The organism is Acinetobacter sp. GG2, from assembly GCF_000292385.1.
GTDB lineage: Bacteria > Pseudomonadota > Gammaproteobacteria > Pseudomonadales > Moraxellaceae > Acinetobacter > Acinetobacter seifertii.
Map to the genome: position 1 here is coordinate 1 of NZ_ALOW01000035.1, position 57,671 is coordinate 57,671.

The window sequence follows — 57,671 nt, forward strand, 5'->3', positions numbered from 1 at the left end:
ACCAACTGAGCTAACGACCCGTATCGTTTTGATGTCGCGTATTTTAGCAAGTTATTCAACTAACACAAGAGGAAATTTAAAAACATTTGCATGATTGCCTATAAAAAGCACGATTTCCTCTTGTTTAGCTAAAAAATGAACTAAAAACGGTATTTATATGCCTGAATGTTGTCAAAAATTTCAGTTGTGATGTCACAATAACTGTTTGCACCAGGCAATAAAGCGAGTAAACGTTCAGAAGTTTTGCTCGGATTAAACGCATCTTCTTTCAGTTTATTCTTCTGATATTTAAAAGTACCTGTTGTTTCGACCTTTTTTTGTACACGTAAAAACACCGGTACGGCATAAGCAGGCAAACACTTCTTAAAGACAGACACCATTTCGGTTAAATCTGCGTCATTTAACTCTTCACCATCTGCCAGCGTGATGGCTGCCATACCAGCACGACCATTGGTATTTGGAATTTCTACACCATAAACGACAGCTTCAGCAATTTTTTCGTATTCGCATACCATGTTTTCCACTTCAGTGGTGGATACGTTTTCACCTTTCCAGCGGAAAGTGTCGCCTAGACGGTCCACAAACTGAGCATGACGGAAACCAATATCTCGAACTAAATCACCTGTGTTGAAATAAGAGTCGCCTTTTTTGAAAACATCTTTCCAAATTACAGATTTGTTCTTTTCAGGGTCTGTATAACCGTCAAATGGAGAGCGGCTAGTAATTTTTCCAACTAGCAGGCCAACCTCACCTGCTTTAACTTTTTGACACCAGCCGTTTTTGTCGCGGATAGGCTCATTTTTCTCTTTATCGAACTGAACAATGGCATATGGTGTAGGAGAGAAGCCAACTGTGTTGTCGAAGTTGAAAATATTGCTAAATCCAACGTTACCTTCGCTCGATGCATAAAGTTCAAGAACTTCTTTAACGCCGAAACGTTGTTTGAACTTGTCCCATATGTTTGGACGCATGCCGTTACCGATCATTTTGGTGACGCGGTGGTTACGGTCAAGTTCGGTAACTGGAGCATCCATTAGGTAACGGCAAAGTTCGCCAACATAACCAATTGCAGACGCATTAAATTTTTGAACGTCTTTCCAGAATGCGCTAGTCGAATATTTACGTCGAATAGCAAGAGTAGAGCTGCCTGCGATTACACCACACCAGCAAACCACAACACCTGTTGCATGATAAAGCGGTAAGGTAACGTACATAACGTCATCTGGGCCTAAGTTTAAGATATGGCCATAAGTGCCATACGCTAATGTCCAGCGACTATGCTTGAAAATAACTGCCTTTGGTAAACCTGTTGTACCAGAGGTGTAGATATAGAATAGGCCATCATTACCCGTCACAGAACGAGTAGTCGATGGGTTAAATTTTGGAAATTGATCAATTTGTTCAGCTAGATTCGCATAACCTTGAGGTGCTTTACCTGCATTTTGACGTGTTGCCTGATCTGCAAACCAATGAAAACGGTCTTTAGGAACATTTAAATCTTGGCGAATTTCATCAATAGCTGCTCGAACTTCTTCACCCGCAATAACAGCAATTGGCTTTACGAGATTGATGCTATGAGCGAGAACTTTACCGACTTGAGAGGTATTCACAAGTGCAATGGTCACCCCAATTTTAGCCAAACCAACAATTGTTGCGATTAGCTCGGAGCGGTTTTCAATCATTACAGCAATGACGTCTCCTTTACGCGCTCCAATAGAAAGATAGTAATGAGAAATCTGATTTGCCCATTCATTTAAAGCTTCATAAGAATAACTTTGATCTTCAAATAATAATGCCGTGCCTTTCGGATTCCGTTTAACAGCTTTTTCAAAAGCAATACCCAAACCTGTTGGAGTATGTGATGTTCTTAAATAAGCCTGTTTAAGACCATTTAGGATATGGGGTACTTTGGGAATGAAGCTAGGAAGTCTTGTGGCAACATCACCAAGAGTAATGATATCGGTCTGTGTTGTCTGGCTCATATCAATCCTATTTATTTTTCGATCAATCCAAAAAAGGTTGTGTGGGCAAAAAGTCCAATAGTTTTCATGGTTCACCATGCTTTTAAAACTTTTCTTCTAGTGCAATCAACCTAATTGGTTAAAAATAACAAAAAAAACCTAGTCATCGAAATGACTAGGTTTGTTTAAATTAGCTGCAATTGAGCAAATGGCTTACTCAGCTACAGGATTAGCTTTTTTTGGTGGACGGCCACGAGGGCGACGAGGACGACTTGGTTTGTCCTTATCAGCTTTAGAATCTTCTGGTTCACTCTCTGTAGGAGCTTCAGTTGACTCAGCAGCTTGTTCTGGAGCTGCTTTAGCTTTTGCCGCTGCTTTCGGCTGTTTCGCAATTGGAGCTTCTACTACAGCTTCAACTGGCGCTTCTTCTACGCTAGATGCCACCTCAGTTACTTGATCAAGCTCAAGCGGTTGTTGCTTTGATTCAACAGGCGCTTGTGTTTCAGCAATAGGAGCAACAACAGTTTCTTCTACTACAGGAGCAGAGGTAGCTACTTCCTCTTGAGTAGAGTGTTGTTGTTTCACTTGCTCAAATGCTTGCTCAGCAGCCAATTTTGCTAAACGGCGACGTTCACGTGGATCATTTGCAACACGTGGAGTCGGCGCTTGCGATGGAGTAAGCGGAAGCACTGGTGCTGGTTCTGCTTCTTCAGCTGGTTTATGGCTTGGAAGTTCTGCATCACGAGTTACCGGTTTTTTCTCTTCTGTTTCTGAAGTTACTTCAACCACCAAAGTACTTGCGTACTGTTCCGTAAACTTCTGCAAAGCACGATTAAACGTTGGTACTAAACCAAATTGTTCAATTAACACAGTGCAGTCTTCGCCATATACGTGACGAATTAAGCTACCAATTGTGTATTGTGCCAAAGTTGGAATTTGCGATGGCGTAACAGTTGGAGTAGCTGCTTTAGCTTGTTTAGCTTCACGTTGCTGACGACGACGCATACGAGGATCGTTGCTAGCACGTTGGATTTGAGGCTGAGTAGCTTCTTTAGTTGGTTGCGCTTCTTTTGTTTCTGCAACAACAGCTTTCTCTTCTACAACTGGTGCAGGAGTTGGCTCTTGAGCAACTTCAACAGGAGCCGCTTCAACATGTTCAACCTTTTGTTCAGGCGTTAGCGCAACAATTTCGCTTTGACCTTGGTCAACGTTGATGATTAAAGCTGTGTTCATGACATCATGTTTAGGTGCGTCAATTACATCCACTTTAACTTGTTTTTCATCAACAACTACTGGTGCCGCTGGCGTATTTTGATTTTCATTTAATACGCTTGGATCGCGATGGCGATTTGGACGGTTTGGACGTTGTTGATTATTACGATCACGGCGTGGAACAACATTCTCAGTTTGTTGTTGTACATCATTATTTTGATGTTGCTGATCTTGGTGTTGTTGACGCTTTTGCTGACGTTTTAATTCACGTTGCTCTTGGCGTGACAACTGAACCACTTCTTCATGAACTTGATGTTGTTGTTCATGAGCTTGGTGATGCTGTTCACGTTGCTCTTTATGTTTGCGCTTTTTGTTGTTCTGACGTTGTTGTTGAGATCTATCATCTTTTTCAACATGTTCACGAACTTCTTGTTTCACAGGTGACTGTGAAATATAAGCATTATTTGACTGAACTGGCGCAACTTCTGCAACAGGAGGTACAGCCACTTGACCAAACTGACCACGGCTAACAGCACCAGTATTTACCATTTGCTCAATCGCAGCTGCGGCATTTTGTGCTGAACGAGATTGATCAACAGTTTGCGCTTGTTTTTGAACAAATAAGTTTTCTAACCATGCACAAGGACTTGCCGCTTTTTGAGCTACAGCTTGCTGTGCTACAGGTTGACTTGCTTGGTTTGCTTTTTTCTGAGCTGGAGCATTATTTGAAGTTTGAGCTGTTGCATGTGCATGCCCGTGATCTGCTTCTTCTAAATGCCATTCAGAAGACTCATAACCCAGCTCTTTTTCGCTTGAGCGAGTTGCTTCAGTACGTTCATAACTAGATGGAGCAAAACCGTCTGGGTTATAAGCAATTTCGTAATGCGGAGTTTCTAAGTGTGGGTGAGGTAATACAGTCACACGTACACCAGAAGTTTGCTCTAAATACACCAGACTATGGCGTTTTTCGTTAAGCAAGAAGGCTGCAATTTCAACTGGAACTTCAACCTGAACTTCACCATGACGTTCACGAAGAGCAATCTCTTCAACTTTACGCATGATTGAAAGAGAAAGCGAACGTAGGTCACGAACCATGCCTGTACCATGACAGCGAGGGCATACATAACCTGTTGCTTCTTCAAGCGATGGACGTAAGCGTTGACGGCTCATTTCCATTAAGCCAAAACGAGACAACTGACCGAACTGGATACGAGCACGATCGCTTTGGGTTGCTTCACGAAGTTTTGCTTCAACCATACGTTGGTTGCGTTCTTTAGTCATATCGATGAAGTCGATGACAACTAAACCGCCAATGTCACGAAGACGAAGTTGACGAGCAATTTCTTCTGCTGCTTCAAGGTTTGTGTTCAGTGCAGTTTCTTCAACATCATGCCCGCGAGTTGATTTCGCAGAGTTAATATCGATTGAAACTAAAGCTTCAGTCTGGTCAATCACGATTGAACCGCCAGATGGAAGTTTTACTTCACGCTCGTAAGCAGTTTGAATTTGGCTTTCAATACCAAAATGAGCAAACAATGGCTCATTTAAAGTATAAGTTTTTAATTTGTCTAATTGACGAGGCATGACTGCTTTAACAAAGTTATAAGCTTCGTTATAAGCTTGTTCGCTATCAATTAAGATTTCAGCAACGTCATCACGTAAGTAATCACGAATTGCGCGTGTTACAACACCAGCTTCTTGGTGAACAAGCATTGGAGAAGGGCCAGAGCTTGCTGTACTTTGAATTTGTGCCCAAAGGTCAAGTAAGTGCTGTAAATCAAGCTGTAATTCTTCTTGAGTACGACCAATACCAGCAGTACGTACAATCACGCTCATGCCGCGAGGTACATTTAAAGAGGCTAAAATTTCTTTTAACTCTTCGCGTACTGAACCCGAAATTTGACGGCTGATACCGCCACCTTTAGGGTTATTTGGCATAAGAACTAAATAGCGACCTGCTAGAGAAATAAAAGTAGAAAGCGCTGCACCTTTATTGCCACGTTCTTCTTTTTCAACCTGAACTAAAAGCTCTGTGCCTTCAGTAATAAGTTCACGAATGTTTGAAGTCTGACGAGGATCTGCCTGGAAATAGCTATTCGCAATTTCACGCATAGACAAGAAGCCTTGACGGCCTGCGCCGTATTCAACAAAAACAGCTTCTAAAGAAGGTTCTACGCGGGTGACATGGCCTTTATAGATATTGGATTTTTTCTGTTCTCGGGTACGATTCTCTAAATCAAAATCGTAAAGACGATTACCAGTGATAAGTGCAACGCGAACTTCTTCGGCGTGAGTTGCATTAATCAACATACGTTTCATGGGTGTGACACCTAATAGTGACTCACACAAACAAACCAAACAAACTTAAAGGTTCTGAACGAACATCGAACATGACGGATCATTTCCCAGATCTCAAAATACTTGTGGTCTGAGTCATCTGTTACCGGCTACATTTAGCCTTAGCTTCGATTCTCGTCTATGATGTAGGCAATACTGCTTCAACCTTTAAATCGGAATTCCTTTTTGCTTCACTGGCGGGTGAGCGGTGCATTGGTTAATGACTTTCACTGTCATTGGCCGCGAAGTGACTTCTTTATTGGAAGTTTGATACGGAATGCTCATCGTATCGGTGCTTTCGGCAGTTCCAATGCATCAACGCTTTAGCCTGAAGGCAACATTAAGGATCGATTTGTCTGATGTGTATCAGTTTACGTTCCATAACCAACTAGAGTTGGTAACATATTTTTTTGAACAAACTGAATTAAACGCAACAGTTTGTCATTTTGCCGATATAATAAGCCTTCGGCGTCGGCATAATTCTTTAGGACCAATCCGAGCTGGTGATGAAAGCATCATTTTGATTGAGGTTTCAATCAGGGAAAATTCCCATTAGATGTTCACTTACGGCGGTATCCGTGCGCTGACTATATCAAACCTTGCAGCATCTGCCTATGGGCTAAGCTTAGATTTCTTGTGAAAAAACTAAGCTAATCGGTCATTTATTAATCAAATTTCGTAAAATTTCAGGTTTAAATATTAGTATGAATTCTACACAGCAATGGCAAAGTGTCACTTGGTTTGAGGTGGATGAGCATCAAGCAGGACAACGAATCGATAATTTCCTGTTTTCACGTTTAAAGGGTGTGCCAAAGAGTCGAATTTATCGTTTGATTCGTGAAGGTCAGGTTCGCGTGAATAAAAAACGTATTAAAGCCGAGACCAAACTCGCAATTGGAGATCAAATTCGTGTTGCGCCTATTCGCTATGAACAAAAAGATGAAACAGCTGTTCCTGTAAGTAATGGTGTGGCACAAAGTTTGTTAAGCCGTGTGGTTTACGAAGATGAAGGTCTATTAGTTGTAAATAAACCATCTGGTATTGCTGTACATGGCGGCAGTGGTGTGGCTTATGGTTTGATTGAGGCACTACGTGCGGCGACAGGCAAAAAATATTTAGAACTCATTCATCGTATTGACCGTGATACTTCTGGTCTAGTCATGATCAGTAAAAAACGTAGCACTTTAAAGTTGCTACAAGATATGTTGCGTGAACACAAAATTCGTAAGACCTATGCAGCTATTGTAAAAGGTCAGGTAAGTCTTGATAAGCAACTCATTGATGCTCCTTTATTCCGCTATGAGTTAGCCAATGGTGAGCGTCGTGTACGTGTATCTAAAGAAGGTAAACCAAGTAAAACTGAATGGGTGGTTGCAGAGCGCTTTAAAAATGCCACGTTGGTTCATGCTTCACCTTTATCAGGTCGCACACATCAAATTCGTGTACATGGCTTAAGTATTGGCCACCCTTTGATTGGTGATGATAAATACGGGCATAATACAGCTTATGCAGGCCCTGAAGCACGCCGTTTGTGTTTACATGCGATGCGTTTAGATATTCCGGGTTATCCGACGATCGAAGCGCCTTTACCAGAAGACATGACCCAGTTATTAGATGCTTTGAGAGTAGCAAAATGAGTCTGAAAACCGAATTAGTGATTTTTGACTGGGATGGTACTTTATATAATTCTGTTGGTCAGATTGTTGCAAGTTTACAGCATGCGGCAGAGCAGCATGAGTTAACTCTGAATGATGAAGCTGCAAAAAGCATTATTGGTTTAGGTTTACCGGAAGTGATGCAAACTTTGTTTCCGGAAGCGCCCGAGCTACATGAATCGATTTTAAAAGCATATGGTGATCACTATATTGCGAACTCGACTAGTGATGCATGGTTTGAGGGTGTTTCTGAACTACTTCATGACTTAAAAGCCCAAGGTTTAAAGCTTGCCGTAGCGACAGGTAAAAACCGTCGTGGATTAGACCGTGTGATTGCAAAAACACAAAGTACTCATTTGTTTGATGTGACTCGCGCAGCCAATGAAACTCGTTCAAAACCAGATCCACTTATGTTGCAAGAAATATTAACAGTCACTGGGGTGAGTGTTGAGCGTGCAGTCATGATTGGCGATAGCAGCTATGATCTTGAGATGGCACAGCGTTTAGGGATGCCACGTATTGGTGTAGGCTATGGTGTGCATTCAATCGAAGTATTACAACAGTTCCAGCCTTTAACGATTGCTAAAGATGTACCTGAGCTGCATAACTTTTTAAGAGAGTACGCAAAGTTATCTAAAGCAGATGTAGCGTAATTTAGAATGATATAAGAAGGGGGAATTCATTCCCTCTTATTGTAAGTCCAATAACAATAAGACGAGAAAAATGAGCCGTTCTATTCGTTTATTAAATCTTTTACAACAACTCCGTGAATTCCGTTATCCAGTTACTGCCCAAGTCTTGGCTGAACGTATGGGAATTAGTGTTCGTAGTATTTACCGTGATATTGATAGTCTACGTGCACAAGGTGTGAGAATCGATGCATCAGCAGGTTTAGGGTTTCAGCTTAAAGAAGACATTGTATTACCACCAATGACACTCAATGAAAATGAAGTTGAAGCTATTTTTTTGGCGTTGTATTGGTTAAAGAGTGTGCCTGACCAGTCTTTACAATCATCATCTACATCCATCTTAGCTAAATTAAATTCTGTTTTGCCTGAGCATCGCCAATACTTATTACAGCAAACGACCTTAAGAGCGTTTAACACATGGCTGCCTGTAGATGAAAATCGAGTCGAACAAGTGCGGTTAGCTATTCGGCAGCAAGTCAAAATTTCGATGCATTATCATGATGAACAACAGCGAAGTAGTGTTCGAACCTTGTGGCCTTTTGCCTTGGGATATTTTAATGACAAAATTGTGTTGGCCGCATGGTGTGAACTAAGACAGGACTTTCGACATTTTAGACTTGATCGTATTCAACACTTAAGTTTAACCCAAGAGTTATATCCATCATTTAAACAACAACTGTTCCAGCAATGGTGGGCGCAAGAATCGCAAACGACTACTGACAAAAACTGACAAAAGACCCTTGTAGACTAGCATCACGATAAACAAGGAGCCATAAAAAATGAGCCTTAAACTTTATACTAACAAAGAATCACGTGGTGTTGTGGTCGACTGGCTTTTAGTCGAATTAGGTGTTGAGTGTGAACGTATTGAAGTCGAATACAAGACTGAAATGAAAACACCGGAATATCTAAAAATTAATCCTTTTGGAAAAGTACCTGTATTGGTAGATGGCGATGTGGTTATTTATGAGTTGGGGGCAATTTGTGCATATCTAGCCGACAAGTTTAGTGACAAAGGTTTAGCACCAGCCTTGAATGATCCAAAGCGTGGTTTGTACTACCGTTGGTTGTTTATGATGGCAGGTCCTTGGGAAGCTGCTGGCGTTGATAAAGCTCTAGGAATAGAAGTAACACCTGAGCAAAAAATGTTTGTTGGTTATGGTGATTACAACGATGCCTACCAAGCTTTAGTTGAAGGGTTAAGTGAAGCGAAGCCTTATTTATGTGGTGAACAGTTTACGGCAGCAGATGTAAGTGTTGGCGCAATGCTATTATGGCAATTGAAAATGAACGCGATTGAATCACACCCTACCATTACACGTTATGTTGAAACGATTAAGCAACGTGAAGGCTTAAAACAAAGCAGCATGGGCGAGTTACTGTAAATTTATACTACTTCGAGCCACCCTTTAGGGTGGCTTTCTGTTTTTAACCCAAGCGTTTTAGTTACTGATAAAACCAGCAGCCACGTTAATACAAATTGCTAAAATTGTTGTGTTAAAGCCAAATGCTAATACGAAATGAAATAAGTTGAGCAAACGCATATGCCTAGTCGTGACCGACACATCTGCTGTTTGTGCTGAAGTGCCAATAATATAACTAAAATATAAGAAGTCGGGATAAGTTGGATTTTTGGTGCCTGGGAACTCTAATCCGCCACTTTCTTCATTTCTCGATAAAGCCATATAAAAGTCATGTGCATAATGCAAGGCGAAAACTGTGTGCATAAAAAGCCATGCTGAAACAATCGTAAGTAAAGCTAAAGCAACGTGTCCTAATTTTGCATAATGGTCAGAAGGAAGCTGGGACAACTGTACTAAAATAGCAACTAAACACATAGAAATTGCCAGTAAAACAATCAGCATAATCACCCATTTGCTTTCATCTTGTTTTTTAGCTTGTTGCTGCATTTGAGAGTGATCTGCATTTTTCATTAGTTTGAAAACATGCAATAAATATAAGCCAATCGAACCATTCCAGCTGACTAATAAAATAGTGGACCATTTCCATGAGGTGAACCAAGTCAATAGAGTTCCGGCAATAACCCCCACAAATAAAGCAATAAAGAAGTGAGGTCGATTTCGCACGCTACGACCCAAATGCTTTAATAGTGCTATCATTTACTCGACACTCCATATGCTCTAGTAAATATTTTTTTACTGTTTGGTTAATTTAACATTAAGTTTTATATATGCTTTATGCTTATTAATAATATTTTATAAATTAATGATAATATATTTATCGAAAATTAAATTACTTCATTAAAGTATAAAATAAATATTAAATGCATTTATTTTATACTTTAATTTAGATTTTCTAACTAATTTATTATTTAAGAGTAAAAGTAGATTTAACTTTGGTGTTTAATCTTGATTCTTATCAAGATGAAATACTTTATTGAGCTGATCAATAAATCTTTTAACACCAACAGATTGTGTATTTTTACGATAACTCACAAATAAATCTAAAGAAGGTAATTCAACATCGAGAGGACGAACCACGGTGTTAGCAACGCCTAGCGGAGCAATATAGGCTGGTAAAATCGTGCATCCTAGTCCTGATCCAGCAGAATTAATGTTAAGTAAAATACTATCTGCCTTTTGTACAATATTGAGGTCAATATTATAAGTTTTAGTAAACTCTAAAATAGTATTATGCAACGTGCTAGATTGTTCAGCAGCAGGAATAATGAAATCAATACCATTTAACGCTTTTACGGGGATACGTTCGTATTTGGCGAGGGGATGATTTCTTGGTAATAGAAAAATTAGAGGTTCTGTTAAAACAAATTGGCTTTGAATTTCATCAGTTTCAGTATTGTCACGAGTAAAGGTGATATCGAGTTCACCTCTTTTTAAGGCTTTGAGTTGCTCCGTATTGTTTAAGCTTGATAGTTCAATCGTAAGGTCTGGGTGTTGTAAGCGAAGATTTGGCAGTACATAGGGGAAAATTTTCATTTCTGCAATGGGGACGAAACCAATGCGTAATAGCTGTTGTTTAGCCTTCGAGACTTGGCGTGCCAAAGCGACTGCCTTATCAGCTTGGGCTAGTGTTAAACGAGCATGTTCTAAAAATACTTCACCTTCTTCTGTTAATTCGACTTTACGTTTTGTGCGATTTAAAAGTCGTACTCCGACATCTTCTTCTAAATCTTTAATTTGTTGGCTAAGGGAAGGTTGTGCGGTGTAGAGTTTGAGAGCGGCCTTACTAAAATTTAATTCTTCAGCAACAGTGATGAAATATCGAAGATGGCGTAATTCCATAAGACTAATCCAAAAAATGTCTTACTATGATTTAAGTAAAGTATAAAGCATAAAAGTATATAGCGTGAAGATGCTTTAGATATTTATAAAATAAATGAAAATTTATAAATCATTATTAATTTAATATGAAAAATTTTTTAATTATTAATTTATAAAATATATTAATCCAGCTTCACAATCAAATTTATTTTAAATTCTAGTCATAAATTTTAATTACTCTTGAAAAATAATATGTGATTTTCTCATATTATGAAAAAGACTATTATTTGTAGAAGTTTTGATAGAAGGAAATCTTTGTATAGTTGTGTATCAATAGTATTTTGTTAATAAATGTATCGCTTGTATGTTGCTGTATTTTCCGATTTTATGCATATCAAAAAAGTCAGCAATTTTATAAAAATTGATTAACTGAGATAAAAACAATTCCTCCTTTCGTTATAGGCGGCTTATTATATAGGATTGTTATGTTATACAGTAGCTTTTAATAAGCACTATAATTAATGAATCACAAACTCAACATATCTAGACATTCTTTTGTGGCAGTTTAGATTGATGTGTGTGGGTGGCGATGAAAATAAAAGGGATATTTATATGATAAATAAATGTAAGTTTCATAGCTTAATTTATTTAAATCGCTAAGATAGAAGACAGTATGATTCATCCTCTCGATGCTACAACCATAGAATAAGCCCATGAAAGACAAGCCGACATTAACGTATCAATTGCCGACTCAGTCCTGTTGGACGCATACTTGGATAAAGCCGCCTTTTTGCCATCCTGAATTGGGCCACGAAAAAGATACTCGTTTTTATAATCAGCAGCCTAGGTCACCAGCACGGGGATCGAAAGAGCTATTACGCTGGTTAGTTACGCGTGAATCTTATACTTGGAATGTAGATATTCAACATGAATATGAAGCGCGCATTAATACACCAATTGCGTTGCCACAAAATCGCCCTCATGCGGACTTAGATGATTGGCAAGTTTGGTTTGTAGGTCACGCGACTGTACTTATTCAAATTGGACCATATAACTTTATTACTGACCCAGTATGGTGTGATTATGCGAGTCCACTGCATGGTCGTGGTCCACGTCGTGTATGTCCAGCAGGTTTTGCCTTGGAACAGTTGCCAACTATTCATGGAGTTTTACTGAGCCATAATCACTATGATCATATGGATTTAGCAACGCTTGAATGGCTACATAAAAAATTTGCAATGCCGATTTATACAGGGCTAGGTAACGGGTTTTACTTGCCTAAAGAGTTCCATGTCATTGAAATGGACTGGTGGCAGGAAATTCCTTATCACGAGTTAAGAATTGTTTATACACCTGCTCAGCATGGTTCGGGGCGTGGTTTACGTGACCAAAATAAAGCACTTTGGGGCGGGTTTTCGGTTTTAGCAAAAACAGGACATTGTTTTTTTGCTGGTGACACTGGCTATGCAGGGCACTTCAAACAGATACATGCACGTTATGGGGCACCGCGTGTTGCTTTACTTCCAATTGGAGCTTATGAACCTCGTAAACTAATGAGCTATGTTCATATGAATCCTCAAGACGCAGTCCATGCACATTTAGATTTACAAGCCCATCGTTCCGTTGCGATTCACTATCGAACCTTTCAGTTAACAGATGAAAATCGTGAAGATCCAGAGCATGCTTTAGCTCACGCTATTAAAGCTTCCTCAAAACTTGCTAATCCTTTTTATTGTATTCGAGAAGGGCATAAATTGACTGTCTAAAACCTCAATGTTGTATATAAAAAAGCCAGTTCAATGTGAACTGGCTTTTTTGATTTTGACTTAAATTAAGCTAAGTCAAAACGGTCAAGATTCATGACTTTTGTCCATGCTGCAACAAAGTCTTGAACAAATTTTTCTTTACCATCGGCTTGAGCATAAACTTCTGACAAGGCACGTAAAATTGAGTTTGAACCAAAAACTAAGTCATTACGTGTCGCAGTAAATTTGACTGTACCTGTCTTACGGTCTTTGCCTTCAAATACTTCACTTGTTGAATCAACAGGTGCCCATACATTCGACATGTCGAGTAAGTTTGTAAAGAAATCTGTGCTGAGTACACCCACTTGCTGAGTGAATACACCATGTTGTGAACCATCCCAATTGGTGCCCAGTACACGTAAACCACCAATTAATGCAGTTAACTCTGGTGCAGTCAAAGTCAGTTGCTGAGCTTTATCAATCAATAAGATTTCAGCTGGTGTGTTGATACCTTCTTTCTTCCAGTTTCTAAAGCCATCAGCAGCGCCGAGTAGCAATTGGAAAGTTTCGATATCAGTTTGACTTTGTAATGCATCAACACGACCAGGAGCAAATGGAACGCTAATGTTAAAGCCTGCCGCTTGAGCAGCTTGCTCTACACCCACGTTACCTGCAAGCACAATTAAGTCAGCCAATGACAATTGGGTCGATGCTTTGAGCTCTTCAATTTTAGTTAAAGTCTCAACAGCTTTTTTATTGACTTCCCAACCACGTTGAGGCGCTAAAGCAATGCGTGCACCGTTTGCACCACCGCGTTTGTCTCCACCACGGAATGTTGATGCTGATGCCCAACCAAGAGAAACTAACTCACCAGCAGATAATCCTAACGCAGCGATTTTTGCTTTTGCATCAGCAATACTTGCAGCAGATGGTATAGCGCTAGCAGCAGGTAATGGGTCTTGCCAAATTAAATCTTCAGCAGGTACTTCAGGGCCTAAATAACGTGTTTTTGGCCCCATATCACGGTGAGTTAACTTGAACCATGCACGAGCAAATGCATTTGCGAATGCTTGAGGGTCGTCATGGAAGCGACGAGAGATCTTTTCAAACTCAGGGTCAAAACGTAAAGTCAAATCTGTAGTCAGCATAGTTGGCTTACGTTTAACTGATGGATCGAATGGATCAGGAATAATCGCTTCAGCATCTGCTGCTACCCATTGAATTGCACCAGCAGGTGAGCGTTCTTGTACCCACTCGTATTTGAATAGGTTTTCAAAGAAGTAATTGCTCCATTGTGTTGGAGTCTGTGACCAAATTACTTCTAAACCTGAAGTGATCGCATCTTTACCAACACCTGTACCAAAGCTATTTGACCAGCCAATTCCCATTTGTTCAATTGGAGCACCTTCAGGATCAGCCTGAACATGGTCAGCAGGGGCTGCACCATGCGTTTTACCTAAAGTATGGCCACCTGCAATCAATGCAACAATTTCTTCGTCATCCATTGCCATGTTGCCGAAAGTCGCACGAATAAACGGTGCAGCCGATTTTGGATCACCACTGGCTTCTGGACCTTCAGGGTTCACATAAATTAGACCCATTTCGGTTGCTGCAAGATTACTGCCTTCCAAAGCTTCAGAGTTACGGTGAGCTAACCATTCTTTTTCATCGCCCCAGTTTACATCGTTATCTGGTTCCCAAACATCTTCACGACCTGCACCAAAACCAAAGGTACGGAAGCCAGAAGATTCAAGTGCAATGTTCCCAGCAAGAATAAATAAATCTGCCCATGATATTTTTTGACCATATTTCTGTTTAACTGGCCATAATAAACGACGTGCTTTATCTAAGCTCGCATTGTCAGGCCAACTATTTAATGGCGCAAAACGTTGTTGACCACGACCAGCACCACCACGACCATCACCCATACGATAGGTACCCGCAGCATGCCATGCTAAACGAATAAATAAGCCTGTGTAATTTCCCCAATCGGCTGGCCACCAGTCTTGGGAATCGGTTAATACATTTTTGATATCAGCTTTAAGGGCGTAGTAGTCAATTTTTTTAAATTCTTCGCGGTAATTAAAATCTTTACCAAGTGGATTAGAGCGTTCTGAATGTTGATTAAGCAAGTCAACACGTAATTGATTTGGCCACCAGTGTAAATTAGTCGTGCCACCACCGAGGGCTACTTGTGGTTTTGAGTTATGACCTGAAAAGGGACATTTTGATTCGTTTGACATGATTATATTCTCTCTGGGTAATATTTATTTGAGCTTTAAATGGAACCGAATGCTCATTTTCCTGGACTTCTGGGTTAAAAAACGATGTGTATCAAATAAAGAAATGAGAGAACAAGTGGTGAAGTAAACTGTTTAAATTTTTTCACTGTTATGTCAGCTCATCATTTTTATTCAATACTACATAAGTTTCCTTTGTTTATTATTCCTTCAATTTACTGCATGAAGACTAAAAAACAAGAGGGAAAATGGTTCGACTTTTGCAAATAATGATGCATAGCATGAGCTCCTTAATCATTGAAACATCGCAATATCTTTCAACTTCGTTCTTTAAATATACTAAAATCTGAATATTTATTTTTCAAATGGATTAAATTGGCTATATTAATAGGTAAAACCGATTTTAAGAGTTAAGCAAAATTGTTGAATACAGTAGGTAAGAGTTTGAAATAACGAGAAAATCTAAAAAATAGTTCAATTAAAAAGGAGAGTTAAAACTCTCCTTTTTTTCAGTATTTATACAGTGACAAGACGGTTAGATTTAACCATATCGGCTAAACCATGCGTTTTAAAGTAGTACTCAAGCCAGCTTTTTACAATAAGTGGGTTATTCATTTTCATCACATCATCAAGTAATTTTTGGGCATCTGTCATTGGTACATGACAAATTGCTTTACGGACACGCAAGATGTTACTTGAACTCATAGAAAGGGTATTAAAGCCCATTGCCATCAGTAAGATTGCTGATAAAGGATCACCCGCCATCTCACCGCAAATACTTACTGGTTTTTGGTACTTGTGACATTCCTTCACCAGTCGGGTTAGGGCACGCAAAATAGATGGATGGAAGTGTGAATATACGCTGGCCACATGCGGGTTATTACGGTCCACTGCGAGCAAGTATTGAGTTAAGTCATTTGAACCAACCGAGAAGAAATCGACAAGTTCAGCAAACTCATCAATTTGTAGCAGTACGCTTGGCACCTCTACCATAATCCCGATTTTTGGTTTGGTAATCTTAACCTGTTCTTCTTCTTGCACAGCGATCCAATCACGTTCAAGTAAATAAAGTACTTCTTCGACTTCACTTACTGTTGTCACCATTGGTAAGAGAATATGCAAATTATTTAAGCCAATACTTGCTTTAAGCATTGCACGAATTTGTGCCGAGAAAATCTCTGGATGATCGAGTGTAAAACGAATACCACGCCATCCTAATGCCGAGTTTTCTTCTTCGATACTGAAGTATGGTAAGTCTTTATCGGCACCAATATCGAGGGTTCGCATCACCACAGGCTTATTGGCAAAGTGGCTCAACTGTTGACGATAGATAGCACGTTGTTCTTCTTCACCTGGGAAGCGTTCCCGCAACATGAATGGAATTTCACTTCGGTATAGACCTACACCTTGCGCACCACGTTGTACGCCGCGAACGACATCAATCATGAGACCTGTATTCACATAAAGCTGAACAGATACACCATCTGGAGTAATCGCCTCTTTGGTCTCGTATTGCTTGAGATCTTTTGCGATTTGCTCATCTTCTTTTTGAATTTCTTTATAGCGTTGACGTAAACGACGTGGCGGATTTACAAAAACACGGCCCTGATAAGCATCCACAATCATTTCTGCATCATCAAGCGTGTTAACAGGTAGTTCAGTGACACCAACCACTGTTGGAATACCTAATGCACGCGCCACAATTACCATATGCGAGTTGGCTGCACCTTCTGAGGTTACAATGGCTGCAATATTATCTACTGGTAATTCCACAAGCGCAGCAGTACTAATTTCTTCACCAATTAAAATACTGTCTGGGCTGAGTTCACGGTGGCTCGAATCTTCTTCTTGTAAACACGCTAAAATACGTCGGCCTAAATCTTTAAGGTCGGAAACGCGTTCGCGAAGATAGTCATCTTCCATTTGTGCAAATAGGGCGGTGTGTTTTTCAATGACACGACGTACAGCACCTTGCGCCCAATGACCATCACGAATCAGATCTTTAATTTCTGCGGGTAATGCATTTTCATCTAGCATTCTTAAGAAAACGCTAAATAAAGCGCGTTCTTCTGCCATGAGTGAATCATGCATTTTTTCGTCTAAAGAACGAATCTCTGAACGAACTGATGAGATCGCTTGATCTAAAAGGCGAAGCTCATGGCTAATATCTTCTGCTTCACGGTCAGGGACTGCGCCTAAGTCGGCAGGTGGATACAAAATAATGGCACGACCTAAAGCAACACCACCTGCACCTGACGCACCTTGGAAGGTTTTATAGGCAGGCCCATTACTTGGCTTACGAAATACATCGATGTTGCCAACTGCGTGAGCATGCGCAATCACCCCAGAAAGCTGAGCACAGAGTGTAACTAAAAAGGATTCGGCTGCTTCGCTAAAGTCTTGAGGAAGTCTATTTTGGACAACTAAAACGCCCATAACTTTACGACGGTACATGACAGGTACGCCGAGGAATGAGTTATAAATTTCTTCGCCCGTTTCAGGTAAATACAAGAAGCGCTCATGTTTTGGGGCATTGTCAAGGTTAACAATTTCTTCACGTTGCCCAACCAAACCGACCAAGCCTTCACCTATCTGCAATGAGACATGACCAACAGATTCTGGATTTAAGCCTTTTGAGGCCATCAAGACGTAACGCTGGTTGCGTTCATCGAGTAAATAAATAGAGCAAACATCCACTTTCATGGCCTCAGCAACCTGATTGACCATAATGTCTAACGATTCATGCAAACTCACGGACGCATTAATCTCTTGGACAATGCGTCTTAGAGTGTCGAGTTGCATGTTTGACATGGATGTATACTCCAGTATTTTTTAGACTATGAATGTATTTATAACAGCACTTTTAATAAAAATCATTTGCTAGATAAATGATTTTTAGGGTAATTGTTGCAACGGCAACTGTGTACACAACTCCACCATGGCTTTGCGGTAAACATCACGCTTGAAGTTGACCACTTGACCAAGAGGATACCAATAGCTAACCCACTGCCATTCGTCAAATTCGGGCGGGTCAGAGAGGTTTAACTGAATGTTTTTTGCAGGTGCAGTTAACTTCAGTAAAAACCATTTTTGTTTCTGTCCGATACATACAGGGTCAGAGTCTGACCGAATGTACCGATGTGGCAAACGATAACGCAGCCATCCTTTGGTTTGCGCAATAATCTGGACATGTTCGGGCAATAAGCCGATTTCTTCTCTCAGTTCTCGAAAAAGTGCCTGTTCAGGGGTTTCTCCAAACTGGATGCCTCCTTGTGGAAATTGCCAAGCATTGTGACCAATGCGCTTTGCCCATAAAACCTGTCCATCATCGTTTGCCAAAATGATCCCGACATTGGGTCGGAAACCTTCTGAGTCGATCATTTGGCTACCTAAATATTTATCTATATCGTTGACTTTAATCGCGGGGACAAACACTTTTTTATGTCCAGCTCGAAAAGATCAAAGTAAAATGTTTAAATTGCTACGATCTTAACGAATTTCTATCGACTAGCGGAGATAGATTTACATTTTTTTTCTTAAATTTCAGTTTAAACGAGAATTTTCATGAAACTGGCGTTGTTTGATTTAGACCATACCTTGTTAAATACCGATTCAGACCACTCGTGGGGTGAATTTTTAGTCAATGAAGGTTTGGTTGATCCGGTTCATCATCGTCAGATGAATGATAAATTTTATGAAGATTACAAAGCAGGCCAACTTGACCCATATGCTTATAATGAATTCGTTTTTGGTTTCTTAACAAAACATGACAATAGCTACTTAACAGAGCTTCACCAATTGTTCATGCAAAAAGTGATTCGTCCACAAATGCGCCCTAAAGGCTTCGATGCGATTAAGAAACACCAAGACTTAGGTCATACCATTGTGGGTATTACGGCAACAAGTGATTTTATTACCGCGCCAATTTTTCGTGAATTTGGTATTACTGAAATTTTAGCGACCAATGCTGAAGTTGTTGACGGTAAATATACTGGTAAAGTTGCGGGCTTGGCATGTTATCAAAAAGGTAAACTAGCACGTCTTGACGATTGGTTGGCTGGACGCAGTGTGTCTGAGTCTTGGGCTTATTCAGATTCAATCAATGACCGTTTTTTACTTGAATATGCAACACATGCGATTGCGGTAAATCCGGATGATCGTCTAGAAAAGTTAGCTCAAGAGCATAACTGGGAAATTCAGGACTGGTCGATTTAAGATGATCGAGTCGGAAGAGCTATGGGTTAGATAAGCTCTTCCAACTTTTAATTCATTAGGTTTAAATCATTTTTTTATATTTCTTGAAAATCCTAATCCAAAAATAAATATTGATAAGTTCAATAAAAATAAATTTTAAAAATGAGGTAATAATGTCAAAAACACCACAGATTAAATTACCAAGCCAACTTTGGAATGATCAAAGTATTGACTTAACACGCCATCGCTATCAGGGGAAATTACTGAGCAAAAGTGAAGGTTTTAAATTAGGTAAGGCTCAACGTAAAAAAGTACCACGTGAACAGTTGTCAAAACTTTCTGAACGACCAAAAGATACAACTGCTTTAACGATCTATGATTGGAGTAACCAAGGAAGGTTAGAGAAACTCAAACCGATTCGTGCAAAACGGATGAGTGTTTCACCGTTTACATTTTATCGTGGCATGCCTTCTTTGATGTTATTTGACCAAGCATGGGAGCAAATAAATACAGGTTTATTTCAGCAAATTTGTGGTGATTGTCATTTAAGTAATTTTGGTGGTTTTGCAAGTCCAGAACGTAACTTGTTATTTGGACTCAATGATTTTGATGAAACTTTAGTTGCCCCATTTGAATGGGATGTAAAGCGTTTAGCAACCAGTTTTGTGATTGCAGCACGTGATATTAAGCTTGTAGATAAAGTAGGTTTAAGAGCAATTAAAATAATGCTGAATAGTTACCGTCAGCACTTATTAGAGAGTGCAAAACTTTCACCACTACAAGTTTGGTATGAAAAAATTGATGCCATTACCTTATTAGAAAATAGTGAATGCCGAAAAATCAGAAAGAAAAGCGAAAAGGATATTGATTCGGCACAGAAAAAAACGGTGTATTCTGTTTTGCCAAAGCTTACACAGCAAGACCAAGAGACAGGTTTACGTCATTTTGTAGATGATGCGCCGTTATTATGGCACCCAAGTGCAGATGAACCATTTAGTAAAGATGTTGATGTATTCTTTCAACAATACCGTGATTCTTTGAAATATGATCGCCAAGTCCTTTTTGATCGTTATCAATGTACAGATGTGGCTTTTAAAGTGGTGGGTATTGGAAGTGTTGGTACACGATCAGCCATAGCATTATTTCAAGATGCAGATCGGGAGCCGTTAATTTTACAAATGAAAGAAGCGAATCCATCAATTCTTAGTCCGTTATTTGTAGAAAAAGTAAATCACGAAGGTGAACGTGTAATACATGGACAGCAACTGATGCAAGCCGCAAGTGATATATTTCTTGGATTTTCTTCAATATCGAATCAACATTTTCATGTACGTCAGTTACGTGATATGAAAATCTCTTTTAATCTTAATGATATGGATGAGGAGTATTTCTATAAGTATGCTGAAGATTGTGGCTTAGCTTTAGCGCATGCCCATGCAAAATCTGGAAATGCAGATGTACTTATGGGATATCTTGGAGAGGGCGATACGATTGTAGACGTATTACAAACGTATGCAGAAGAATATGCAGAGCGCAATTTAAACGATTATCAACAATTTATGAATGAAGTTGCAGAGGGTAAAATTCCACTCGCTGGAGATGATGCGCTTTAAGAATAAGTATGCTGTTACAGATGACATGAAATAATTCGAAAGGTTAGAGAAAAAATGTTTAATAAAATTATGTCTGGTTTGGGTCTTCAAGGCGTAACGGTAGAAACCGTTTTACACAATCCAAACTTGCAAGCAGGCGAGACACTGCATGGGGAAATTAGCTTCAAAGGGGGATCATCTGATAAAGAGATTAATGGTCTTTATTTGAAGTTGATGACAATGGCAGAAGTTGAATCTGGTGACCATGAGTTTAATCAACCTTTGGTCTTACAAGAGTGGTTAGTAAATTCTCGTTTTTTATTGCCTGCACATCAAGCTTATTCCTTCCCTTTCAGTATTCAATTACCATTTGAGACACCGATTACCGAAGTCGCTTGTCGAAGAAATGGTACACGTGTTTGGATTCAAACTCATATGGATGTTGATTGGGGATTAGATGCAACTGATCGTGATTATTTAAAAGTACTGCCAACTCCCGCTATGCAAATGTTTTTACAGGCCATGCAGCGATGTAGCTTTATTTTATCAACAGTTGATGTAGAAAAAGGTCAACTTACTGCACGAAATTTTAGATCAACAATTGGTTGTTACCAAGAACTTGAATTTGTCTCTTCACGTATGTTTAGTGGGTTTAATGAGGTTGAAGTCTCTTTCGTTGCAGAACCTAATCAAACTCACGTTATGCTTGAAGTTGACCGTCATTTTCGATCAGATCAACTATTAACGATGACCATTCCACATCATATGCTTGATGAAAACCAAATGGTGCAACAAATTCGAAGCCTATTGCAGCTTTGATAAATTAAATTAGATGCTTAAATGAGTGTCTTTTATGCATCCTGCATCATTTTAATCAATTCTTGCATAGCTCTAGATTGAGTACGTGCAGGGTGCCATACCATTCCTAATTGGCGATTCATCTCGACATCTAAATCAAGCTGCTGCATATCCTGATTCAGTAGAGTTTTTGGTAAAACTGACCAACCTAAACCAATAGAGACCAACATACGAATAGACTCAAGAGGGTTATTACTCATGGTGATTTTGGGTTTAAGTCCTTGTTTTTCGAACTCAGCCAAAGTGATTTGAGCTGTATAAGTTTGTGCGGCAGGCAATAAGCTTGGGTATTCGATTAAGTCTTGTAAGGTCAGATTTTTTTGCTGTGCCAATGGATGAAATGGGGCAGCTACAAAAACTAAAGGATCATTCCAGATGGTAATGTAGTTAAGACGCTCATCTCCTGAAGGAGGAAGCGTTAAAAATGCAAGCTCTAAATCACCAGCAAGGACCTGTTCATGCGCTTGTTCTGAGTCAACAAAATGCACGTCTAGCGTGACTTGTGGAAACTGCTGAACAAAATGCTTAAGTGGGGCAGGCAAGTGATGCAGCCCGATGTGATGGCTCGTCCCGATTTTTAAACGGCCTTGTATTTGCGTTTGTTCATGACTCAGTGTGTGGTGAATATCTTTAAGTTCATTTAACCAGTTTTTGACTTTTGGTAATAATGAATGTGCAGCATGAGTGGCTTGAACCCCACGTCCTGCCGACTCAAATAGCTTTACGCCGAAATATTCTTCGAGACTATGAATACGTTTGGTGACAGCAGGCTGGGTAATAAAGAGTTGATCTGCAGCAACAGAGATAGACCCTGTTTCCATAACTTTTACAAAAGCTTCAAAGGCTGCAAGATTCATAATACAACTCTACTTGGAATAGAAAAATCGAGAGAGGCTAAAGTCGCCAAGCCAAAATCGTATCATGCTTGCAGCTAAACGTTCTATAAACTTGTGATTTTGCGTATTAATCTTAACCTAAGCAGTTGTCTCTTTTTCGTCTAAAGCTGATATACGGCGGTCTTTTGCTGCCCATACTTTTTCATGAAAGAAAAATGCAAATGCTTGTACGGTTGGTTCTAACATACTTAAGGTTAAAGCCATCCAAATGTTACCTGTTACAAAGTACGCGACTAGCATTGCTACCGTAATATGCATAATGTAATAACTTAAGGTTTTCTTTAATGTACGTTGGTTGTTTACAACGAATTTTTGAATATTAGCCATCATTATTCTCTCTACCTATATTTGATATTTTTAGTATAGAGATGAGAGTATAAGATTAAAAATGGATTATGCAAATGATAATCATTAACAAAACCGATTTGAATATTTTTGAGCAATATAAATAAACACGGGAATGATTCCTAAAAGTTTTCTAATTTATAAAAATGATAAATTAGATTTATGTAAAACTCTGGCTATAATCGAAGAAAGATTAGAATTACCCAGTCCAATGGAGCAAGACGACATGGCAGGCAAAACTTTATATGACAAATTGTGGGATGACCACGTAGTTACAGAGCGTGATGATGGTTCGTGCTTACTTTATATCGACCGTCATTTATTGCATGAAGTAACAAGTCCACAAGCATTTGAAGGTTTGCAACTTGCGGGTCGTCAACCGTGGCGCTTAAGTGCAAACGTGGCTACGCCAGACCATAATGTTCCTACTTCTAAAAAAGAGCGTGATCAGGGTATTGCGGGTATTGAAGATGATACATCTCGTATTCAGGTTCAAACTTTAGATGATAACTGTAAGGCTTTTAATATTGTTGAATTTGGTATTAATGACATTCGCCAAGGTATTGTGCATGTCGTTGGTCCTGAACAGGGCTTAACTTTGCCGGGCATGACTGTGGTGTGCGGTGACTCACATACTGCGACTCACGGAGCTTTTGGTTGTTTGGCGCATGGTATTGGAACATCTGAAGTTGAACATGTTTTAGCGACACAATGTTTGATTCAGAAAAAATCAAAAAACATGTTGGTTCGTGTTGATGGCGTTTTAGGTAAGGGTGTAACACCAAAAGATGTTGTGTTGGCCATTATCGGTAAAATTGGTACTGCGGGTGGTACAGGCTACGCAATCGAGTTTGGTGGTCAAGTTTTCCGTGACATGTCGATTGAAGGGCGTATGACCGTTTGCAACATGGCGATTGAAGCGGGTGCACGTGTTGGTATGGTTGCAGTTGATGATAAGACTATTGAATACGTAAAAGACCGTAGCTACGCACCAAAAGGTGAGCAGTGGGAACAAGCGGTTGCTTACTGGAATACTTTACATTCAGACAATGATGCTGTTTTTGATGCAGTAGTTGAGTTAAATGGCGCAGAGATTGAACCACAAGTGTCTTGGGGTACTTCACCTGAGATGGTGATTCCAGTGTCGAAAGCTGTACCAACCTTAGAACAAGCCAAAGATGACGTACAACGTAGTGACTGGACGCGTGCGTATCAATATATGGGTTTAAATGCAGGTCAGGCATTGGCTGATATTCAGCTTGACCGTGTGTTTATTGGTTCTTGCACCAACTCACGTATTGAAGATATTCGTGCTGCTGCTGAAGTAGTTAAAGGCCGTAAAGTGGCTTCTAGCATTAAGCAAGCGATGATTGTTCCGGGTTCTGGTTTAGTTAAACAACAGGCAGAAAAAGAAGGTTTGGATAAAATTTTCTTGGAAGCTGGCTTTGAGTGGCGTGAACCGGGTTGTTCAATGTGTTTAGCAATGAATGCAGACAAGTTACAACCGGGCGAACACTGTGCATCTACATCAAACCGTAACTTTGAAGGTCGTCAAGGGAATGGTGGTCGTACTCACTTGGTGAGTCCGGCAATGGCAGCGGCGGCTGCAATCGCGGGTCATTTTGTTGACGTTCGTTCATTTTAATTCGGTCTGGAGCAAACCATGAAAGCTTATACAGTTGAACAAGGTATCGTTGCACCATTAGATCGTGCCAATGTCGATACAGATTTAATTATTCCAAAACAGTTTTTAAAATCGATTAAACGTACTGGTTTTGGCGACAACTTATTCGATGAACTTCGCTATTTAGATGAAGGCTACCCGGGTCAAGATAACTCAGTACGCCCAAAGAACCCTGACTTTGTTTTGAATCAGCCACGTTATCAAGGGGCAACTGTTTTAATTGCTCGTACTAACTTTGGTTGTGGTTCAAGCCGTGAGCATGCACCTTGGGCATTAAACGAATATGGTTTCCGTACTGTTATTGCTCCAAGTTTTGCGGATATTTTCTTTAATAACTGTTTTAAAAACGGCATGTTGCCAGTCATTTTGCCTGAGAACATTGTTGATCAGTTATTTAAAGAATGTGCTGCGAATGAAGGTTATCAATTAACTATTGATTTAGCTGCGCAAGAAGTTCGTACACCAAATGGCGAAGCATTTAAATTCGAGGTAGATCCATTTCGTAAGCATTGCTTGTTAAATGGCTTGGATGATATTGGTTTAACTCTTCAAAATGCAGATGCAATTCGCGCTTATGAAGAAAAAACTAAACAGGTTCGTCCTTGGGTATTCCAAGAGATAAATTAACCTTTTGGTACATTTTAAACATAGTCATGGCGTCGTGTTCAAACTCTTGCTAACATGCTAAAGCATAAAAACACCTTAAAATTATGCACTAGATGAGGATTGGGCTTGAACAATGAAGAGGAACGTTACTCATAGCTTTTTGTTGGGCCTGTGCGCAATAACACTCAGTGCTTGTCAAAGCACTTACAATGTGGTCGATACTGTTCGTATTAAGCAGGCCAAACATGAAAATTTGGGGCAGAATGCAGCAATATATTGTTCGGGTGCAAAAAGTTGCGAATTCGAACGACTAAATGATATTACTGTCGTTGATGCACAGACACGCAGAATTAGTAATCAGGCAATTCATCAAGGAATTGTGAGATTAAATGGTTCGCTGTTGAGTCAAAGCAATAGTTTGTATCTGTCTGTACCTGCTAAGCAATATGAAGTGGTCATTCGTTTTTATCCGATTTCTCCAGATCGGGCAGAAACGATCCATGTTATTCACCAATTTAAAGCTAATCATCGCTATATGTTTAAAATGTACCGAGACAAATCTAACCGTTCGGGCAGTTTGCTCAATGTTTCTGTACCAGATCCATTATGTGTTGACTTAGAGCAGGATGGGCGTGTCATTCGCCGTTTTTGTCGACCATTTGATGTAACCACAGGACTCGGTGAATTTCTCGAACAGAAAAAACTAACACCACGACAGTCATAACGCTGTCTTGTCTTTGAAAATGGAAAACTTCATGTCTAAACAGATTTTAATTTTGGCTGGCGATGGTATTGGTCCTGAAATTGTTGGGGCAGCAGAAAAAGTATTAAATAAAGTAAATGAAAAATTTAATTTGTCGTTGACTTGGGAACATGGCCTATTGGGTGGTGCAGCGATTGATGCTCATGGTGAACCGTACCCAGCTGTAACAAGCGAGCAAGCAAAGAAAGCTGATGCCATTTTATTAGGTGCCGTTGGCGGACCAAAATGGGACACCATTGAACGTTCTATTCGCCCTGAACGTGGTCTTTTAAAAATTCGTAGTGAACTTAACTTGTTTGCTAACTTGCGCCCAGCGATTTTATATCCACAATTAGCCGATGCTTCTAGTTTAAAACCTGAGATTGTTTCTGGTTTAGATATTTTAATTGTTCGTGAACTTACTGGTGGTATCTACTTTGGTCAGCCACGTGGTATTCGTGAACTCGAAAATGGTGAAAAACAAGGCTATAACACTGACGTTTATTCTGAAAGTGAAATTAAGCGCATTGCCAAAGTGGCTTTTGAACTTGCAGGATTACGTGGTGGTAAAGTTTGTTCAGTAGATAAAGCAAACGTTTTAGAAGTGACAGAGCTTTGGAAGCAAACGGTTACTGACTTACAGCAAGCGAACTATCCAAATATTCAACTTTCACATATGTATGTAGACAACGCAGCAATGCAGCTTGTCCGTGCGCCAAAACAGTTTGATGTGATTGTTACTGGTAACTTGTTTGGCGATATCTTGTCTGATGAAGCAGCAATGCTTACAGGTTCAATCGGTATGTTGCCATCAGCATCTTTAGATGAAAGTGGCAAAGGCATGTACGAACCTTGTCATGGTTCAGCACCTGATATCGCGGGGCAAAATGTAGCAAACCCATTAGCAACGATTCTTTCTGTTGCAATGATGCTTCGTTATACATTCCGTGAAGAAGCTGCTGCTAAAGCAATTGAAGATGCGGTAGGGCAAGTACTTGATCAAGGTTTCCGTACAGCCGATATTATGTCTGAAGGCATGACTAAGGTAGGTACAGCTGAGATGGGCGAAGCAGTTGTTGCTGCTCTTGCTTAATTGCTATTTTGCTAAAAAAATGCGGCTTTAAGCCGCGTTTTTTTATTGTTGAAAGGTTTTAACAGGCTTTGCCCTGATATTGGATTGATTCAGCGATATCATTTTTAAGCTGAAAAATAACTTTGCAACTAAAATTAATATCGTAAGAATTGCTCCCTAAAGCCCCCGATTGAATAGGGACGGGATTACCACCCATTTCAAGATTACTCACCATAGGAATGGGAATACTTAATGGTCGTAAAATTGTGTAGATGAGTTGATTTGATGTTTTTTCGGGAACATGAGCAATTTGAAAACCAAGGCTACGTAAGTTTAATTCTTGCTGAATAGTGGTAGATGACTTACCAAGAAAGCTTTTTAAATATTCCTGTAAGCCGACAGATTGGTGTGGATCAGTTGCACAACCGTTCAAATAAATAAGCATCACTGAGAGCAAACTTATTCGACATAGGGTCTGTATATTCATTTTTCTCTCTATCAAATTATATTTATTATTAGATAACGGTAGGTTGGATTGCTTAGCTTGTAAAGAAAAAAAGGAAGTTTATGATAAATGGAGGATGAGTTTATCTAGGAATCCATACTCATATCCAAAAGGCTTTATAATTATTTCGTAAAAAACTTAAGGAAAACATGATGAAAAAAATACTTTTAGCATTTTTATGCAGCTTTGGAGTAACAGCGGTATATGCCGATAACTGTGACACTACGCGTAATACCTATGATGATATTTACTGTACAAATAAAATCTATGCGAGTGCTGATGCTGATCTAAATAAAAACTATCAGGCATTAAGAGCAAAATTGAATACAGCGCAACGAAGTACGCTTAAGAAGTCTCAGCTTGCTTGGATACGTCAACGTGATGCTGAATGTACAGATTCAAATAGAAATAGTGTAGACGTGCAGTGTCGTTTACAGACAACGCAGGAAAGAAACCATTGGCTACAAGAAAGATTACGTGAATGCCAAACAGTTGGTTGTAAAACCAGTCGATTAAGTGAATAAATAACGCAATAAAAAAGCCACTTCATGATGTGGCTTTTTTGCATTCACTAATTAGCGAGCACGGTACGTAATACGACCTTTAGTTAAGTCATATGGAGTCATTTCGACTTTCACACTGTCGCCAGTAAGAATACGGATATAGTGTTTACGCATTTTACCAGAAATGTGTGCAATAACTTCGTGACCGTTTTCAAGACGTACACGGAACATCGTATTAGGAAGCGTTTCGGTGACAACGCCTTCGAACTCAATGAGTTCCTCTTTATTGGCCATAGCCTACCTGATGATCAAATTGGAAAGGCGCAAATTATAGTCAATTTATTTAAAAAAAACAAGATAGACATCTTCTTGTTAAAGCATCTGGTTAAACTATGACTAGTAAAAAAAGATGTAATTTTTTTCACAAAACAACTCTAATTCTGTTGTCAGTTTGGTCAATCAACGCTAATCTAAAATCATAGTTATTAGGGACTGTTCATGAAAAAAGAGTCAACAGCTCCTAAGTATCAATGAAGTATCTACATGGAAGGGCACTGCGTGGGTCAGCTAACAGATGCATCAGTTGTATTACGTTTTGGCTATCAAGCAATTCGTCGTGCAGGATTGCCAACAGAAGAAATATTAACTAAAGCGGGAGTCGCTTTAAATCAGGTCGATACCAATGCACGTACTCCGTTAAGTGCACAGTATGCCTTTTGGACTGCTGCTCAGGAAGTCAGTAAAGACCCGGACATCGGTTTGCATTTAGGTGAACATTTGCCTTTATACCGTGGTCAGGTCATTGAACACTTATTTATTAGTAGTGAAACCTTTGGTGAAGGGCTTAAACGAGCTTTGGCTTACCAACGTCTCATTAGTGATGCATTTGATGCAAAACTGGTCGTCGAAGATGGACGTTGTTATTTGACCAATGGTGAACAAATTGGTGCTGATAATCTGGTTAATCGTCATTTTTCAGAATGTGCGATTTCAGGTGTGCTTCGATTCTTCAAATTTATTACCGAAGGGCAATTTCATCCGATCTTCATCGATTTTAATTTCAGTGAAGGTGCTTCTGAAGATGAATATTTCCGCGTTTATGGCTGCCCAGTAAGTTTAGGTCAGAAAGAAACAAGGCTATATTTTGACCCTGCCATTTTAGACTTCCAACTTTGGCAAGCAGAACCTGAACTATTGCAATTGCATGAGCAGCTCGCAATTGAAAAGTTACAAGAACTGGCTCGTTATGATTTAGTAGGTGAAGTTCGCCGTGCGATTGGTTCGACACTTGAAAGTGGAGAAACTACGCTAGAAACTGTAGCAGCACAATTAAATATTACACCGCGCCGTTTACGGACACAGTTAAGTGAAGCGAATACCAGTTTTCAGCAAATACTTTCTGACTACCGTTGTCGTTTGGCTAAAAAACTTTTGGCAAATACCAGTGAGAGCGTAGAGCGTATTGTGTATTTAACGGGTTTCTCTGAACCAAGTACATTTTATCGTGCGTTTAAACGCTGGACCAATGAAACACCAGTTGAGTACCGTAAGCGTAAACAACACCGTTAAATACTAAAATTGGTTAAGCCTACTCAGGTAGGTTTAGCCAATGTGGTCCAAGTGGTGGCTGTGGCAAGTCAAATTGCTCAGGGTAATAACATTGAATAAAGTAGAGACCATCAGGTGGAGCAGTGACACCTGCAGCTTTACGATCTTGTGCCGCAAACATCGCATCGATATGGTCTATTTCATACATACCTTGACCAATTTCGAGTAAGCATCCGACAATATTACGCACCATATGGTGTAAAAAACCATCTGCTTGAATATCTAAGACCAAGTAGCGGCCATGTTCAAATAGACGGCAATGCGTTACATGTCGTACAGGCTTATTGGACTGGCATGCTGCTGCGCGAAAGGTTTCAAAGTTATGCGTACCTTCAAATTTGCTGGCAGCTTTAATCATCTTTTGCACATCTAGCTGTTGGTAAATGTGCGTGACCTGTTTATGTAAGAGGGCTGGGCGACAAGGAGCGTTATAAATAACATAGCGGTAACGTCGAGCCGTCGCCTTAAAGCGTGCATGAAAGTTTTCATCCATCAGTTTAATCCACTGAATGGAAATATCTTTAGGTAACTGGCTATTTGCTCCTCTCAACCATCCCATTTCTGGACGAATGGCGTTCGTATCGAAGTGTGCCACCATATTCGTTGCATGTACTCCCGCATCTGTTCGGCCCGCACCGTGAAGTGCAATAGGTTCATCTGCGATTTTGCTGAGTACACGCTCAATGGTTTCCTGAACGCTGGCAACGCCTGGCTGTTGTGTTTGCCATCCTCGATATTGAACTCCGCTAAACTCAATACCGACCGCATAACGTTGCATAGCTTTACCTCTATTTAATGCAAATTTTCATTCCAATGGCTGAGCCATTGTTCTGGGGTTGGGTATTTTAAATAGATTTGGAGTGCTTTTGCATAAAGATCTGCATGACTATGCGCATCATTAATGACAATTTTTGCAGTTTTGGCCCAAGCACTAATTGCATAACGTTGATCAATGCCGCCAAAGGTCACCTGTGTCGCCAAGATAGGAACACAACCATGAGCATACAGTTCATCTAAGGTTGCCAATAGTTCAGGGTTTACTGCGATATTGCCTGTACCAAAGCCTTGTAACACCAAAAAGTGTGGTGGGGCAGGAAGTAAGTGACGTAATTGCTGTACCAAGTGCTGTGTTGCAATCGGTTGCATCATCCAGTTTAAAATTTGGAATGAAGCAGCTTTTTCAATTTGAGCATCTTGTACGATTAATTCATTTTGCTGAGGCGTAAACTCAACTTCACTACTTAAACCTGAAAATGCATCGAGTTCAGTTGTATGCGTTTTTAAAGCAGTTTGTGCATGGAATACTTGATGATGGAATGCAAGATATGCACCTACAGGTAGGGCAATCACTTGTTCTAATGCAAGATATAAGTTCTCAATTGCATCAGTAAATTCACGAGTATTATCACCTTGAATATTGAGTAACGGGTATTGGCTACCAGTAATCACAATATGACAGCTTTGGCCTAAAAAGCGGGCTAGGGTTGCAGCTGCATAACTGAGTGTATCTGTACCGTGAATAACAACGAAATGTTGATAGCCTTCAAGTTGTAGTTGTTGTATGCGTTGAATGAGGCGTAACCAATCAGGTGCCGTACATGCACTGCTATCGACAATATTGGGTGCAGCAAAGCAGTCGACTGTTAAGTGTGGGGGAATCACTTTTTCCAGTTGAGGCAAGAATTGGTCATAAGGCATCGGAGCTAAAGGTTCACCAATGCAACCAAAAGTACCACCCATATAAAATAAGGCTATTTTTTTCATATTTTTGCAGGCATAAAAAAGCAGTCATCTCTGACTGCTTATGGTAAATCGAACAGTTCTAAGAAGCTATGCGATTAAGTAGGTTTTTCGCATGTTGTTGTTGTTCTGTGTTGAATTTTTGCTCATCAGCCTGTAGTAAATTGCGTGCTGCTTGGTTCGCTCCAAATTTGATGTATTGCTCAGCCAGTTTTAAGTCAAGCTCATTTTCATTTACTTGTTTTAATTCTGGAAAAGCTTCTAGAAGAGGATCTTCTATTTGAGTTTGCGTAACAACTTCATTTACTACATCTATAGGGTTTTGAATTTCAAGCTCTGGTGCTTTAACTAAGGCAGGCTCATCCAACGAAAACTCAAGCGATGCGATAGAAGTCGCTTCTAATGGCGCTTGTTCTACGAGTGTAAGTTCATCTAATGATGTAGCTTGTTCTACGAGTGTAAGTTCATCTAATGATGTAGCTTGTTCAACAGATTTCGTTTCTGAACTTGAAGGATTTAAGTCAAGATTAAAATCTAATGCATTGATGCTACTCTCTTGATCTGCTTTTACCTCTACTGCTTGAGTCTTATTCTCAGTTTCATGCAGAGGTGCCAAGTCAAAAGAAAACTCTAAATCAGCTAACTCATTTGTTTCTTGAGATGAAGATACTTCGGATACTTGCTGAGATGTTGATACTTCTGATTTATCTACAGGTTGGCTGGTATTTTCTGTAGTTGCAGTTTTTTCAAATGAAAAGTTAAACTCTAAAGGTTCAACTTCAACAGCAGGTTCTTGTTTTACAGGAGCATAGTCTTTCTGCAAGTCATCAAAAGAAGTCTCAGAAGAACTTGTTGTTAATTGGTCAAACTGAGCAGTTGTGTCCGATATAGCTTGTGGTTCTTCATGTGCTTTAGCTTGAGGAAACTCAATAGCATCAGGTTGTCTTGATGACTCATATTCTTTTTGTCTTGCTTCTGCTTTAATCGCTATTTCATTTAATGCCAAGCTGCGAATGTGGCTAATAAGTTGTTGAATCGCAAATTCATCTTTTTGAGCAATATGAACTTCAAGAAGTAATAAATACAATTCGTGTTGGGTATTGTCTTTTTTTAGTGCCTGATTGACTTGAGCTTCAGCTGCTGAAAACTGTTTTTCTCGAATGAGTTGTATAATATTTTGGCGAACAGCCTCAGGTACAGGACTACTTTGTGGAAGGGCAGGAGCGACTTCTTCAACTACATTGGCTTTACTTTTTTCGCGCGAGCTTTTACTCGATTTACCACTCGCTTTTTTGCCCGATTTTTTACTTATACTTTTTGGGGAGGTGGTCTCTTGTTTTTGGCCATTCTCACGCTTTTTTAAAACAACGGCGACCACGAGTAATATGATAAACGGAATCACATATAACATTACTTTCCCCTTAAAAAATAAAATTTTGCAATATAAAGCGAGCTAACTCTGGTTTTAACTTAATGTTTTTGCTTGTGAGTTTGTTGCTGTGCTTTTAACTGCTGTTGTAACTCTGCCAAACGCGCATTCAGAAGTTGAATACGTTGGTCTTTTAAACTTAAAGTTTGATTTAGTTTGGTTACATTCCTTTGTAATGTAACGGTTTTTTCTCGAGTTGTCATAACTTTTACTGCTAACTCAGTATTGTTTTGACCTTGTTGTGTGCTCTTTTTTGCACTTCCATGAGTAGAATTTGGGCTGTTCTCTGCCACAATGCTCATTTCTGCTTGTTGTAAGCGATATTTAGCTCTACCAGAAGATGCTTTTGCTAAATTAGTTTCACTCGATTTAGATTTTGTATGTGAAGCCTTAGCTGTATTTGCTGTTGTTAAGTTTAGTGAAATTCCCTGACGCAAACGGTTTACATCACCTTGAATAAAAGCATGTCGGTTTTGAGCTTGGATATCTCGCATGACTTTAGCTACAGGTTGTTTGGTCTGTGCTGCAATACGATTGGCAATAGTCCATAAAGATTCATTACGCTGCACGACATATTTACCTGTAGGGGCTGGGCCTTTATAGGTGCTGATTTTTTGCTTTTTCGGTGTATTTTTACTTAATGCATTTTTTTGTTGAGCAGGCTTAGGTTGAGCCGCTTTTTTGACTGTAGTTGTTTGATTGTCACTGCTCGGTTTAAGAGAAGCGGCAGGCTGTTTTTCTACAACAGATGGTTCATTACTCATTGCTGCGATAGTTTGCTGTGGCGCTTGAGTCGCAGGTTTTTCGGTAAAAGGCGTTGCTGGAGCCGAGTTATTCAAAGCAGGAGCAGTTCCAGTGCTAATGTTTAGATTGCGCTCATTAGCTGTAGTTTCGGCTACAGGTGTTGCTGTCTCAGCAGGTGTATACTGAGTACTTTCAGGTAGGTTTAACGCAATGTCTTTTTCATTTACGATAAATTGTGGTGAAAGTGGAGTTTCGTTAGCAGCTACCTTTTTGATAGGCGATGGCTTTAAAACGGTTTTAATATGTTGAAGGCGAGTTGCATTACCCTCACTGACTTTTACGACAATATTCAGTTCGGGATCAATAATAGGACGAGATGAGGTAATCACAATAACGCCAGAACCTTGGCCATTTTGACGTGTATAAAAATTTAGATTACCAGGAGGTTGGTGAGTGACTCCCAAACCATTGAGATCTTCTTGAGTGGCTAAACTGACTTGCAAGGGAGTGTTAGGATCCGCTTGCTGAAAATTCATTTCTGCATAAAGTAATTCCCCAGGTGCAGATTGAATTTGAATAGGATCTAATGTAATCGCATAAACAGAAGGCGAAGACATAATGGTGAAAATGGCAATTTTTAATTTGTTATATGCAGTCATCTCAATCCATGACCTGATCAGTCGTAAAGTCGTTCAAAATTATACAATAATGAAATGTAAATAAATTGTTAATTTTTCACAAACCAGTTACGAAAAAGCCGATCAAATGTGATCGGCTTTTTATTTTGACTGAATAATTCAGGTCAAATTATGAGCTTTTGTATTCAACTAAAATACGTAACATACGACGTAAAGGTTCAGCAGCACCCCAAAGTAGCTGATCGCCTACTGTGAATGCACCGAGATACTCTTTACCCATATTGAGTTTACGTAAACGGCCTACAGGTACAGTTAAGGTACCAGTCACAGCTACAGGTGTAAGATCGGTCATCGATGCTTCACGTGTATTTGGTACAACTTTAGCCCACTGGTTTGAGTTACGAATCATATCTTCGATCTCATCAAGCGGAACATCTTTTTTCAGTTTGATCGTTAATGCTTGAGAGTGGCAACGCATTGCACCGATACGAACACAGTGACCATCAATAGGAACGATTTGAGAGTTACCTAAAATCTTGTTGGTTTCAACTTGACCTTTCCACTCTTCTTTAGATTGACCGCTTTCAAGCTGTTTATCAATGTAAGGAATTAATGAACCCGCAAGTGGCACACCAAAGTTCGCAGAAGGGAAACCTTCGCCACGTTGTAACTCAGCAACTTGGCGGTCAATATCAAGAATTGCAGATTTAGGATCATCTAACAAAGTCTTGGTATTGTTGTATAAGTAACCCATACCTGTTAACAACTCACGCATGTTTTGTGCGCCAGCACCTGATGCTGCTTGATAAGTCATCGCAGTCATCCACTCAACCAAATTGTTTTGGAAAAGTGCGCCCACACCCATCAACATAAGTGATACGGTACAGTTACCACCAACGAAAGTTTTAGTACCTTTCGCTAAACCGTCTTTAATCACGTTAAGGTTAACTGGATCAAGAACGATGATTGCATCATCAGACATACGTAAAGTAGATGCTGCATCAATCCAGTAGCCATCCCAACCAGTTGCTTTTAACTGTGGGAAAACTTCAGATGTGTAGTCGCCACCTTGGCAGGTAATAATGACATCCATTTGCTTCAGACTGGTAATGTCTGTAGCTTCCATAAGTGCTGGAGCAGTCTTACCACCAAATGAAGGAGCTTCACCACCTGCATTACTGGTAGAGAAATAGAATGGCTCAATATGAGCAAAATCATTCTCTTCAACCATACGTTGCATAAGGACGGAACCGACCATCCCGCGCCAACCGACCAGACCTACTTTCATGTCATTTTGCCTCGGTGCGTTAAAATTGTTAGGGGGAGTTGAGTGTATCAAAAGTGCTCACAACTGCAAGCGTTACAGAATCAAAACAGCAATTTTATTGAGTAGAATATCTTGTTTATGTTACATACAAAATTGATAAAGATGACAAAAACATTAAAAAACAAATCATCTTAAAAGAGAAATTTCAATGATTTATATCGAAGTTGTGTCTGTAGTGGTGATTTGGTTGACTTTCTGGTCACTGATCCCTCGTGATGAGTGGTGGTTTCGAGGCGCTGATTTTCCACGGTTACAAATTTTGTTTGTTGGGCTAATTGCTTTAATGGGCATGTTGTTTTGGCCAACTGAATGGAATCTATGGCGTGAGATTTTACTTGCGGTACTTATCGCAGCACTTGCTTATCAACTTAAAATGGTTTTACCTTATACATTGTTTTGGAAAAAGCAGGTTAAAAAAGTTAAACCAAAGCAATTAGATCCTCAAAAACAAATTTCACTTATTGTATCTAATGTACTCACACCCAATGATAAATATCATTTATTACTTGAGCATGTGCGGACATTAAAACCTGATTTATTATTGACGTTAGAAACTGACAAGACTTGGGAAAATGCATTAAAAGAAATTGAGGAAGATTATCCATACCGTGTGCCAGTCCCTCTGGATAACTTGTATGGCATGCATTTATATAGTCGACTCCCTCTTAAAAATACAGAGGTTAAATTCATTCTAAGTAATGAAATTCCTTCTATTCATACCACTGTAATCTTGCCCTCTGGAATGCCTGTTCAGCTCTACTGTTTGCATCCTAAACCCCCTAGTCCAACTGAAGCAAAAGATTCAACACTACGAGATGCAGAACTTTTAATTGTTGGAGATCAGATTAAAGATCTAGATGAAAGTTGTATCGTGATGGGAGATCTAAACGATGTCGCATGGTCACGCACAACTCGTTTATTTCAACGTATTAGTGGGTTGCTCGATCCGCGTGTTGGACGACATTTTATTAATACCTTTCATGCTGACTATCCTTTATTACGCTGGTCACTTGATCATATCTTTCATAGCACAGATTTTGGTTTGATAAAGATGCAACGTTTATCTCATATTGGATCGGACCATTTTCCTGTTTATGTGGTTTTACAAACAGGACGAATATTTGAGCAGATTCAAGAAGAAGTTGAAGAAACTGAAGAAGATGCAAAAGAAGCTAAAGCTGCAATACAAGAGGGTATTGCTAAGGCTGAAAAAGAAGAAAAAGTCGTGACTGATGAAATTACAGAACCTTATAAAGGGAAAAGTATATAAAAGCGAGTTGTAAGCAATATCGTACAAAGATTTGAGTCTAGGTCCAATAGGCAGGGAGAGCTAAAACCCGTATTCTACATTCATCGGCACACGGAAGCGGGAATGGATTATCCCAAGTAAGGATGCACTAAGCTGATATGGAACGACATCACGGATAAGATGTTAGAACGGAAGCGATAAAAAGAATTATATAACCTGAAAGCACAACCTCATTTACCCGAGTTTTGCAGGACGCAGAACTCGGGTTGATATTTTATATAAGTACCATTTAATTAATTATAAATTAAAGAAATATTTTAAGGTTCTCTTAATTTAAAAATCTATTTAATTATAGGTAGTAGTCCAGAAATTTTTTTATATATCCGAGCCCTTTTTCAATGAAAATAGATACAAAATTTTTTTTAAATAAGTTTTTGTTTTTATAGATTATTGAAGAATAAATATAGGCTTTGATCTATTTAGGTATAAATTGGACTTGTTTAATTGGCAAATCTCAATAGAATGTGCCGATCGTTGACATGTTGGATCGTCAACAGGCATTGTTGTTTACTTCGCCGGATCGGCGGGTTGTGATTTGCTTGTGCATTTAAATTTCTGTTTGGAAATTAGTGTACATATTGAGGTTTCACTATAAAAATAGTGTTCTTCTCCCTCTCATATTTGATACTTTGCGGTGCATAAGGATTGTCTTATGAAGAATTTTAAATTTAGCCTTGCGTGGCAAATTTTAATTGCTTTAATCCTAGGGATAGTTGTCGGGGCTGTTTTACATAATCAGCCTGAAATCAAAGATAGCATTGTAAATAACGTTCTTACTCCATTAGGTAAGATCTTTATTAGCCTGATTAAAATGATTGTTATTCCAATCGTTTTCTCTACATTGATTTTAGGTATTGCTGGTGTAGGCAGTACAAAAAGTCTAGGGCGTCTTGGTTTTAAAACCATTCTCTATTTCGAAATTATTACTACTATTGCTATTTTGGTTGGCTTAGTTGCAGCGAATATCTTCCACCCAGGTTCAGGCATTGATATGTCTCAGCTGGTTCAAACAGATATTTCTCAATATAAGCATACAACTGAAGAAGTTCAGTCACAGTCTCATGGCATCATGCAGACAATATTATCGCTTATCCCAACGAACATTATTAGTTCAATGGCGCATGGCGAAATGTTACCAGTGATTTTCTTTGCTGTACTTTTTGGTATTGGTCTATCTTCATTACCAGCTACAACTAAAGACCCATTATTAAATGTATTTCATGCTGTATCGGAAACAATGTTCCGCGTAACGCACATCATCATGAAATATGCGCCAGTGGGTGTATTTGGTTTGATCGCTGTAACTGTTGCAAACTTCGGTTTCGCTTCACTTATTCCATTAGGTAAATTGGTTGTATTGGTTTACGGTGCAATCTTGTTCTTTGCTTTAGTGGTACTTGGTTTAACTGCAAAAATGTTCAGTATCAATATCTTTACTTTGCTTAAGATCTTGAAAGATGAATTAATTTTGGCATATTCGACTGCAAGTTCAGAAACAGTTTTACCGCGTATTATGCAAAAAATGGAAGCTTATGGCGCGCCAAAAGCAATTTCTAGTTTTGTAATTCCAACAGGTTATTCATTTAACCTTGATGGTTCTACGCTTTACCAAAGTATTGCAGCAATCTTTATTGCACAGCTTTACGGTATCGAAATGTCAATCAGCCAACAAGTTATTTTGGTTGTAACATTAATGATTACTTCTAAAGGTATTGCAGGTGTTCCTGGCGTATCATTCGTAGTGTTATTAGCGACATTAGGTAGTGTTGGTATTCCTGTAGAAGGCTTAGCATTTATTGCTGGTGTTGACCGTATTATGGATATGGCACGTACTGCGTTGAACGTTGTTGGTAACGCGCTTGCTGTACTTGTTATCAGTAAGTGGGAAAAACAATATGACTATGAAAAAGCTGCTGCTTATGAAGCAACATTTAAATAAGACTGCTTTCTTTTAGTTAATAAAAAACCCGCGATGATCGCGGGTTTTTTATTATGTTATTTCAATACACTTTGATATAGCTCAAGGGTCTGATCGCACATATCTTTTAAACTGAACATGGTCACAGGAGCGACTGTTTGAGGTTGTTCAATATGATGCTTTACTGTTTCTACTAAGGCTTTTTCATTTTCGGCTTCAACAAGACCTTGTGGATATACATTAGATAAAATCTCGGCAACACCTCCACGGTTCCAACCAATCACCGGCGTACCGACTGACAGCGCTTCTAATGCTGTTCTACCGAATGTTTCTGCTTGATTGGATAGAGAGAGCACGATGTCGCTAAAAGCGAGCCATTCGCGTATATCTGAGCGATGTCCTACAAAGGTGATCTTATCTGCGAGACCTTTGTTTTGAATGGTGCTTTGCAACTCACTTAAATAAGCCTGTTTTTTAGCATCAGCACCACCTACAACCACAGCATGTAGTTGAGGATATTGTGCCTGAAGTTGTTGCATTAACTCAATTAAGCTCTCATGTCCCTTTAAGCGGGTAATACGACCAGGCAAGCATAGTAAAAATTTATTTTCGAGTTCAGGAAAGTCATTAAAAACCTGATTAAACCACTGTGCTGAAGGTTGATAGTTATGCGGGAAAGCAGCTGGATCAATCCCTCGATAAATCCGGACAATATCTTGTGGTGGACAATTTTTATAATGGTCAGTAATGTATTTAACTACGCTGTCAGAAACGGCAATCACTTTCTCGGCCTGAGTCATAATTGCACTATAACGATTAACTGAATAGAAACCATGTACTGTGCTGATGAGGTGAGGGCGCTTATGTGCTGGTATTCCTTTTAAGGCAAAATGGGTAAGCCAAGCTGGCACACGTGAGCGTACATGAACAATATCGGGTTGATGCTCTTCAATAAGTCGACGTAAAGGGCGAATTTGCCATAAACTCGATAAAGATTTTTTATGAATTGGTAGCGTTAAATGTTTAGAACCCTCAGCTTCAAGTTGAGACACTAATCGTCCGCCATTTGATACAACCAAAGATTGGTGGCCTTGTGCAACCAGTGCACGTGCAATTTCCAGTGTGCCGCGTTCTACGCCACCGCTATTGAGTTCAGGGAGAAGTTGCATCACTTTCATTGTTTTTTGCCTTATACATTCATAAAAGATGGATCATCTACAGATACATCATTTCAAACTAAATCATTATCCGGAATTTACTATCGTGTTAGCGACATGGATGTCGCTGTTTCGCTGTGTTACATGGAAGTAACATCAGCGGAACAAAGGATTTTTGCTTACTTTTTATCCCTAAAAAGTAAGGTCTGCCTATTCGAAAGTATTTGAGTTTCACTTTAAATTGAGGCTGTGCTTACTACCACTTTAAAATCATTACAGTTTTATCTTAGTAGATCTCTTCATATCCCTCAGGACGTGTCTTAAATCGACGATGAAACCACATATATTGAGTTGGTGCGATACGAAGCTGATTCTCAATAATCTTATTCACACGGGTTGCATCATCGACTTCATCTTCACTTGGCATATTGTCGACCGCAGGTTCAATCAAGATATGATATTTAGGGTTCTGTACATCGCCATGACGATAAAAATATAAAGGGACAGCAACCGCTTTGGAGATTTTTAATAAACGACGGTGGGCTGTGACTGTAGCAGCTGGCACTCCAAAAAACGGTGCCATAACACCTTGCTTGAGTCCGAAATCTTGGTCGGGACTATACCAAATGGCATCACCATCTTTAAGGTGGCGAATTAAGCCCCGCATATCATCATGATCGATTTGAGCTTTGTAAATCGTTGCTCGACAGCGATAAATCAGCATGTCGAGAAGGGGATTATTTTGAGGACGATACACAACATCTGGCTCAAAATATTGAGCACACACATAACCACCAGCATCAAGCAAAGTACTGTGAGTTCCCAGTAATAAAACGCCTTTGCCCTGAGCTTGAGCATTGGTAATGTGCTCTAAGCCTTCAATCGTGACACGGTTTTTAAACCAGTAAGGTTTATACCAAGCGTTTAAGGTCTCAAAAATACCAAGCATCATATCTACAAAAACTTGTTTTGCTTGTTGCTGTACTTTTTCAGATGACCACTCGGGAAAGCAAACTTCTAAATTGCGAATAGTGGTTTTGCGGCGAGATTTTAAATATTTCCAAGCGATATTTGCTAACCCGTGAGCCAAACGCCATTGAATCGCCCACGGTAAAATAGCCAAAAGCATGAGGAAAGTAATCGCAATCCATACACCCCAATATTTAGGTAATAAAAAGGACCACTGAAACTCACCGGGCGTATAAGGCTGCTTTTGGCTCATAACGATATAAAAAATCTAAAAGTTAAAACTGCCAAAAGTGTATCACGAACTGAATTTATCGTCGTAATACACAGGAGTAAATTGAAGGTTTAGAGCTGGTAAAGAAAAATAAAGTAGGTTATCGGCGATGTTCTAGAAGAATACGAACAGCGAGTCCAGCTAAGACAGTCCCCATAATCCAGCGTTGAATACTTGCCCAAAACGGTTTTTGCTGTAGAAAGAGCGCAATGCTACCTGCAGAAAATACAATCAGTGCATTGACTGAAACACTTACAAAAATTTGTATGGTCCCGAGTTGAATGGACTGCGCTAAAATACTGCCTTGTTGTGGGTGAATAAACTGTGGCAATAAAGACAAATACATAATTGCAATTTTTGGATTCAGTAAATTTGTCAAAAAGCCCATTAAAAATAATTTTAATGGTGAATCGATAGATAAGTCTTTTACACTGAAAATAGGCGCAGCATTTGGACGTAAGGCTTTCCATGCAAGCCAGAGTAAATATATGGCACCGACAATACGAATCGTGTCATAGGCATAGGGAACTGCGACCACAAGCGCTGTGATTCCGAAAGAAGCGCAGAGCATATAAAATACAAAACCAACCGCAACGCCACCTAGGGAAATAAAACCTGCGAGTTTGCCCTGACTAATGGAACGAGAGATAAGATAAATCATGTTTGGACCCGGGGTGAGTACCATCGCCAAGCAAATGAGTCCGAATGCCAAAATTTGAGAGAGATCTAGCACGGAAATATCCTTAAATATTATTATACTGGTAGGTATATCATAATTATTTTTATAAGTCTTATATTCAATCAGAGTGATATTTTAAAATATTAAGGCTGACTAAACTTAATCTTTCATCACGTGTGTTTGTAGAGTTTGGGTCTTAAATATTTATATACTCTGAAAAAAGCCCCCTTAATTTCAGGAGGCTTTTTTGTTATTTAAACTGTATGGAAGAGCGTAAATTAATTTCCTTTACTCATTTGCTCAAGTTCATCCCAACGCTCTAATTTTTCAAGCAGTAATTCTTCAATTTCTGCGAGGCGTTGGCTTGCTTGAGTCGCAGCATCTGCATCAGACACAAACCACGAACCATCTGCAAGTTTGTCAGAAAGCTCGGCTTGTTCAACTTCCAATTTCTCGATTTCAGCAGGAAGTTGCTCAAGTTCACGTTGGTCTTTATAGCTCAGTTTGACCTTTTTAATGTTACTTTGAGCAGCAGCTTTTTCAGCTTCAGCTTTTGCTTGAGCTTTTTTAACGTCAGATTTCTGATCTACTACTTTGTCATCTGGACGTTGCTGCAAATAGTCTTGGTAGCCACCGATGTATTCTGCAATATTACCTTTGCCATCAAATACCCAAGTCGATGTTACGACGTTGTCCATAAATGCACGGTCATGCGAAATAAGTAATAGCGTGCCTTTGTAATCAGACAGCATCTCTTCAAGTAGCTCAAGAGTCACCATATCCAAGTCATTGGTTGGTTCGTCCATCACAATCAGGTTCGATGGTTTAAGTAATAATTTAGCAAGCAAAATACGGTTACGTTCACCACCAGAAAGGGCTTTTACTGGTGTACGTGCACGTTCAGGTGAGAACAAGAAATCTTGTAAATAACTGTAGATATGACGACGGTTGCCGTTTACATCAACAAAGTCAGAGCCTTCTGAAACGTTTGCCATGACTGTTTTTTCAAGGTCTAAGGCATTACGTAATTGATCAAAATAAGCAACTTCTAACTGTGTACCTGTCTTAACAGAACCACCGTGCTCGATTTCACCTAAAATCGCTTTAATTAAAGTCGTTTTGCCAACGCCGTTATCACCTACGAGGCCAATACGGTCACCACGCATGACAAGGGTCGAGAAATCTTTGATAAGTGGCTTGTCATCATAAGATACGCTCAAGTGCTCAATATCAAATACTAATTTACCTGAGCGATTTGCTTCTTGAGTAGCCATGCTCACTTTACCTTGTTGTGAGCGACGTGCTTTAGATTCTTCACGTAAAGCTTTCAAAGCACGAACACGACCTTCGTTACGTGTACGACGTGCTTTAATGCCTTGACGAATCCAAGCTTCTTCTTCAGCTAACTTTTTATCAAATAAAGCATTTTGTTTCTCTTCTGCTTCCATTTGCTGAGCTTTAAGCTCCAAATAGCGAGAATAATTGCCTTCATAGCCACGTAAAATGCCGCGATCAAGTTCAACAATTCGAGTTGCAATGCTATCTACAAAAGAGCGGTCATGCGAAATAAATAGAAGCGTTAAATTATTTTGATCGAGTAAGAATTTTTCTAGCCACTCAATACTTTCAACATCTAAATGGTTAGTCGGTTCGTCTAGAAGGAGTACGTCTGGCTGCGTTAAAAGAGCACGAGCAAGTAAAACACGACGTTTACGTCCACCAGATAAGTCTGCCAAATCTGCGTTTGGGTCGAGTCCCATTTTACTTAATAGGGCATTCACCTTGTTTTCAAGCGCCCAACCGTCTAGTTGGTCTAGCTTGTGCTGAAGGTTACCCATACGGTCGCAAGCTTCCATGTCTCCTAGCATACAAGCATCGGTTGCTTCATGGTAAGCTCTGAGTACTTCAGCAGCTTCTCCTGCGCCATCTGCCACAATGTCAGCAACTTTGCCAGAATCCATTGGAACGTCTTGGGCTAACATCGAAACCGTTAGACCATTTTGAATAGAAACTTCACCAGAATCGGGTAATAAGCTTCCCTTGATGAGTTTAAGTAAAGTAGACTTACCTTCACCATTACGCCCAATTAAACAGACTCGTTCGCCACGTTCTAGATTAAAGTTCGCGCCATCGAGCAGGGCAGGTCCGCCAAAAGCAAGTTGGACATCCCTTAGGGTAATATAGGCCATAATGTTTTCCAGAATCTCAAATGAGGATTTAAATGACTAAACCACCATATCATGATGATCAAGCGTCATTTTCCGCACCCATTGAAGATTTGCAAGTGCGAATTACATTTTTGGATGATTTAGTTGAACAATTAAATCAACAACTCGCTATTCAAACTCAGGAAATAGCTGATTTGAAAAAACAAATGCAATTACTTTACCTACGTGTGGAATCTTCAGATTTATCAGAAGGTATTGCGCCTTTTGACCCATTAACCAATAAACCTCCTCACTATTAATAAAAAGGCAAGTTCAATACTTGCCTTTTTAACTAGAGGATATTTTTAATTTTAGTTAAAAACCGTGTAAAACAATTTTCCCTTTTGTCTTACCACTCTCAATTTGTTGATGAATCTGTTTTAAATTTTCAGCATTAATAGGGCTTAAAACTTCAGTCACAGTTGTTTTGATTTTCCCTTCCTCAACTAGCTTGCTGACTTCATTTAATAGTTCACTTTGTTTTTGCATATCTTCAGTTTGAAACATTGAACGCGTAAACATAAACTCCCAATGCACCGATACAGACTTCGATTTAAACGATTTAATATCTAACTGCTCAGGGTCATCAATGAGTCCAAAGTGTCCTTGTGGTGCAATCAACTCTACAATATCTGATAAATGTTGATCTGTTTGAGTGGTCGAGAACACATACGAAGGTGCATTTAAGCCTAATTGCTTGATTTGTGGCGCTAAAGACTCTCGATGATCTAATACATAGTCAGCACCGAGTTGTTTTACCCATTCTTTCGTTTCAGGGCGTGAAGCTGTCGCAATAATCGTAAGATTAGTTAACTGTTTAAGAAGCTGAATGGTAATAGAGCCTACACCACCAGCCCCGCCAATCACTAATATTGTTGTGTTTTCTGGTGCAGTCTTTGGAACTTGCAAACGATCAAATAGCATTTCCCAAGCCGTGATTGCTGTTAAAGGCAGAGCTGCAGCCTCAGTTGCTTCTAAAGTTTTTGGTTTATGACCAACAATACGTTCATCAACCAATTGCAACTCACTATTACTGCCTTGGCGATTTAAAGCGCCTGCATACCAGACTACATCACCTACTTTAAATTGAGTGACTTTATCTCCAGTCGCTTCAACCACACCTACAGCGTCCCAGCCAAGCACTTTCCAACCAGATTCAGCACTTACATTTTTACGTATTTTGGTATCAACTGGATTGACTGAAATTGCCTGTACGAGAACAAGCAGATCATGGCCTTCTGCAACGGGAGTGTCGAGTTCAATATCTACGAGTGCCTCTGGTGATGTAATAGGTCCTGCTTTTTGATATGCGACAGCTTTCATAATTGTGATTCCTCTTGTTGAGAGTTTGATCATAACGTAAGCTTAAAAATAGTGACTACAGACAAATAACGCTCATAGTGTCAAAAAGGATACTGTAAAATGGCAAAAGCTCGACATTCAAGTTTTGACTGCTCACCGGGTTGTTCAGTTGAAGCCGCAATCAGTTTGATTGATGGTAAGTGGAAATGTGTCATTCTTTGGCATTTACTAAATGAAGGAACCTTGCGATTCAATGAAATTCGTAAACGAGTTCCAAGCATTACGCAAAGAATGCTCACCAATCAGCTTCGTGAGTTAGAACAAGATGGCATTATTCATCGCGAGGTTTATCCTCAAGTTCCTCCTAAAGTGGAATATAGCCTGACAGATTTAGGACAAGGTCTTGAGCAGATTTTACTTGCTTTAAAAACATGGGGAGATGCCCATCTAGATCGGTTCGGTAAGTTATCCACTCTTGAAACTGAAAAGTCTGCCTAAATATTCTGCCTAGATTGCTAAGAATATCTACGAGAAAATGTTGTAGTTTTTAACCTCACAGGTTAATGGGACATTATTTTTATGATGTAACTTGCGTTTTCTGGTCAGCTTATGCAACTCTAATAAAAGAGATTAATAGGTTTTGCTATGGACAATATGGGAATTTGGGTTACCGTTATCATTGTTCTTTTCGTGCTAGGCTCCATTTTTGGTTTAAGAGTGAGTCCGCGTGAAAAGGCACTCGGTATTATGCGAGACAAAGCCCGTAAAATGGGACTACATCCACGCATAATTGCCGCACCTGAATGGACACATGTCCCGATGGCAACTGAAAAGCGTGCCAGCATGGTTGCTTATTATAGTGTATTAATCCCCGATGCTCGTTTAACGCTCATGCGTGCTCGTGTTATAGACGGAAAATTAAAAGTAGTGCAGGGCGATGAGAAATTTAATGATTCTCCCATTGCATTAAAAGGGATTTATGCTATTGATATGCAGGCAAACTGTGTAGGCCTTTATTGGGATGAGGAATCGGACCTAAAAGCCACGCAATTAGATGAGATGAAGGCTTATCTGTTGGCCTTGGCTGAAGCCTGATTTTTAAATTTATTGGTATAGGAATAACATTTTATATGGCGAATACCTCGCGCTCTGCATCTCAAAGCACAGCATCTACTGCCTCTGCTGCACATAAACGTGCCTTAGTGATTGTGGAGTCGCCTGCCAAAGCGAAAACCATCAACAAATATTTAGGTTCGCAGTACATTGTTAAGTCTTCTGTGGGTCACGTACGTGACTTGCCAACAGGCGGCAGCAAATCAACAGAGAAAAAGCCGGCTGCCCGGACAAAACTCACTGAAGCTGAAAAAGAACAAAAAGCCCAATCTGCGCTGATTAATCGTATGGGTGTCGATCCGGAACATGACTGGAAAGCACACTACGAGGTTCTACCTGGCAAAGAAAATGTTGTTGCTGAACTCAAGAAACTTGCTAAAGATGCAGATGCAATCTACCTCGCAACGGACTTGGATAGAGAAGGGGAAGCAATCGCTTGGCACCTACGCGAAGTGATTGGTGGTGACGATAGTCGTTATCACCGTGTGGTATTTAACGAAATTACTAAAAATGCCATTCAAGAAGCATTTAAACAACCAACGCGCCTAGACTTAAACCGTGTGAATGCACAGCAAGCACGTCGTTTCTTAGACCGCGTAGTGGGTTTCATGGTTTCGCCATTACTTTGGGAAAAGATTGCCCGTGGTTTATCGGCAGGTCGCGTACAGTCAGTTGCTGTAAAGCTTGTTGTGGAACGTGAACGTGAAATTCGTGCTTTTATTCCAGAAGAATATTGGCAAGTTTTTGCAGATACCCAAGCCAAAAAAGATGACATCCGTCTTGAAGCAGTTAGACAAGCAGGTAAAACGCTGAAACTGAAAAATAAAGCTGAAACTGATGCTTTATTAGAAGTTTTAAAAGGCGCTGAATATAAAGTTGCACAGCGTGAAGATAAGCCGACTAAGGTGAATCCGAGTGCACCATATATCACGTCGACTTTACAACAGGCGGCAAGTACACGCTTAGGTTTCTCTGTAAAGAAAACTATGATGCTTGCGCAGCGTTTGTATGAAGCTGGTTTTATTACCTATATGCGTACGGACTCAACGTTTTTGAGTGATGACGCTGTAAATATGGTACGTGCTCATATTGAAAGCCAGTTTGGTGAAAAATACTTACCAGCAAAGCCAAACCGCTATGGTAACAAAGCGGGTGCTCAAGAAGCCCACGAAGCAATTCGTCCGTCAAATGTTTCACTTACAGGTGATCAACTTGCGGGTGTAGAGCGTGATGCTCAGCGCTTATATGACTTGATTTGGCGTCAGTTTGTTGCTTGTCAAATGACACCAGCAGAATATTTGTCTTCAACTTTAACGGTTGAGGCAGGCAATGTTGAGTTAAAAGCAAAAGGTCGTACGCTTGTATTTGATGGTTTTACGCGAGTTCGTGGTGCCAACAAGTCCGATGACGATATTATTTTGCCAGCTATTAAAGTCGGTGAAATCTTAAAATTAGAGAAGTTAGACCCAAGTCAGCACTTTACTAAGCCGCCTGCACGTTTTACTGAGGCATCTTTAGTAAAAGAACTTGAAAAACGTAGTATTGGTCGTCCATCGACTTATGCGGCGATTATTTCTACTATTCAAGAACGTGGTTATGTCAAATTAGAAAATCGTCGTCTTTTTGCAGAGAAGATGGGCGAGATCGTGACAGATCGTCTTGATGAAAGTTTTAATAACCTGATGAACTATGCGTTTACAGCAGACCTTGAAGGACAGCTCGACAAAGTTGCTACAGGTGAGCGTAACTGGAAAGAGTTACTCGATACTTTCTATGGTGATTTTAAAAAGCGTTTGACCAATGCTCAAGGCGAGCAAGGCATGCGTCGTAACCAGCCAGTTGAAGTACCAGCAGTACATTGTCCTGAATGTTCGCGTCCAATGCAGATTCGTACAGGTACAACTGGTGTATTTTTAGGCTGTTCTGGTTATAACTTGCCGCCTAAAGAACGCTGTAAAGGCACTTTGAACTTAACACCAGTTGAGTCTTTAGCTGCGTTATCTGATGATGATGGAGCTGAAACGGCTGACTTGATGTCAAAGCATCGCTGTCCAAAATGCGGTACAGCAATGGATAGCTATGTGATTGATGGTGGTCGCAAGCTTCATGTCTGTGGTAACAATCCAGATTGTGATGGTTATGAGCTTGAAGAAGGCGAGTTCAAGATTAAGGGTTATGATGGCCCAACTATTCCATGTGATAAATGTGACGGCGAAATGCAGCTTAAAACTGGTCGCTTTGGCCCATATTTCGCTTGTACCAGTTGTGACAATACCCGTAAAGTCTTGAAGAGTGGTCAACCTGCACCTCCGCGTGTAGAACCAATCAAGATGGAGCATTTGCGCTCAACGAAGCATGATGACTATTTCGTGTTACGTGATGGTGCTGCTGGTCTATTCTTGGCTGCAAGTAAGTTCCCGAAAATTCGTGAAACACGTGCACCAAAAGTTGCTGAGCTTCGTAGTGTTGCTGACCAACTTGATCCAAAATACCAGTTTATTTTACAAGCTCCAGATGTAGACCCTGAAGGTAATCCGACTATTGTGAAGTTTAGTCGTAAGAACCAATCACAATATGTGGGATCTGAAACACCAGAAGGTAAACAAACTAAATGGAGCCTAATTTACCAAGACGGTAAATGGATTGAAGGCTAAATAAGACAGTTAAAAAATGCTAGCTCAGCTAGCATTTTTTATATCAACAACAATAAAAGAAAATTTAATTTTTATGGGGAAAAAGAATGTGGAAAAACATTCGGATTTTATGCCTATTGATTATTTTATTAATCGTTGTGGTTCAGGCATGGCGAGATCAGAATCAAGACTGGAATCAGCCTATTGTTGTGGTATTGCACCCAGTAAATGCTGATGGCCTACAAACCACGCAAGCTTATATTCATCAGTTACAAAACGCTGATTTCCAAACGCTCAAAGGCTATTTAAGTGAATGGTCACAGCATTATCGTGGACAGTCCAGCAACTTTGAGATTCGTTTAGGGCAACAACTACAGCAGAGGCCACCTGTAGTCCCTCAAAATGCCAATATTTTGAATGTAATCTGGTGGAGCTTGAAGTTTCGTTTTTATGCATGGCGACAAAAACAGCCTGAAGATAGCGGAGCGTCACTTAAACTTTATTTAAATTATTATGATCCAACTTATCAAAAGGTTTTAGTGCATTCGACTGCTTTAGAAAAAGGTCGTATTGGTAGCGTCAATTTGTTTGCTGCACGTGAGCAGGCATCAGAAAATCAGGTCGTTCTTGTTCATGAGCTATTGCATGGCTTTGGGGCAAAAGATAAATATGATTTAAAAACAGGCCAGCCGATCTATCCATTAGGTTATGCAGAACCTGAAAAAGTACCTCTTTACCCACAAAAGCAAGCAGAAATCATGGGGGGTAAAACTCCATTGTCTGAGCAGACCAATAAAATGCCGAGAGATTTACAAGAAACTGTAATAGGTTTGCCGACAGCTCAAGAAATTGGTTGGTTGAAATAAGATTGTGGATAAATACTGTTTTATCCACATCAATTGTTAATAAACGATGCAGATCTTATACAGACAATAAATGTGAAGTAAATCACTATAATGACAATATATAAACTTCCTAATACCTGATAATAAGAGTAGCCATGATGAAAACTGTAGGTAATGATTTAGTTCGTAATCAGCTACATGCTGATCGTAAATGGTATCTAATATTAGGCTTTGTGCTCATTATTTTCGGTTTAGTCTTATTTAGTTCACTACCATTTGCAACATTTTCGGTTGTTTTTCTATTTGGTATTTTAATGATGATAGGCGGTGTTCTACATTTGATTGCTGCCTTAAGTGTATTTAAGGGTGGTAGCCGATGGCTATGGGCACTTTTTGGGGTGCTGTATTTAATGGCTGGCTATTACGCATTTTCTACACCTGTGACTACAGCTGTAGTTTTAACTAGCCTGTTATCGATTGCACTGATTATTGCTGGGGTCATTCGCACCATAAACGCATTTTTATTAAGACCAATTGCAGGGTGGGGATGGACATTATTTTCAGGATTATTAACCCTTGCTACAGGTATTTTAATTTTAGTTTCTAAGGACTCACCGTTTTGGGTGTTGGGAATGTTTTTGGCAGTAGATATTTTATTTCAGGGCATTAACTTTTTAGGACTCGCTTCTGCAATTAAGCATTTGCCTGCTAGCTCAAAAACAGTTTCTTAAATTAAATAACGAACAAAAGGGCACTTAAGGTGTCCTTTTTTGTTTTTAGTGAGCTAAGGTCCATCTCTTGGCATGGGTCTGTTAAACTAGGCCTTGGTGTTTTAGCGATGTGTGTTATGAGTCTTGCAAAGTTAATTAATGAATTAAATGCTCAGCAAAAAAAGGCAGCAACGACTACGGCTCAAAACTGTCTGGTTTTGGCTGGAGCAGGCTGTGGCAAGACTAAAACCATTGTTGCTCGCGCAGCTTATTTAATTGATCAGGGATTACCTGCAAATCAAATCCAGATTTTAACGTTCACGCGCCGTGCCGCGAGTGAAATTGTTGCAAGGGTTGAACAGCATGTTGGGGCACAAGCCAAAGGTCTTCGTGCATCAACTTTTCATACCTTTTGCATGTACTTGTTGCGTCGTAATCCACAAGCTTTTGGTTTAACCCAATTTAGCATTATTGATCGAGATGATCAGTTACTTATGTTTCGCTTATTGAGAGGTAAAGACAAAGATAACGTTTTGCCTAAAGCAGCAGAGCTGTGTGATTTGTATTCTTATGCCCGAAATACGCAATCTAAGCTTTCAGAGGCATTACTCAAGCAATTACCTGAAGCATATGAGTACAAGGCGCAAATTGCGGAGCTAATGAAAACCTATGAGCAACGTAAAAGAGAGCGCAATTTTTTAGACTATGACGATATTTTATCGATTGTCGCTGTTCATTTGCAAAATTCCGAAGCACTCACAGATTGGGTTGCAGGTTTTTGTCAGGCTTTGCTGGTCGATGAAATGCAAGATACCAACCCTTTACAGTGGGCACTTTTGCAGCCACTCATTGGCAAGGTGAAATTGTTTTGTGTGGGTGACGATGCTCAGTCCATTTATGGTTTCCGCGGTGCCGACTTTGAAAATATTCATTCTTTTAAAGAGCGGATTCCTGATGCCGTTATTCATACCTTAGATTTAAATTACCGCTCGACTCAAGAAATATTGGATTTATCAAACTGGTTATTAGCTCATAGCCCAATCGATTATGAAAAACAGCTACAGGCATATCGTGGCAAAGGGCAAAAGCCACAGCTCCACTTATTTGGTAATGAATTTGAAGAAGCTAATTGGATCGCACAAGACTTAATAGAGCGACATCAGCAGGGCGCAAATTGGTACGACCATATGGTCTTAGTTCGTTCTGGCTACAGTGCTCGCTATTTGGAAGGGGCATTTATTGCTGCTGAAATTCCTTATCGTTTTATTGGTGGCGTAAAGTTACTGGAATCCGCACATGTAAAGGATGTACTCAGTCTATTGCGTATTGTGAGTAACCCGCAGGATGACTTGGCTTGGATGCGCTTTTTAACCTTATGGGATGGTATTGGTGATGTTGGTGCCAGTAAGTTAGCACAAGAGTTAATGGGCATTAGTGAGGTTGAAGAGCGTTGTCAGCGTTTGGAGCGTCATGGAAAAGTCCCTTTACAGGCTATTTTAATTTTGAAACAGCTTGATGTGTTACAGCAGCATGTTGAAGCAAGTATTGGTTTGGCACTCGATGCCCTAAGTGAACAGTTAGAGCAAAACTATAAAACGAAAGACTGGTCACGTCGCGCTAAAGATTTTGATTTGGTTAAACAACTTGCGCGTAAGCATGCATCGCTGGGTGAATTTCTTGAAGAATATGTGCTTGAGCCGATTTCAGTTTCTGAAATTGAAAAAGCGGGCGATGATGATTTAGTGACTTTAATTACAATTCATTCGGCTAAAGGTGCAGAGCAAAAGGTATGTTATGTACCGCATGTCTCGCCAAATCAGTTTCCATATGCACGCGCACAGGGGGATTTTGATGATGTCGAAGAAGAACGCCGTGTGTTATACGTTGCATTAACACGTGCGGAAAATGAATTGATTCTGACGAAGCAAAACCTGAATACATGGTCACAAGACACGTATGATGAACAAGGTCGTAAAATCGAAAGTTATTTCCTAAATGATCTACCCGCGCATTTAGTTCAGGCAAAAATTCATCGTCAAGTTCCACAGCCATTTGCCAAAAAACAATGGAACACTTCACGAACAGTAAACTTAGGTTTTGGTATCGATCTCGACTAAACTACTGTATAAGACACTGTGAATACTCAAATGTATATTGGCCCTTATTTTGAAGGCCAGTCAAGGTTAGAAGATGAAAATATTAGTTCGTAATTTAGATCGTTTAGTGACTGAAGCCGAAGTTTTAGAGCTGTTTAAGGCTTATGGTAAAGTTGATTCTTGTGTTGTTGTAACCGATAAAGAGACAGGTAAATCAAAAGGTTTTGGCTTTGTCGAAATGCCGAACCCACGTGAAGCAATCAAAGCCATTAAAGGCTTAAATACACTTAAAGTAAAAGGTTACGGAATTCGCGTTAAAGCCGCTGAAGAGTAATGTTTTTATGCAACAATTTTTAGCTCTTTCTGTGGTTGCTCCAAATGGAACCCGTATAGCCCAAGGTGTAAAGACACTGAAAGTCCGTTCATGGGTGCCTACAGAGTTGCCTCTTAAAGATCTATTAATTGTTGAGAATCTGAATTTTTTAATCAATGATGGTGATGAGTAATAACGAAAAATTTATCAACTCGCTTTGGATTTTCCATAAATAACGTTGATTTTATCAATGGAGTCGTTAAGCTAAGAATAGCCATATTGATGGCAATCTTTAGAACAGGAAAGTTTAGTTATGTCACGTGTTGCTCGTTATCATGCCGATCGTACCAATCAAAAACTCTATTTTGCGCGCTTAGCGTGTCAACAAGCAGAGCAAACTGATCATGTACAGCAGGTACAAGCGTATCGTGAAACAGCTGTATTTCATTTGCATGGTGCAATGCTGGCTTTTCTGCAAGAACTGGTGCGTTACTACCGTTTAAATGACTCGCAGCCGACATTAAAATCGATTGAAGAACTCATGGCTGCAAAAGGTCAGGTTTCTCCTGAGGTTTCTGTTTTGCAGCAATTAGCCAAAGATGGCTTTGTTGCAGAGTTAAAGCACGCTTACCGTATGTGCCAATATGCACCGGAACCAACTGAGCCAACGCCGGAAGAAGAAACATCTTCTAATTTGATCATTAAAGTGACTCAGGGACCTCAGTCATGGTTGCCCGATGTGAAAATCTTGCGTGAATGGCATAGAGAATTAAGTCATTTAATTGATGGTTTTCGTAACGAAATGGTCGAGTTCTAAAATTAAACTGTTTAAGCGCTTGAAATTTAATCCTAGTGCGCCTATATAAATAAGACGAGAGATGCAAAGTGCAAGGGTGCTTTGCCACCATGTTGAAACATGGAGGAAGTATATGTCTATACAGCAATTGAAAGAGTTATTTGGCAATCAAGAAGCAGTGTTGGAGTTAGTCCAACTCGAAGGTGGTGAGCTTGCCTTGCGTAATGCTGGTTCTGAAAAAGAGCCCTTGGTTAAAATTCAGTTTAGTGATGAACTAAAAGAGATTTTAGGCGAGCAAACGCCTGTAGTTGCACAGCATATGATTCAGGCTGCTTTATTTGGACTGCTCGAAAAGCAGGTCAATGAATGGCAGGCTGAGGTTGTAGATGAGCAGCCTAAATTTCTAAGTTAAAAAAAGCGTACTCTAGAGTACGCTTTTTTGTATACGTTAATGATGTGTTGACTGATGCGCCAGTTCGATTTGATTTAAAATATGGTGGCTCATATTCTTTGCCATTTCTTCTTTTGCATAGAATACTTCACCAATATTTTCATCTCGAATGACTGCTGCTTCTTCTTTACTTTCTGCGCAAATTAAAACCTGAATTTGAGGGTTTAATTGTTTGGCAATATCCACAATTCGGTGAATATCTAAAATATCCATAGGGGAAATCACCAATAGTCGTGCATGCATGATATGCGCCTGAATTAAAACTCCAGGTTCAGTTGCGACACCACTTACGGCAGCAATATTTGCTTGACGTAGCTTTTCTACAATTTCACGATTTTCTTCTGCAATCACGACTTTAATATTCTGATTAATTAAATTTTCAGTAATACGTCGTCCAACACCACCATACCCTACAATCACCACTTGATCACGCAGATAAGCTTGATCAACTTCATCTGGCAACATTGCGAGTGGGTCACCACTGCGCTCAAGAAGTCGTGCTAAATGAGAGCGTTCACGAATCCAGCGTTGTACAGGTTCAACTGCCGAGAAAACAAAAGAGTTAAGCGTAATAGAGAACAAAGCACCTGCTAAAATCAGGTTTTGAGCTTCTAGCGTTAATAGACCTAAAGACACACCAAGTGTTGCCAAAATAAATGAAAACTCACCAATTTGTGCAAGGCTGGCCCCGACGGTCAAAGCAGTATTGATTGGATAACGGAAGAATAAAACCAAGGCCATTGCAGCAAGAGTTTTACCCACCATAATAATCGCGATAACTGCCAAAATATGCAGTGGACGCTCGATAAGGATATGTGGGTCAAACAACATTCCGACCGAAACGAAGAATAAAATCGAGAAAATTTCACGTAGAGGAAGGGTTTCTTCTTCTGCACGGTGGCTAAAGTCTGATTCTTTTACCACCATACCTGCAAAGAACGCCCCTAGCGCCATTGAAACCCCAAAGATGGCATAAGAGCCATAGGCAATCGAAACAGCTGCTGCTACGACAGTCAGGGTAAATAGCTCTCTTGAACCTAAGCGCGCAACAAACTGCATAATGATAGGAACAACACGCTTACCCACAATAAGCATAAACGCAATAAAGCCAATCACTTTTAATAGAGTGATTCCCAGTGTTAGCCAGATATTTCCTTCTGCGCCTGCTGGTGCTTTTCCACCAAGTAAAACCGCTGTAGCTGGAAGAAGTACTAAAACAAGTACCATTACCAAATCTTCAACTAACAGCCAACCTACCGCAATTTTGCCGTTTACAGAGTCTAAAAGACCACGGTCTCCTAAAGCTTTTAATAATACAACGGTACTCGCACACGATAAGCTTAAGCCAAAAACCAGTGCAGAGCCAAAGCTCCAGCCCCATAGCATTGAAACGCCAACACCAAGTAAGGTAGCAACGGCTATCTGTAAAATTGCACCTGGTAAGGCAATACGTCGAACTTGTAAAAGATCATTTAATGAAAAATGCATCCCAACGCCAAACATCAGAAACATTACACCAAGCTCAGCAAGTTGGTTTGCTAGATGAATGTCTGCTTCTATACCGGGAGTGTTGGGACTAATAATAATTCCGGCAATTAAATAGCCGATAAGAGGGGGAAGTCGTAGTCGGGCGGCAATATAGCCAAAAAAGAGGGCAACGCCGAAACCAACAGCAAGTAAAATAATTAAATCTACGTCATGCGGCACTAAAAACTCCTTTTACGTGAGTTAGGCTAAAGACAAGCATAAAAAATGCCAAGGCGGAATATGTAGAAAGTTTAACAAAAAGGTGGGTATAAAAAAAATGCAAAAAAAAACGACTTCTTTAAGAAGTCGTTTTTTTCGACGCTAAAATTATTTGATTTTAGCTTCTTTGAAAATCACGTGTTGACGGATTTTTGGATCAAATTTTTTGATTTCCATTTTTTCCGGCATAGTACGTTTGTTTTTAGTCGTGGTATAGAAATAACCTGTACCAGCTGAAGAAACGAGACGAATCTTATCACGCATTGCTCAGACTCCTTAGATCTTTTGACCTTGAGCACGAAGGTCTGCAACAACCTTTTCGATACCCAATTTGTCAATAATACGCATACCTTTAGTGGTTAAACGAAGACGTACAAAACGTTTTTCGCTTTCTAACCAGAAACGGTGGTGGTGCAGGTTCGGCTCGAACCGGCGCTTGGTTTTGTTGTTGGCGTGTGAGACGTTGTTACCAACGACTGGACGCTTGCCGGTAACTTGGCAAACCTTAGACATGGTGTAACTCCATTGATTTAGCCAACAGCAAATCTGTGGCCAGTCATACTAAATGTAAACGGATGAATTCATTCAAGGGGCGTTTTATACCAAAAATACGATTAAAAGACAAGCGAAATTGGTAAAAACGAGGCATGATCTAGTGTAACAGATCATGCCTTGATCAGTTAACGCAACAAGGTTTTCGAAATGAAGCGATGAATTGGTTTATTGAACGGTGGAAGAATGTATTTCAGGCTATAAAGTTTTGGATTCGACATTACCGAACGTTCATGTGAAAGCCCGAAAAAGCCTTCTGGTCCGTGATATTTGCCCATACCTGATGCCCCAATTCCGCCAAATGGCAAGTCATCTTGAGCAACATGGGTAATGACCATGTTAATTCCGAAATGTCCTGAATGAGTATGCTGAGAGATATAATCGGCGCGTGCCTGATCATAGTCAAAATAATACATTGCTAAAGGACGCGGACGACTATTAATAAACTCAATGACTTCTTCTATTTGGTCATATTCTAAAATTGGTAGAACAGGACCAAAAATTTCATTTTGCATAATATCCATTGCAGTCGTTACACCAGTTACTAGAGTCGGTGGAATTTTGCGGACATCATCTAAAATTTCATTTTGCGGATTAATTTCAATAATACGGGCACCCTGATCACGAGCATTTTCGAGATATCCTTGAATACGGTTATACTGTTTATCATTAATAATAGAAGTATAGTCTTGGTTGTTGCGGAAATGAGGGTACATTCCTGCGACAATCAATTTAAAGTTTTCAATGAACTCGGCAGTTTTCCCGCGTGGTAAGAAAATATGATCTGGTGCAACACAAGTCTGACCAGCGTTCCACAATTTACCTACAGCAATACGTTGTGCGACATCTTTCATCTCTACGGAAGCATGGACAAGAGCAGGGGATTTACCGCCTAACTCAAGAATAACTGGCACAAGGTTTTGAGCTGCGGCTGCCATGACGGTTTTACCAACCGAAGTCGAGCCTGTGAAAATCATTTTATCGAAAGGCAAATGGCTAAATGCATCGGAAATTATACCGCCACCATTTACAACAGCGAC

At 39.8% G+C, this 57,671-nt stretch carries 51 protein-coding genes and 1 pseudogene (1 of these 52 running past the window's edge); 27 read left to right on the forward strand and 25 right to left on the reverse strand.

What is annotated here, in order from left to right; all coding sequences use genetic code 11:
• Positions 1-140: 140 nt before the first annotated feature.
• Together B554_RS0110485 and B554_RS0110490 are read right to left on the reverse strand one after the other, a co-directional pair.
• The gene (locus B554_RS0110485) at positions 141-1,982 is read right to left on the reverse strand and encodes a long-chain-acyl-CoA synthetase (RefSeq protein WP_019458010.1); all 1,842 of its coding nucleotides are present in this window, start codon (positions 1,980-1,982) and stop codon (positions 141-143) included.
• A gap of 192 nt (positions 1,983-2,174) precedes the next feature.
• A complete protein-coding gene (locus tag B554_RS0110490) occupies positions 2,175-5,492 on the reverse strand; it encodes an Rne/Rng family ribonuclease (RefSeq protein WP_019458011.1) in 3,318 nt (1,105 codons plus the stop codon).
• Between the two features lie 722 nt (positions 5,493-6,214).
• Between B554_RS0110490 and B554_RS0110495 the strand changes: the two genes are divergently transcribed.
• The 4 genes from B554_RS0110495 (at position 6,215) to B554_RS0110510 (ending at position 9,239) form a co-directional block, all read left to right on the forward strand.
• Positions 6,215-7,147: an RluA family pseudouridine synthase gene (locus B554_RS0110495; protein WP_019458012.1), complete on the forward strand. Its 933-nt coding sequence runs from the start codon at positions 6,215-6,217 to the stop codon at positions 7,145-7,147.
• Positions 7,144-7,818: an HAD-IA family hydrolase gene (locus tag B554_RS0110500; RefSeq protein WP_019458013.1), complete on the forward strand. Its 675-nt coding sequence runs from the start codon at positions 7,144-7,146 to the stop codon at positions 7,816-7,818. Before B554_RS0110495 ends, B554_RS0110500 begins: the two co-directional genes overlap by 4 nt.
• 70 nt (positions 7,819-7,888) lie before the next feature.
• Positions 7,889-8,584, forward strand: coding sequence for a helix-turn-helix transcriptional regulator (locus B554_RS0110505; RefSeq protein ID WP_019458014.1), 696 nt, complete (start codon positions 7,889-7,891; stop codon positions 8,582-8,584).
• A gap of 49 nt (positions 8,585-8,633) precedes the next feature.
• A complete protein-coding gene (locus B554_RS0110510; protein ID WP_019458015.1) occupies positions 8,634-9,239 on the forward strand; it encodes a glutathione S-transferase family protein in 606 nt (201 codons plus the stop codon).
• A gap of 57 nt (positions 9,240-9,296) precedes the next feature.
• On the opposite strand, the gene B554_RS0110515 is transcribed toward B554_RS0110510, so the two are convergent.
• Positions 9,297-9,974 (reverse strand): DUF1345 domain-containing protein, encoded by a 678-nt coding sequence (locus tag B554_RS0110515; protein ID WP_019458016.1) that lies wholly within the window; start codon positions 9,972-9,974, stop codon positions 9,297-9,299.
• Between the two features lie 243 nt (positions 9,975-10,217).
• Positions 10,218-11,117: a DNA-binding transcriptional regulator HcaR gene (hcaR, locus tag B554_RS0110520; protein ID WP_019458017.1), complete on the reverse strand. Its 900-nt coding sequence runs from the start codon at positions 11,115-11,117 to the stop codon at positions 10,218-10,220.
• A gap of 692 nt (positions 11,118-11,809) precedes the next feature.
• Here hcaR and B554_RS0110525 point away from each other — a divergent pair.
• Entirely contained in the window at positions 11,810-12,862 is a 1,053-nt protein-coding gene (locus B554_RS0110525; RefSeq protein WP_004698935.1) for an MBL fold metallo-hydrolase, read from the forward strand.
• A 65-nt stretch (positions 12,863-12,927) separates the two neighbouring features.
• On the opposite strand, the gene katG is transcribed toward B554_RS0110525, so the two are convergent.
• From katG to B554_RS0110540, 3 genes are all read right to left on the reverse strand, one after another.
• Positions 12,928-15,084 (reverse strand): catalase/peroxidase HPI, encoded by a 2,157-nt coding sequence (gene katG / locus B554_RS0110530; protein WP_019458018.1) that lies wholly within the window; start codon positions 15,082-15,084, stop codon positions 12,928-12,930.
• A gap of 513 nt (positions 15,085-15,597) precedes the next feature.
• A complete protein-coding gene (gene ptsP, locus B554_RS0110535) occupies positions 15,598-17,892 on the reverse strand; it encodes a phosphoenolpyruvate--protein phosphotransferase (protein ID WP_004698933.1) in 2,295 nt (764 codons plus the stop codon).
• Positions 17,893-17,976: 84 nt separating this feature from the next.
• The gene (locus B554_RS0110540) at positions 17,977-18,462 is read right to left on the reverse strand and encodes an RNA pyrophosphohydrolase (RefSeq protein WP_019458019.1); all 486 of its coding nucleotides are present in this window, start codon (positions 18,460-18,462) and stop codon (positions 17,977-17,979) included.
• A gap of 183 nt (positions 18,463-18,645) precedes the next feature.
• On the opposite strand from B554_RS0110540, the gene B554_RS0110545 reads away from it, so the two are divergent.
• The 3 genes from B554_RS0110545 to B554_RS0110555 all read left to right on the forward strand — a co-directional run bounded on the left by B554_RS0110545 (position 18,646) and on the right by B554_RS0110555 (position 21,686).
• Positions 18,646-19,296 carry an HAD family hydrolase gene (locus B554_RS0110545; RefSeq protein WP_019458020.1) on the forward strand — a complete coding sequence of 217 codons (651 nt, stop codon included), beginning with the start codon at positions 18,646-18,648 and terminating at the stop codon, positions 19,294-19,296.
• 152 nt (positions 19,297-19,448) lie between these two features.
• Positions 19,449-20,888: a DUF2252 domain-containing protein gene (locus B554_RS0110550; RefSeq protein WP_019458021.1), complete on the forward strand. Its 1,440-nt coding sequence runs from the start codon at positions 19,449-19,451 to the stop codon at positions 20,886-20,888.
• A 54-nt stretch (positions 20,889-20,942) separates the two neighbouring features.
• Positions 20,943-21,686, forward strand: coding sequence for a sporulation protein (locus B554_RS0110555; protein ID WP_019458022.1), 744 nt, complete (start codon positions 20,943-20,945; stop codon positions 21,684-21,686).
• A gap of 32 nt (positions 21,687-21,718) precedes the next feature.
• On the opposite strand, the gene B554_RS0110560 is transcribed toward B554_RS0110555, so the two are convergent.
• A complete protein-coding gene (locus B554_RS0110560) occupies positions 21,719-22,582 on the reverse strand; it encodes a LysR family transcriptional regulator (protein ID WP_019458023.1) in 864 nt (287 codons plus the stop codon).
• 117 nt (positions 22,583-22,699) lie between these two features.
• The gene (locus B554_RS0110565; protein ID WP_031944944.1) at positions 22,700-22,948 is read right to left on the reverse strand and encodes a DUF2061 domain-containing protein; all 249 of its coding nucleotides are present in this window, start codon (positions 22,946-22,948) and stop codon (positions 22,700-22,702) included.
• 244 nt (positions 22,949-23,192) lie between these two features.
• Here B554_RS0110565 and leuC point away from each other — a divergent pair, with 244 nt between their 5' ends.
• From leuC to leuB, 4 genes are all read left to right on the forward strand, one after another.
• Positions 23,193-24,611, forward strand: coding sequence for a 3-isopropylmalate dehydratase large subunit (gene leuC, locus B554_RS0110570; protein ID WP_025465188.1), 1,419 nt, complete (start codon positions 23,193-23,195; stop codon positions 24,609-24,611).
• Between the two features lie 18 nt (positions 24,612-24,629).
• The gene (gene leuD / locus B554_RS0110575; RefSeq protein ID WP_004698920.1) at positions 24,630-25,277 is read left to right on the forward strand and encodes a 3-isopropylmalate dehydratase small subunit; all 648 of its coding nucleotides are present in this window, start codon (positions 24,630-24,632) and stop codon (positions 25,275-25,277) included.
• A 112-nt stretch (positions 25,278-25,389) separates the two neighbouring features.
• Entirely contained in the window at positions 25,390-25,980 is a 591-nt protein-coding gene (locus B554_RS0110580; protein WP_004698919.1) for a hypothetical protein, read from the forward strand.
• Positions 25,981-26,011: 31 nt separating this feature from the next.
• Positions 26,012-27,091: a 3-isopropylmalate dehydrogenase gene (leuB, locus tag B554_RS0110585; protein WP_019458027.1), complete on the forward strand. Its 1,080-nt coding sequence runs from the start codon at positions 26,012-26,014 to the stop codon at positions 27,089-27,091.
• A gap of 58 nt (positions 27,092-27,149) precedes the next feature.
• Here the strand turns inward: leuB and B554_RS0110590 are convergent, their stop codons facing one another.
• Positions 27,150-27,557 (reverse strand): hypothetical protein, encoded by a 408-nt coding sequence (locus B554_RS0110590; RefSeq protein WP_019458028.1) that lies wholly within the window; start codon positions 27,555-27,557, stop codon positions 27,150-27,152.
• Positions 27,558-27,724: 167 nt separating this feature from the next.
• Between B554_RS0110590 and B554_RS0110595 the strand changes: the two genes are divergently transcribed.
• The gene (locus B554_RS0110595; protein WP_081400361.1) at positions 27,725-28,099 is read left to right on the forward strand and encodes a lysozyme inhibitor LprI family protein; all 375 of its coding nucleotides are present in this window, start codon (positions 27,725-27,727) and stop codon (positions 28,097-28,099) included.
• Positions 28,100-28,150: 51 nt separating this feature from the next.
• Here the strand turns inward: B554_RS0110595 and infA are convergent, their stop codons facing one another.
• Positions 28,151-28,372, reverse strand: coding sequence for a translation initiation factor IF-1 (gene infA, locus B554_RS0110600; protein ID WP_001284370.1), 222 nt, complete (start codon positions 28,370-28,372; stop codon positions 28,151-28,153).
• Positions 28,373-28,636: 264 nt separating this feature from the next.
• Between infA and B554_RS0110605 the strand changes: the two genes are divergently transcribed.
• A complete protein-coding gene (locus B554_RS0110605; RefSeq protein WP_004883404.1) occupies positions 28,637-29,647 on the forward strand; it encodes an AraC family transcriptional regulator in 1,011 nt (336 codons plus the stop codon).
• A 19-nt stretch (positions 29,648-29,666) separates the two neighbouring features.
• Here B554_RS0110605 and truA read toward each other — a convergent pair whose 3' ends face one another.
• The 5 genes from truA to asd form a co-directional block, all read right to left on the reverse strand.
• Positions 29,667-30,464, reverse strand: a complete 798-nt coding sequence (gene truA / locus B554_RS0110610; RefSeq protein WP_019458030.1) for a tRNA pseudouridine(38-40) synthase TruA — start codon at positions 30,462-30,464, stop codon at positions 29,667-29,669.
• 14 nt (positions 30,465-30,478) lie between these two features.
• Complete coding sequence (locus B554_RS0110615; protein ID WP_019458031.1) at positions 30,479-31,450, reverse strand: asparaginase; 972 nt, start codon at positions 31,448-31,450, stop codon at positions 30,479-30,481.
• A gap of 58 nt (positions 31,451-31,508) precedes the next feature.
• A complete protein-coding gene (locus B554_RS0110620) occupies positions 31,509-32,837 on the reverse strand; it encodes a hypothetical protein (RefSeq protein ID WP_019458032.1) in 1,329 nt (442 codons plus the stop codon).
• Between the two features lie 59 nt (positions 32,838-32,896).
• Complete coding sequence (locus tag B554_RS0110625) at positions 32,897-34,258, reverse strand: FimV family protein (protein WP_019458033.1); 1,362 nt, start codon at positions 34,256-34,258, stop codon at positions 32,897-32,899.
• A 148-nt stretch (positions 34,259-34,406) separates the two neighbouring features.
• Positions 34,407-35,525, reverse strand: coding sequence for an aspartate-semialdehyde dehydrogenase (gene asd / locus B554_RS0110630; protein ID WP_002053322.1), 1,119 nt, complete (start codon positions 35,523-35,525; stop codon positions 34,407-34,409).
• Positions 35,526-35,712: 187 nt separating this feature from the next.
• Here asd and B554_RS0110635 point away from each other — a divergent pair, with 187 nt between their 5' ends.
• Together B554_RS0110635 and gltP are read left to right on the forward strand one after the other, a co-directional pair.
• A complete protein-coding gene (locus B554_RS0110635; RefSeq protein ID WP_019458034.1) occupies positions 35,713-36,834 on the forward strand; it encodes an endonuclease/exonuclease/phosphatase family protein in 1,122 nt (373 codons plus the stop codon).
• Positions 36,835-37,525: 691 nt separating this feature from the next.
• Complete coding sequence (gltP, locus tag B554_RS0110640; RefSeq protein WP_004698899.1) at positions 37,526-38,812, forward strand: glutamate/aspartate:proton symporter GltP; 1,287 nt, start codon at positions 37,526-37,528, stop codon at positions 38,810-38,812.
• 56 nt (positions 38,813-38,868) lie between these two features.
• Here the strand turns inward: gltP and B554_RS0110645 are convergent, their stop codons facing one another.
• The 4 genes from B554_RS0110645 to B554_RS0110660 all read right to left on the reverse strand — a co-directional run bounded on the left by B554_RS0110645 (position 38,869) and on the right by B554_RS0110660 (position 44,056).
• Positions 38,869-39,969 carry a glycosyltransferase family 4 protein gene (locus B554_RS0110645; protein WP_019458035.1) on the reverse strand — a complete coding sequence of 367 codons (1,101 nt, stop codon included), beginning with the start codon at positions 39,967-39,969 and terminating at the stop codon, positions 38,869-38,871.
• Between the two features lie 265 nt (positions 39,970-40,234).
• A complete protein-coding gene (lpxL, locus tag B554_RS0110650; RefSeq protein ID WP_019458036.1) occupies positions 40,235-41,170 on the reverse strand; it encodes an LpxL/LpxP family Kdo(2)-lipid IV(A) lauroyl/palmitoleoyl acyltransferase in 936 nt (311 codons plus the stop codon).
• Between the two features lie 118 nt (positions 41,171-41,288).
• Positions 41,289-41,921, reverse strand: a complete 633-nt coding sequence (locus B554_RS0110655; RefSeq protein WP_019458037.1) for a LysE family translocator — start codon at positions 41,919-41,921, stop codon at positions 41,289-41,291.
• Between the two features lie 224 nt (positions 41,922-42,145).
• Positions 42,146-44,056 carry an ATP-binding cassette domain-containing protein gene (locus B554_RS0110660; RefSeq protein ID WP_019458038.1) on the reverse strand — a complete coding sequence of 637 codons (1,911 nt, stop codon included), beginning with the start codon at positions 44,054-44,056 and terminating at the stop codon, positions 42,146-42,148.
• A 32-nt stretch (positions 44,057-44,088) separates the two neighbouring features.
• Here B554_RS0110660 and B554_RS0110665 point away from each other — a divergent pair, with 32 nt between their 5' ends.
• Positions 44,089-44,334: a SlyX family protein gene (locus tag B554_RS0110665; protein ID WP_004698888.1), complete on the forward strand. Its 246-nt coding sequence runs from the start codon at positions 44,089-44,091 to the stop codon at positions 44,332-44,334.
• Positions 44,335-44,389: 55 nt separating this feature from the next.
• Here the strand turns inward: B554_RS0110665 and B554_RS0110670 are convergent, their stop codons facing one another.
• Positions 44,390-45,397, reverse strand: coding sequence for a zinc-binding alcohol dehydrogenase family protein (locus B554_RS0110670; RefSeq protein WP_019458039.1), 1,008 nt, complete (start codon positions 45,395-45,397; stop codon positions 44,390-44,392).
• Positions 45,398-45,496: 99 nt separating this feature from the next.
• Between B554_RS0110670 and B554_RS0110675 the strand changes: the two genes are divergently transcribed.
• The 10 genes and pseudogenes from B554_RS0110675 to B554_RS0110720 all read left to right on the forward strand — a co-directional run bounded on the left by B554_RS0110675 (position 45,497) and on the right by B554_RS0110720 (position 54,294).
• Positions 45,497-45,874 carry a winged helix-turn-helix transcriptional regulator gene (locus B554_RS0110675; RefSeq protein ID WP_004698884.1) on the forward strand — a complete coding sequence of 126 codons (378 nt, stop codon included), beginning with the start codon at positions 45,497-45,499 and terminating at the stop codon, positions 45,872-45,874.
• 147 nt (positions 45,875-46,021) lie between these two features.
• A complete protein-coding gene (locus tag B554_RS0110680) occupies positions 46,022-46,471 on the forward strand; it encodes a hypothetical protein (RefSeq protein ID WP_004698883.1) in 450 nt (149 codons plus the stop codon).
• A gap of 35 nt (positions 46,472-46,506) precedes the next feature.
• Entirely contained in the window at positions 46,507-49,143 is a 2,637-nt protein-coding gene (gene topA / locus B554_RS0110685) for a type I DNA topoisomerase (RefSeq protein ID WP_019458040.1), read from the forward strand.
• Positions 49,144-49,229: 86 nt separating this feature from the next.
• Positions 49,230-49,988: a hypothetical protein gene (locus tag B554_RS0110690; protein ID WP_019458041.1), complete on the forward strand. Its 759-nt coding sequence runs from the start codon at positions 49,230-49,232 to the stop codon at positions 49,986-49,988.
• A gap of 137 nt (positions 49,989-50,125) precedes the next feature.
• Positions 50,126-50,698, forward strand: coding sequence for an HdeD family acid-resistance protein (locus B554_RS0110695; protein ID WP_019458042.1), 573 nt, complete (start codon positions 50,126-50,128; stop codon positions 50,696-50,698).
• A gap of 116 nt (positions 50,699-50,814) precedes the next feature.
• On the forward strand, positions 50,815-52,794 hold the full coding sequence (locus B554_RS0110700) for an ATP-dependent helicase (RefSeq protein WP_025465190.1): 1,980 nt from the start codon (positions 50,815-50,817) through the stop codon (positions 52,792-52,794).
• 73 nt (positions 52,795-52,867) lie between these two features.
• Entirely contained in the window at positions 52,868-53,107 is a 240-nt protein-coding gene (locus B554_RS0110705; protein WP_019458044.1) for an RNA recognition motif domain-containing protein, read from the forward strand.
• A gap of 7 nt (positions 53,108-53,114) precedes the next feature.
• Positions 53,115-53,276, forward strand: a pseudogene (locus B554_RS0110710) (ASCH domain-containing protein); the annotation flags it as partial.
• Between the two features lie 123 nt (positions 53,277-53,399).
• The gene (locus tag B554_RS0110715; protein WP_019458046.1) at positions 53,400-53,903 is read left to right on the forward strand and encodes a DUF6586 family protein; all 504 of its coding nucleotides are present in this window, start codon (positions 53,400-53,402) and stop codon (positions 53,901-53,903) included.
• Between the two features lie 112 nt (positions 53,904-54,015).
• Positions 54,016-54,294, forward strand: coding sequence for a hypothetical protein (locus tag B554_RS0110720; RefSeq protein ID WP_004698869.1), 279 nt, complete (start codon positions 54,016-54,018; stop codon positions 54,292-54,294).
• Between the two features lie 36 nt (positions 54,295-54,330).
• On the opposite strand, the gene B554_RS0110725 is transcribed toward B554_RS0110720, so the two are convergent.
• The 4 genes from B554_RS0110725 to B554_RS0110740 form a co-directional block, all read right to left on the reverse strand.
• Positions 54,331-56,040, reverse strand: a complete 1,710-nt coding sequence (locus B554_RS0110725) for a cation:proton antiporter (RefSeq protein WP_004698868.1) — start codon at positions 56,038-56,040, stop codon at positions 54,331-54,333.
• Positions 56,041-56,187: 147 nt separating this feature from the next.
• Positions 56,188-56,343 (reverse strand): 50S ribosomal protein L33, encoded by a 156-nt coding sequence (gene rpmG, locus B554_RS0110730; RefSeq protein WP_001205031.1) that lies wholly within the window; start codon positions 56,341-56,343, stop codon positions 56,188-56,190.
• 12 nt (positions 56,344-56,355) lie between these two features.
• Entirely contained in the window at positions 56,356-56,592 is a 237-nt protein-coding gene (rpmB, locus tag B554_RS0110735) for a 50S ribosomal protein L28 (protein WP_000048256.1), read from the reverse strand.
• A 167-nt stretch (positions 56,593-56,759) separates the two neighbouring features.
• Positions 56,760-57,671: the 3' portion of a coniferyl aldehyde dehydrogenase gene (locus B554_RS0110740; protein WP_019458047.1), read on the reverse strand. The gene runs 537 nt beyond the window's last position; only the last 912 of its 1,449 coding nucleotides appear in the window; its start codon lies off the right edge, out of view; it ends in the stop codon at positions 56,760-56,762.

What these genes read in the sequence shown, in the direction of transcription:
- B554_RS0110620 (WP_019458032.1), bottom strand. Translation starts at nt 32,837, where the DNA reads ATGTTATATGTGATTCCGTTTATCATATTACTCGTGGTCGCCGTTGTT.
- B554_RS0110690 (WP_019458041.1), top strand. Translation starts at nt 49,230, where the DNA reads ATGTGGAAAAACATTCGGATTTTATGCCTATTGATTATTTTATTAATC.
- asd (WP_002053322.1), bottom strand. Translation starts at nt 35,525, where the DNA reads ATGAAAGTAGGTCTGGTCGGTTGGCGCGGGATGGTCGGTTCCGTCCTT.
- leuD (WP_004698920.1), top strand. Translation starts at nt 24,630, where the DNA reads ATGAAAGCTTATACAGTTGAACAAGGTATCGTTGCACCATTAGATCGT.
- B554_RS0110545 (WP_019458020.1), top strand. Translation starts at nt 18,646, where the DNA reads ATGAAACTGGCGTTGTTTGATTTAGACCATACCTTGTTAAATACCGAT.
- gltP (WP_004698899.1), top strand. Translation starts at nt 37,526, where the DNA reads ATGAAGAATTTTAAATTTAGCCTTGCGTGGCAAATTTTAATTGCTTTA.
- B554_RS0110695 (WP_019458042.1), top strand. Translation starts at nt 50,126, where the DNA reads ATGAAAACTGTAGGTAATGATTTAGTTCGTAATCAGCTACATGCTGAT.
- B554_RS0110560 (WP_019458023.1), bottom strand. Translation starts at nt 22,582, where the DNA reads ATGAATCTTGCAGCCTTTGAAGCTTTTGTAAAAGTTATGGAAACAGGG.
- B554_RS0110635 (WP_019458034.1), top strand. Translation starts at nt 35,713, where the DNA reads ATGATTTATATCGAAGTTGTGTCTGTAGTGGTGATTTGGTTGACTTTC.
- infA (WP_001284370.1), bottom strand. Translation starts at nt 28,372, where the DNA reads ATGGCCAATAAAGAGGAACTCATTGAGTTCGAAGGCGTTGTCACCGAA.
- B554_RS0110510 (WP_019458015.1), top strand. Translation starts at nt 8,634, where the DNA reads ATGAGCCTTAAACTTTATACTAACAAAGAATCACGTGGTGTTGTGGTC.
- B554_RS0110715 (WP_019458046.1), top strand. Translation starts at nt 53,400, where the DNA reads ATGTCACGTGTTGCTCGTTATCATGCCGATCGTACCAATCAAAAACTC.
- ptsP (WP_004698933.1), bottom strand. Translation starts at nt 17,892, where the DNA reads ATGTCAAACATGCAACTCGACACTCTAAGACGCATTGTCCAAGAGATT.
- B554_RS0110590 (WP_019458028.1), bottom strand. Translation starts at nt 27,557, where the DNA reads ATGAATATACAGACCCTATGTCGAATAAGTTTGCTCTCAGTGATGCTT.
- rpmB (WP_000048256.1), bottom strand. Translation starts at nt 56,592, where the DNA reads ATGTCTAAGGTTTGCCAAGTTACCGGCAAGCGTCCAGTCGTTGGTAAC.
- B554_RS0110515 (WP_019458016.1), bottom strand. Translation starts at nt 9,974, where the DNA reads ATGATAGCACTATTAAAGCATTTGGGTCGTAGCGTGCGAAATCGACCT.
- katG (WP_019458018.1), bottom strand. Translation starts at nt 15,084, where the DNA reads ATGTCAAACGAATCAAAATGTCCCTTTTCAGGTCATAACTCAAAACCA.
- B554_RS0110595 (WP_081400361.1), top strand. Translation starts at nt 27,725, where the DNA reads ATGATGAAAAAAATACTTTTAGCATTTTTATGCAGCTTTGGAGTAACA.
- B554_RS0110500 (WP_019458013.1), top strand. Translation starts at nt 7,144, where the DNA reads ATGAGTCTGAAAACCGAATTAGTGATTTTTGACTGGGATGGTACTTTA.
- leuC (WP_025465188.1), top strand. Translation starts at nt 23,193, where the DNA reads ATGGCAGGCAAAACTTTATATGACAAATTGTGGGATGACCACGTAGTT.
- rpmG (WP_001205031.1), bottom strand. Translation starts at nt 56,343, where the DNA reads ATGCGTGATAAGATTCGTCTCGTTTCTTCAGCTGGTACAGGTTATTTC.
- B554_RS0110680 (WP_004698883.1), top strand. Translation starts at nt 46,022, where the DNA reads ATGGACAATATGGGAATTTGGGTTACCGTTATCATTGTTCTTTTCGTG.
- B554_RS0110670 (WP_019458039.1), bottom strand. Translation starts at nt 45,397, where the DNA reads ATGAAAGCTGTCGCATATCAAAAAGCAGGACCTATTACATCACCAGAG.
- B554_RS0110555 (WP_019458022.1), top strand. Translation starts at nt 20,943, where the DNA reads ATGTTTAATAAAATTATGTCTGGTTTGGGTCTTCAAGGCGTAACGGTA.
- B554_RS0110540 (WP_019458019.1), bottom strand. Translation starts at nt 18,462, where the DNA reads ATGATCGACTCAGAAGGTTTCCGACCCAATGTCGGGATCATTTTGGCA.
- B554_RS0110550 (WP_019458021.1), top strand. Translation starts at nt 19,449, where the DNA reads ATGTCAAAAACACCACAGATTAAATTACCAAGCCAACTTTGGAATGAT.
- leuB (WP_019458027.1), top strand. Translation starts at nt 26,012, where the DNA reads ATGTCTAAACAGATTTTAATTTTGGCTGGCGATGGTATTGGTCCTGAA.
- B554_RS0110565 (WP_031944944.1), bottom strand. Translation starts at nt 22,948, where the DNA reads ATGGCTAATATTCAAAAATTCGTTGTAAACAACCAACGTACATTAAAG.
- truA (WP_019458030.1), bottom strand. Translation starts at nt 30,464, where the DNA reads ATGCAACGTTATGCGGTCGGTATTGAGTTTAGCGGAGTTCAATATCGA.
- B554_RS0110675 (WP_004698884.1), top strand. Translation starts at nt 45,497, where the DNA reads ATGGCAAAAGCTCGACATTCAAGTTTTGACTGCTCACCGGGTTGTTCA.
- B554_RS0110660 (WP_019458038.1), bottom strand. Translation starts at nt 44,056, where the DNA reads ATGGCCTATATTACCCTAAGGGATGTCCAACTTGCTTTTGGCGGACCT.
- B554_RS0110665 (WP_004698888.1), top strand. Translation starts at nt 44,089, where the DNA reads ATGACTAAACCACCATATCATGATGATCAAGCGTCATTTTCCGCACCC.
- B554_RS0110525 (WP_004698935.1), top strand. Translation starts at nt 11,810, where the DNA reads ATGAAAGACAAGCCGACATTAACGTATCAATTGCCGACTCAGTCCTGT.
- B554_RS0110485 (WP_019458010.1), bottom strand. Translation starts at nt 1,982, where the DNA reads ATGAGCCAGACAACACAGACCGATATCATTACTCTTGGTGATGTTGCC.
- B554_RS0110625 (WP_019458033.1), bottom strand. Translation starts at nt 34,258, where the DNA reads ATGACTGCATATAACAAATTAAAAATTGCCATTTTCACCATTATGTCT.
- B554_RS0110490 (WP_019458011.1), bottom strand. Translation starts at nt 5,492, where the DNA reads ATGAAACGTATGTTGATTAATGCAACTCACGCCGAAGAAGTTCGCGTT.
- B554_RS0110505 (WP_019458014.1), top strand. Translation starts at nt 7,889, where the DNA reads ATGAGCCGTTCTATTCGTTTATTAAATCTTTTACAACAACTCCGTGAA.
- B554_RS0110495 (WP_019458012.1), top strand. Translation starts at nt 6,215, where the DNA reads ATGAATTCTACACAGCAATGGCAAAGTGTCACTTGGTTTGAGGTGGAT.
- B554_RS0110615 (WP_019458031.1), bottom strand. Translation starts at nt 31,450, where the DNA reads ATGAAAAAAATAGCCTTATTTTATATGGGTGGTACTTTTGGTTGCATT.
- B554_RS0110705 (WP_019458044.1), top strand. Translation starts at nt 52,868, where the DNA reads ATGAAAATATTAGTTCGTAATTTAGATCGTTTAGTGACTGAAGCCGAA.
- B554_RS0110720 (WP_004698869.1), top strand. Translation starts at nt 54,016, where the DNA reads ATGTCTATACAGCAATTGAAAGAGTTATTTGGCAATCAAGAAGCAGTG.
- B554_RS0110645 (WP_019458035.1), bottom strand. Translation starts at nt 39,969, where the DNA reads ATGAAAGTGATGCAACTTCTCCCTGAACTCAATAGCGGTGGCGTAGAA.
- hcaR (WP_019458017.1), bottom strand. Translation starts at nt 11,117, where the DNA reads ATGGAATTACGCCATCTTCGATATTTCATCACTGTTGCTGAAGAATTA.
- B554_RS0110700 (WP_025465190.1), top strand. Translation starts at nt 50,815, where the DNA reads ATGAGTCTTGCAAAGTTAATTAATGAATTAAATGCTCAGCAAAAAAAG.
- topA (WP_019458040.1), top strand. Translation starts at nt 46,507, where the DNA reads ATGGCGAATACCTCGCGCTCTGCATCTCAAAGCACAGCATCTACTGCC.
- lpxL (WP_019458036.1), bottom strand. Translation starts at nt 41,170, where the DNA reads ATGAGCCAAAAGCAGCCTTATACGCCCGGTGAGTTTCAGTGGTCCTTT.
- B554_RS0110580 (WP_004698919.1), top strand. Translation starts at nt 25,390, where the DNA reads ATGAAGAGGAACGTTACTCATAGCTTTTTGTTGGGCCTGTGCGCAATA.